The sequence below is a fragment of the Methylobacterium nigriterrae genome, assembly GCF_037106235.1.
Lineage (GTDB): Bacteria > Pseudomonadota > Alphaproteobacteria > Rhizobiales > Beijerinckiaceae > Methylobacterium > Methylobacterium nigriterrae.
Genome location: NZ_JBAWTG010000034.1, coordinates 1 through 53303, shown reverse-complemented (window position 1 = coordinate 53303; position 53303 = coordinate 1). Strand labels below are relative to the sequence as shown.

Genomic DNA, 53303 nt, shown 5'->3' with positions numbered 1-53303 from the left:
CTGGTCCGTGATCGGCTTGATGCGCGCGTTCACCCGGCGGTTGACGCTCGACAGCGTCCGCCACAGGGCGGCGTTCAGCGGGATGAAGGCGGGCTCGCTCGTGTCGACCGTGCACTCGGCCGGCATCCGGGCGCAGAAGGCGGTCCAGGCGGCGACGGGACGGGCGGCCGGGCCGGTCTCGACGGGCGCGCCGTCCTCCGGCAGGGCCGGGCCGGTGCGCGCCTGTGTGGCCGCGCCCCCGAGCATCAGGATCGTGCCGACGAGGCCAAAGGCCGCCGCGCGGCCCATCCGCCCGAGCACGATGCGGGCGATCGCGGCGGCATCGGCGCCGCCGCTCGACCCGAAAACCGCCTGCCGCATGCCCGACGCTCCGCCGACCAGAAAGCTCAGGCGGCAAAGCTGACACGGCCCGGTCCGGGGCTCAATGGAAAGTTAAACCTAAATTAACGCGCTCGCGCAGGTTTGGTTCCAATCCGGGACGGTGATGCATGGTTGCAACCGTACCGGCCAGACGCGCGGCCCGACCCGCCGCCGCGCCGGCGGCTTCACGATTTCGCCCGCTTTCGCCCGTCGTCTGAGCGCGACGGTACCGGACCATACAGGATCGGTGCCGGGACCGGGAGCGGAGGGAAACCGTGACGCAGCCGAGCCTACTCCGCCTGATTCGCGCGCTCGCCGAGGATGACCGGGTGGGCGCGATGGGGCTGGCCGAGCACGCGGTCGAGCGGCACGTGGCGGCCTTCCCCGTCGCCGCGGATCGCGTGGTCGCCCTCGACATCCTGCTGCGCGACCTCGCCTGCCTGCAGGGATTCGCGCCGCACCTGTCCGGCTTCATCACCCGGCTCGAGGCTCATATCGACCGGCTGCACCGGCGCCTAGCCCGGCGGGCGGCGTGAGACGTCAGCGGTTGGCGGTGGTGGCGGGCGAGGTGATGCCGCCGAGCGAGACCCAGGCGAGCGCCTCGCCGCTCTCGCGCTTGATGAAGGTGTAGCCGGTCTGGTGCCAGGGCAGCACCGCGCTCGTCTTGTTGTCGAGCACGAAGTCGCCGCGGTCGGTGAGGACGCTCAGCACCGCGTGGCCCTCGCCCTTCTCGTCGATGACGACGGTCATCCGCATGGCCCGGCGCGGCAGGCCCGCCGCGGCGAGGCGGTGGCGCTTGAGGAGCTGGAAATCCTCGCAATCGCCGATGCCGTCCTCCGCCAGGTCCCAGCGGTCGGCCGTGCCCCAATGCTCGAGGTCGGTCATGGCGCGGACCGCCCGGTTCACCTGCCGGTTGACCGTCACGATGGTGCTCCAGAGCGCGGGCGTCAGGGTGATCCGGGCGGGCTCGTTACGGTCGAGCGCGCATTCGGAGGCGTAGGCCTGGCAGAACGCCACCCAGGCGAGGATCGGCCGGGCCTCGCCCGTCGCGGGGGCGCCGGCGGTGGGGGCGGGGAGAGCCGCCTGCGTCTGCGCCCGGGCGGCCCCGGCCAGGGCCGCCAGCACCAGCGCCGCGAGAGCGAGTGTGTTCCGGTAACGCATCGAGACCATCCCCATCCGTGAGGGTCACGATGCGGGCCGCCGCCCTGTGCCGCGCTGAAGCGGATGCGCGCAATTTTATCGAATCCCGCCCGCCCCGCCCGCGCCTCGCAACAGCCCGAACCGCCCGCTGCCGCGATGGTCACGATTTGCGGGGCGGCCTTCAGGCGGCGGAAACCATGGACGTGCGGGGTCTGTCCTGTTCGCAGAGGCCGTCGGTGCCGGGCTCCGCCGCTTCCCGCTCGCACGCGGGCCCCCTCTCCCGTGCGGGAGAGGGACAGGGTGAGGGGTCAGGTCTTTCCGGAGAAGTCGCACCCCTCACCCGGTCCGCGTTCCGCGGACTCGACCTCTCCCGAACGGGAGAGGTGAGGCGGCGCGCCAACTCCGCTGGCATTCACGAGGACGTCGGTGCCGGGCTCCGCCGCTTCCCGCTCGCGCGCGGGTCCCCTCTCCCGTGCGGGAGAGGGACAGGGTGAGGGGTACGACCTCTCCGGATAGGGCAGACCCCTCACCCGGTCGGCTTTCGCCGACTCGACCTCTCCCGCACGGGAGAGGTGGGCGCGGACCGCGATGCGTGACCCTGCGGACTTGTTCGGGAGAGGCGGGCCGCGGCGCGCCCGTCAGAGCGTCATGCCGTCGTGGAACTTGTCCGGCGAGATCGGCAGCAGGAATTGGACGCCGAAGCCGCCCTCGAAGTAGCGCACGATGCGGCCCGGCGTGCGGCCGACCGAGACGATCGCGCCGATCGCCGGCATCGTGGCGGAGGCGATGGCCGCGCCCGACATCGAGACGTCGATGATGCGGACCGCGATCTCCCGGCCGCTGTCGAGGCGCAGCGTCACCCCCGGATGGGTCGGGACGAGGCGCTCGTGCGAGCGGCCCTCGGGCAGGCCGAGGGTCTCGCGGTTGGCGAGCCAGGTGAGCTGCGAGGCGATCTTGTCGCGCTTGCGCGGGGTCGCGTTGAGGTGGACGGCGAAGCCCCCGGCCGTGTGCCGCGAGATGATGCCCTCGATCCGGCCGATATGCTCCAGGTAGAGCACCACGCGCTCGCCGATCTGGCCCACCACCGAGCAGGTCAGGCGCACCCCGCCGGGCGACATGTCGATGGTCTGGCAGGGAAACTCCCGCCGGTCGGCCAGCATGTAGCGTCCCAGGATCGCGACGGGCACGCGCTGGTGGCGCCGCTGGTCGGCGCTGCGCGCCGGGCGGGGCGGGCTCGGTGCGGTGCGGGCGGCCTCGATCATGCCTGACCAGGGTTTCGGGTTGGCGTTCGGTCCCCTCTTGTAGGGGTGGTGGGGTTACGAAAGCCTTTGCCCCGGCGCAGGTCCGAACCGAGCGGCCCGCTCAGACGCGCCCGCCCCTGTGGACGAGCAGGTGCCCGCGCCGCAGCGGCAGGCTGTCGTTGGCGGGTGCCGGCAGGTCCTGCGGGAGCGTCCCGTCCGCGGCGCGCCCGAAGGCGGGCCCGGCCGGCAGCGCCCCGCCCGCCAGGACCCGCAGGGAGGTGGTGGCGAGGCTCTCGACCGGCCGCAGGCCGAGCCAGGCGGGCACGTGAGGAGGGCTGAGCGCCCCGAGCATGCGCGACTGCGTCCGGCCGCGATGGCGCAGGGGCAGCAGGAGGAGTTCGAGGTCGACGGTCTCGCCGCGTCCCGTCCGGCCCTGGAGGCCCGCCACCACCCCGACCGTGTCGCTCGCCACGATCTCGATCAGGCGCCAGGGATCGGCCGGGGCTTCCCCCCAGAGCCGGGCGAGGGACTCGCCCTTGAGCTCGCGCCCGAACAGGGCGCAGACCCGCGTGCCCGCGAGCCGCAGATGCGCCGCGCGCGCGGGCATGTCGAGTTCGAGGATCAGGCTGTCGGCGAGCAGGTTGCGGATCTCGCCGGGCTCGATCTCGGCCCGCTCGGGCGCGGCCCGCTCGCCCCGGATCCGGTTCCAGTAGCTGTGCAGCATGCGGCTCGTCGGATGCTTCATGGTGCCCCGGGTCGGTGATGGGAGGTCCGGTGAAGGGGAGGGGCCGGGACCCTCCGCCGGGCCCTGCGGGCCGGCGGACGATTCACGCCCTGGTAACGCTGCGCGACACTAGAACGCCGGACGCGCGGGCGCTCGCGCAAGCTTTCGTTAGGGTTAAGAGCGCCGCGCGGGGCTTCCGACCGCCGGGGGCCCCGCCGCTGCGCGCGGCGCCGTTCCCCCTCCCGCGCCGCCGCGCGGACATCGATCACGTCTGCGCGAGCGTCCCGGGACGGGCAGTCGGCCGCACTCGCGGCAGGCCGCACCGCGCTGCACCGGAACCGGGGCGGGGCTGCGCGCTTTTGCCCGGCCGGGGGGCTTGCCGCCCCGCGCGGCGCCCCGACATGGTGGCGCGATGGATGCCTCGCCCGACTTCCCCCGCCAGAGCCGCGTGCCCGTCTTCAACATGCCGGGCGTGGTCACGGCCTCGATCGGTTTGCTGATGGCGGTCCACGCCCTGCGCGAGTTCCTGCTGCCGGACCTCTGGGACACCCGCCTCGTGCTCCACCTCGCCCTGCTGCCGGCGCGCTGGACGGTCGCGATCGACCCGTCGCAGGCCGACGCGCTGCTCCAGGCGGCGGCCGCCGGCGATCCCGACACCGCGACCGCCCGCGAGATCTTCGCCCGCTACGTCCTCTCGCAGCCCGGCGCGATGCCCTGGACCTTCGCCACCTACGCGCTCCTGCACGGCTCGTGGCTGCACGTGATCTTCAACAGCGTCTGGCTCGCCGCCTTCGGCTCGCCGGTGGCGCGCCGCTGCGGCGCCTGGCGCTACGGGGTCCTGGCGCTCGCCGGGACGGTCGCGGGCGGGGCGCTGCATGTCCTGATCGACCCGCTCAGCCTCGCGCCGCTGGTGGGCGCCTCGGCGGGGGTCTCGGCCCTGATGGCGGCGGCCGCCCGCTTCGTGTTCCAGCCCCCGCCGCCGGGCTACCCGGCGCAGCCCTGGCAATTGCCGCCGCGCCAGCCCCTCGAGACGATCCCCGAATTGCTGCGCAACCGCACGGCCGTGATGTTCCTCGGCATCTGGCTCGCGACGAACCTCCTGTTCGGAGTCGTCACTCTGCCGCTCGGGGCGGAGAACGCGGCGGTCGCCTGGGACGCGCATCTCGGCGGCTTCGTGGCGGGCTTCCTGCTGTTCCCCTTCGTGGACCGGCGCGGCCGCGTCCCGCCGGGACCCTGAGGCGCCCCGGGGATTTCCGTCCCGGCCGCGAAAAATTTCGGCGCCCGGCCCAGCCCGCTCCCGCGCCGGTGCTTGCCATATGGTCGCAGGCGCCACACACTCGTGCCGATGGAGAAGAGCCGGACACAACCGGTCGTTTGTCATTCGGCGCGTCCCGGGGGCTGAGGCGCGCCCGCTCGTCCAGGGAGGGACATTCATGACCGTCGCACGCATCCTCGCCGAGAAGGGCCGTTCCGTCGTCACGGTGCAGCCGGAACGTACCCTCGACGATGCGGTCCACCTTCTCGCCGACAAGGGCATCGGCGCCCTCGTGGTGACGGACGAGGCGGGATCCGTCGTCGGCATGCTCTCGGAGCGCGACATCATGCGCGCGCTGGCACGCCAAGCCGCCGCCGCCTTCGACGCCCCGATCGCGAGCCACATGACCGCGAACGTCACGACCTGCAAGCGCACCACCACGATCGAGGAGGTGATGCACCTGATGACCGAGGGGCGCTTCCGCCACGTGCCGGTCTGCGAGGAGGGCAAGCTGATCGGGCTCGTCTCGATCGGCGACGTGGTCAAGCGCCGCATCGCCGCCGTCGAGGCCGAGCACCAGGCCATGCGCGACTACATCACGATGGCCTGAGGGCTCTCCCTTTCGCGCACGGGCGGGGGCGGCCCGTGCCGTCAGGCGCGGGCCGCCGCCCCCTCGATCGCCGCCCGGATCCGCGGCAGCGCGGCGCGGGCGGCCTGGCGCCCGAGCGCGATCGCTTCCGCCGCGCGGTGGAACTCGAACAGGCCCATCTCGGCAAGCTGCGGGCTCACCGTGGCGTCGGGCGGGTCGCGCTCCAGGCGCGCCCGCGAGATCCGGTCCTGCGTGATGTTGAAGGCGTCGAACATCACCCGGGCGATGCCGGGGGCGTTGGGCTCCGGGGCGACGGGCTCCGGGACATCGGGCTCCGGAGCCTCGGGTTCCGGCGCGCCGGGCCCGCGCCCGGCCGGCCGGCGGCGGCCCGCGAGGCGGCTCCCCGCGCCGCGCCAGGCCCGCAGCAGGCCGAAGCGGCGGCGCACCTCGGCGGCCCCCGCCACGGCCCGCTCGACCGCATCGGCCGGCGCGATCACGGTGCCGCCGCGCACGCGCGGGTCGCAGTTGAGGTTCACGCAGATGACGAGATCGGCCCCGAGCGAGCGCGCGAGGCTCACGGGCACCGGGTTCACGAGGGTGCCGTCCATCAGCAGCCGCCCGTCGAGGGCGAGCGGCGGGAAGATGCCGGGCAGCGCGTAGGAGGCGCGCACGGCCTCGACGAGGCCGCCCCGGGTCAGCCAGACCTCGTGGCCGGTGCCGAGCTCGGTCGCCACGCTCGCGAAGCGCACCGGCAGGCCCTCGATGCGCCGGCCCTGCAGGTCGGTCTCCAGCCGCCGCCGCAGCCGGTCGCCGCCGATCAGGCCGGAGCCGGAGAGCCGCAGGTCGAGCAGGCCCATCACCCGGCGCTTGGTCAGCGAGAGGGCGAACTCGGTCAGCACGTCGAGCTTGCCGGCCGCGTAGCAGCCGCCCACCACCGCGCCGATCGAGCAGCCCGCCACCACCTCCGGGTGGATGCCGGCCTCCTCCAGCGCCTGGATCACCCCGATATGGGACCAGCCCCGGGCCGAGCCGCCGCCGAGCGCGAGCCCGATCCGGGGTCCCGGCGGGCGGGGCTCGCGCAGGGGCTCGACGGCGCCGGGGACGAGCCCGTCGCGGTAGGCGGGGCGCGCCCGGAAGGGCAGGGCCGCCCCGGCGAGCGGGGCGTCCCTGCTCATGCGCCGGCGGCCCGCAGGACGGCCTGACCGGTCGCGGGATCGAGGGCGACGCTGCGGTAGAAGCAGGCGCGGCGCCCCGTGTGGCAGCAGCCGCCGTCGCCCCCGACCGCGACGCGGATCAAGACCGCGTCCTGGTCGCAATCGACCTGCATCTCGACGACGCGCTGGATCTGGCCCGAGGTCGCGCCCTTGTGCCAGAGCTCGCCCCGCGAGCGCGACCAGTACCAGGCCTCGCCCGACTCGAGCGTGCGCCGGAGCGCTTCGGCGTTCATGTGGGCGAGCATCAGCACGCGCCCGTCCGCCGCGTCGACCGCGATGCAGGAGACGAGGCCGTTCGCGTCGAAGCGGGGCGTGAAGGCCCGGCCTTCCTCGACCTCGGCGCGGGAGCCCGGATCCGCGAAGGGCGGGGTGTCCATGACCGGGATGCCCGTCCCCTCAGCCCTTGTTGCGCACGAGGGTGAGGAAGCGCACCTGCTCGTTCGGGTCGGCCTTGAAGACGCCCTTGAACTGGGTGGTGATCGTCGAGACGCCGGCCTTCTGGACGCCGCGCATGGCCATGCAGAGGTGCTCGGCCTCGACCATCACGGCGACGCCGCGCGGCTTGAGGATGCTCTCGATCACGTCGGCGATCTGGGCCGTCATGGTCTCCTGCGTCTGCAGGCGGCGCGCGAAGGTGTCGACCACGCGGGCGAGCTTGGAGAGCCCCACCACGCCCCGGGTCGGGTAATAGGCGATGTGCGCGAGCCCCATGAACGGCACCATGTGGTGCTCGCAATGAGAGTAGAAGGGGATGTCGCGCACCAGCACGACGTCGGAATAGCCCTCGACCTCCTCGAAGACCCGCTCGAGCAGCGCGTCGGCATCCTGCCGGTAGCCGCCGAAGAGCTGGTCGTAGGCCTTCACGACGCGGGCCGGCGTGTCGATCAGCCCCTCGCGGGTCGGGTCGTCGCCGGCCCAGCGCAGCAGGGTGCGCACGGCGGCCTCGGCCTCCTCGCGGCTCGGGCGGGCGAGCGCGATCCCGTCGGGCACGCGCTTGGCGGAGGGCGGCTGCGGCGCCACCTCGACGGGGCGCACCGGCACGGGCGCGGCCGCCACCGGCGCGTTGTCGTTGCGCATGCCGTTCAGCCCCTTCGGATCGTCGGCCGTCGGGTAGGACAGGGATTTGAGAGCGGCATCCATGGCATCTCCCGCCCGTGCCACACGGGCCGTCATCGTGGTGCTGTCGGGCTTTGCGTACATCGCGTCGAACCGTCTCGGGCCTGGGACATCTCGCCCAGACCAGCGCCCGGAAGGAGAACAGGTTCCGTGGCCGTGGGCGCGACCCTGGTCGACGGGCCGCCTCCTCGCGAAACGGCACGATCCCGCCTATATCGTCGTTCTCGCCCGATCGCGCAATGCACGGGCTGCGCATCAGACCACCGAGGCGGCCGGGCCGGGCCGGCGCCGCGGCAGGACCGGACCCATGCTCGACGACATCTACAACCGCCGCATCCTCGAACTCGCCGCCGACATTCCGCGCCTCGGCCGGCTCGCGGCGCCGGATGCGAGCGCCACCGCCCACTCGAAGCTCTGCGGCTCGACCGTGACGGTCGACCTCGTGCTCGCCCCCGACGCCACGGTCGCCGACTTCGCCCACGAGGTGCGGGCCTGCGCGCTCGGCCAGGCCTCGTCCTCGCTGATGGCCCGGCACGTGGTCGGGTCGGGTGCCGAGGAGCTGCGCGAGGTCCGCCGCGCCGTGCGGGCCATGCTCAAGGAGAACGGCCCGGCGCCGGCGGGGCGGTGGGCGGAGCTCGCGGTGCTCGAGCCCGTGCGCGACTTCCGGGCGCGCCACGCCTCGACGCTCCTCACCTTCGACGCGGTGGTCGACGCCCTCGACCAGATCGCGGCCAGGCGCCAGGCCGCCGAGTAGGGGCCGAGGAGCGACGATGGTCCGGGCCGCCGCGCACGGGTTGATCCGAGCCTACCAGCTGACCCTCTCGGGCCTCGCCGGGCGCCAGTGCCGCCACTGGCCCTCCTGCTCGGCCTATACGGACGAGGCGATCCAGCGACACGGGCTCTGGGCCGGGAGCTGGATGGGGCTCGCCCGGATCTGCCGCTGCGGCCCCTTCGGCACCCACGGCATCGACCTCGTGCCCGAGACGCTGCCCGGGCGCGCCGCCTGGCACCGCCCCTGGGCCTATGCCCGCTGGCGCGGCGTCAACGCCCCGCCCTCGCCCTTCGCCTGCGAGGCCGTGGAGGAGTGAGACGCGTTCCGGCTGATCGAGGCGGTCAGCGCCGCTCTCCTCCTCCGCCGGCTGCGGCCTGCCGGGATCCGGGTCGTGGCCCCGCTCTCGCCCTCATCCTGAGGTGCCGCATCAGGATGAGGGCGAGGGTGGGATGAGATCGAGGGTTGAGAGCTGTCACCCACACCGAAGGGATCACGCGGATTCGGTATCAGGGTTCGCGCGAGCGATCTCGAGCAGGATTGATCAAGACCCCTCCGGCGCGCAGCCCGGCCGCCTGCGAGGCCGTGGAGAAGGGAAGTACGCTCCCTCCCGGCCCGTTCGAACTTTGTTCTTGACAAAATTCCTATCATATGCTCTGAATGCCCCGCTCGCCTCCCGGTGGTGAGGCGCCCCGACGGACCGGGCGGGGCGCTGCGGGGGGAGGAGACGGTGCCCGCGTCGATGGCCCGGTCTCGCCATCGCCCCGGGCGGCGCGTCGGACACAGGGTGTCCCGGGCGGGTATGCGCGCAGGCGCCGGACCCGGGACCTGGGGCACCCGCAGACCATCGGCCCGTTCGCCCACTACGAGGCGTTCGGGGGCCGTACGAGCCCGGATAAGTCGGCCGCTCGCGCCTCGCGCGGGAGGAGGGCTGCCACGAGCCGAAGTCCGCGACGCCGAGAAGACACCGTGACGCGATACGTGGGCCGGGCCCGAGAGGGCCGGTCCGCGGGACGCCGGGGAACCGGCACAGACAACACAAGTGAGTGGTTCCGCGGCGTCCCGCGTCCACCCCTTCGAGAAGTCCCGCCCCGCGCCGATCCGGCGGCGGGCCGCCTCGTCGCGCCCCTCGTCGCGCTGCCTCGGCCTCAGCGCCGCAAGCCCCCGGCCTCCTCTGTTCCTTCCCGAACGGAATCGGTCTAAACGGCGCGGCTCGCGCGGGGTCCGCCCGCGGCCCGGCCCCATCCCCGCTTACCTGCCGCGTTCGCAGGAGTGAGCTGACAGGAGACGACACGATGCCCGTCCTGACCTTCCCCGACGGCAACACCCGCGCCTACGAGGGCGCGGTCACCGGACGCGACGTCGTCGAGGGCATCGCCAAGTCGCTCGCCAAGCGCACCGTCGCGATGGCGCTCGACGGGAGCGTGCGCGACCTCGACGACCCGATCGCGGCGGATGCCCGCATCGAGTTCCTCGACCGCACCGACCCGCGCGCCCTGGAGCTGATCCGCCACGATTGCGCGCACGTGCTCGCCGAGGCGGTGCAGTCGCTCTGGCCGGAGACGCAGGTCACGATCGGCCCGGTCATCGAGAACGGCTTCTACTACGATTTCGCGCGCTCCGAGCCCTTCACGCCGGACGACTTCCCGAGGATCGAGGCCCGGATGCGCGAGATCATCTCGCGCGATGCCCCCTTCACCAAGGAGATCTGGAGGCGCGAGGACGTGCGCGCGCTGTTCGCCGACAAGGGCGAGGCCTTCAAGGTCGAGCTCGTCGACGCGATCCCCCCGGGCGAGGACCTGAGGATCTACCGGCAGGGCGAGTGGTTCGACCTCTGCCGGGGCCCCCACATGACCTCGACGGGCAAGGTCGGCACCGCCTTCAAGCTCATGAAGGTGGCGGGCGCCTACTGGCGGGGGGACGCCGCGAACCCGATGCTGACGCGCATCTACGGCACCGCCTGGGCCACGAAGGAGGACCTCGACGCCTACCTGCACCGGCTGGAGGAGGCCGAGCGGCGCGACCACCGGCGCCTCGGGCGCGAGATGGACCTGTTCCACTTCCAGGAGGAGGGGCCGGGCGTCGTCTTCTGGCACGCCAAGGGCTGGACCGTGTTCCAGGAGCTGATCGCCTACATGCGCCGCCGCCTCAAGGGCGACTACGCCGAGGTGAACGCGCCCCAGATCCTCGACAAGGGGCTTTGGGAGACCTCCGGCCACTGGGGCTGGTACCGCGAGAACATGTTCGCGGCCCAGAGCGCCGGCGAGGAGGCCGAGGACAAGCGCATCTTCGCCCTCAAGCCCATGAATTGCCCGGGCCACGTGCAGATCTTCAAGCACGGGCTGAAATCCTACCGCGATCTCCCCTTGCGCATGGCGGAGTTCGGCGTCGTGCACCGCTACGAGCCCTCGGGGGCCATGCACGGGCTGATGCGCGTGCGCGGCTTCACGCAGGACGACGCCCACATCTTCTGCACCGAGGACCAGCTCGCCGCCGAGTGCCTGAAGATCAACGACCTGATCCTCTCGACCTATGCCGATTTCGGCTTCGACGAGATCGTCGTGAAGCTCTCGACGCGCCCCGACAAGCGCGTCGGCTCGGACGCGCTCTGGGACCATGCCGAGGCCGTGATGACGCGGGTGCTCGCCGAGATCGAGGAGAAATCGGGCGGGCGCATCAGGACCGCGATCAACCCGGGCGAGGGCGCCTTCTACGGGCCGAAATTCGAGTACGTGCTGCGCGACGCGATCGGGCGCGACTGGCAATGCGGCACCACGCAGGTGGACTTCAATCTGCCCGAGCGGTTCGGCGCCTTCTACGTCGACGCCGAGAGCCAGAAGGTGCCCCCGGTGATGATCCACCGCGCCATCTGCGGCTCGATGGAGCGCTTCACCGGCATCCTGATCGAGCATTTCGCGGGCCATTTCCCGCTCTGGCTCGCCCCCGTGCAGGTGGTGGTCGCCACCATCACCGGCGAGGCGGATCCTTACGCGGCCGAGGTCGTGCGCGCGCTCGCGCGGGCAGGGCTGCGCGTCGAGGCGGACCTGCGCAACGAGAAGATCAACTACAAGGTCCGCGAGCACTCGCTCGCCAAGGTGCCGGTGCTGCTCGCGCTCGGGCGGCGCGAGGCCGAGGAGCGCACGGTCTCGATCCGGCGGCTCGGCAGCCAGCAGACCCGCACGCTCCCCCTCGGAGAGGCGCTCGCCGAACTCGCCCGCGAGGCGACCTCGCCGGACGTCGCCCGGGCCGAGAGCGTCGCCGAGACGCACCCAACGGAGGATGCGGTCCTCGATTCGCACCACGGGGTGCGGGCGGCGCCGTAGCGGAGCGCAGTCGCCTCTCCCGTTCGGGAGAGGTCGAGTGCGCGTCAGCGCACCGGGTGAGGGGTGCGGCCTCTCCGGATAGGTCGAACCCCTCACCCCACCCCTCTGCCGAACGGGAGAGGGAGCCTGCCTCAGCCCATCGCCCGGGCCAGCACCTCGAACACGCGCCGGTCGCCGCACTGGGCCACGTTGAAGCGCAGGCGGTCGGCGGCGTCGCCCGAGGCGCTGAAGACGGGGCCGGGCGCCAGCACCACGCCCGCCTTGAGCGCGCGCCGGGCCACCTCCGCCGCGTCGAGGCCGCCGGGCAGCCGCGCCCACAGGAACATGCCGGCGGACGGCACGTGCGGCACCGCGAGCCCGATCCCGGCAAGGCGCTTCAGCGCCGTCCCGCGCGCCTCGGCGAGGCGGGCGCGCATCCCGTCGAGGTAGCGCCGGTAGGAGCCGTCGCTGAGGGTGCGGTGGACGAGCCCGGCCGCGAGGTTGCCGTTGCCGAGGCTCACGGCGAGCTTCAGGTCGACGAGGCGCTCGACCCAGTCCGGCCGGATCGCGATCACGCCGGTGCGGGCCGCCGCCGACAGGGTCTTCGAGAAGCCGCTGATATGGATCACCCGCTCCAGCCCGTCGAAGCCGGCGAGCCGGGGTCCCGGCTCCGACTCGAAATCGGCGTAGATGTCGTCCTCGACGATCAGGGTGTCGTGCGCCTCGGCGAGCTTGAGCACCCGGTGCACGGTCGCCGGGCTCACCGTGGCGCCGGTCGGATTGTGGAGCCCGGAATTCGTCAGGTAGAAGCGCGGCCGGTGCTCACCGAGCGCCGAGGCGAGGGCCGCGAGGTCCGGCCCGCCTGCCCCGAACGGGACCCCGACGACCCGGACGCGGTGGGCCCTGAGCAGGGCGTGGAAGTTGAAGTAGCAGGGATCGTCGACGAGCACCGCATCGCCCGGCTCGACGAGGAAGCGGCAGAGCAGGTCGAGGGCCTGCGTCGCCGAATCGGTCAGCACGATCGCGTCCGGATGGGCCGGGATGCCGCGGTCGACGAGGCGCCGGGCGACGAGCTGGCGCAGACCCGCATGCCCGAGCGGCGTGTCGTAGCAGGCGAGGCGCTCCGTCTCGTCGCGGGCAAGCTGCCGCAGAGCCCGGCGCAGGCTCCCGTCCGGCATCCAGTCCGGCGGCAGCCAGCCGCAGCCGGGCTTCAGGAGGGCGGGGCCCGCCTCCAGGGATTGCCGCGCGATCCAGAGCGGGTCGACCGCCCGGTCGAGGCGCGGCCCGATCGCGGCGAGGCTCAGGGGCTCGGGCCGCCCCGCCACGTAGAAGCCGGAGCCCGGCCGCGACACGATGGCGCCCTCCGCCCCCAGCCGCTCGTAGGCCTCCACCACGGTCGATTTCGAGACGCCCATCGTCTCCGCGAAGGCGCGGATCGAGGGCAGGCGCGCGCCCGGCCCCAGCACCCGGCCGGCGATGCGCCCCTCGATCGCCGCCATCACGGCGCCGATCCGGCTTCCGTCCGTGTTCGGGCTTCCGTCCGCCATCCGTACTGCTCGCCATCCGGGACAGTTCGGACGGATCGTACCGGTTCCGTCCCTGTCGCGGAAGTCCCGGCAGGGGCATCCTCGGCCTCGGATGGAAGGAGGCCGCGATGGCGGACGGATGTTGCGACGGGCTGCGGCGCGAGACCCTGGCCCAGGAGGGAAAGGGCCTTCCGGCCCGGCTGAACGACCTCGCGGTCGTGGCGGGGGCGCTGGGGCTCGCGCTGATCCTGATCCTCGTCGGGGCCTGAGGCCGATGCGCGCCGCGCCCCCGATCACCGGGAGCCCGAGAGGAGGATCGTCATGCCCCGGACCCGCCGGTCCGCGCGCACCGTCGAGCAGGAATGCGCCGCCGACGCATCCGCGACGCGCTCCTCGTCGCCGCCGGGCTCCTGCCGGCTCTTCCGCCTGATCCTGCCGCTCGCCTGAAGCCTCTTGAAACCCCTTGAAATCCCATGCCCCCCTCAGCGTCATGACGAACGCCCTGTCCGCGAAGGCCGGCGCCCTGCCGGCCGGCTCCCGCAGCCTGGTCGACGGCTTCCTCGGCGTCCTGATCTTCAGCGCCTCGCTGCCCGCGACGCGCCTCGCGCTCGTTGGCTTCGACCCGCTGTTCCTGACCGCGGCGCGGGCCGCCGTCGCGGGCTGCGTCGCGGGCGCGGCCCTGCTCCTGCTGAACCAGCGACTGCCGGGCCGCGCGGATCTCGTCCCGCTCGCCGTCGTCGCGGCGGGCGTCGTGGTCGGGTTCCCGCTCCTCACCGCGCTCGCCCTGCGCGAGGTCAGCGCGGCCCACGCCGTCGTGTTCGTCGGCGCCCTGCCGCTGGCGACAGCCCTGTTCGGGGCGCTGCGCAGCGGCGAGCGGCCGCCGCGCGCCTTCTGGGCGCCGTCGGCGCTGGGCGGCGCGGTGATCGCCGCGTTCGCCGCGCCCGGGCTCGGGAGCCTGTCGGGATCCGGCGACGGCCTGATGCTCGCGGCGATCCTCGCCTGCGGCCTCGGCTACGCGGAGGGCGGCCTCCTCGCGCGCCGCCTCGGCGGCTGGCAGGTGATCGCCTGGGCGAACGTACTGGCGCTGCCGCTGAGCCTGCCCCTGGCGCTCGCCTGGATGCCGGAGGCGCCGCTCGCGCGCCCCGCATCCGCGCTCGCCGGGCTCGCCTACGTGTCCCTGTTCAGCATGCTGATCGGCTTCGTGTTCTGGTACCGGGCCCTCGCCCGCGGCGGCATCGCGGCGGTCAGCCAGCTGCAATTGCTGCAGCCCTTCCTCGGGCTCGGGCTCGCGGCCCTCGTGCTCGGCGAGGCGATCGAGGGGCGGATGCTGGTCGCGGCGGCTGCGGTCGTCGCCTGCGTGGCGGCCGCCCGGCGCTTCGCGGCGCCCGGCGGATCGGCGCGCTCCCGGCTCAGGAGGCCCTGGCCAGAACCTCGACGTCCCGGTCCATCCCGCTCTCGACCTTGAACTCTCGGGTGTAGACCTGCCCGTCGTGGCGGGCGATCAGCACGTAGTCGCCCTCGGCCAGCGTCACCTGCGGGAAGGCGCCGATCGCCTCCCGGATAATGTCGCCGCCCGGCGTCAGCACGCTGAAGGCAGTGCCCGCGAAGGCCTCGGCCCCGGGCGCGGCCACGAGCTTGAGGGTGACGGTCGCGGCCCGGTGGTTCATGGTCGCGTCCGTGACCTTGCCGTTCTCGACCCTGAGGTCGGCGCGCTGGATCGCGTTCGATTCCCCGTAGGTCGAGACCACGTGATAGGTTCCCTCCGGCAGGCGCAGCAGCTCGCCGGCCTTGACGCCGCTGCGCACGAGCCGGCCCTCGGAATTGGTCCCGATCGGCACGAAGACCGAGAAGGAGAGCTGGGCCGGCGGGATCCGGGCATCGCCGATCGCGCCCGAGAGCTTGAGGGCGCCGGCGCTGACCTTGAGCTGGTCGCTCACGGGCCGGCCGGCCATGATCAGCTTCTTCGAAGCGCTGGCGTACCCGTACGTGACGGTGGCGACGTACGGGCCCGGCGCCAGATTGAAGGTCGGCTCCGCGTCGGTCGAGCGTGCGACGATCGCCGGGCGCACGCCGTCGCTGCGATCCTCGTAGATGCGCCAGGCGAGGCCCGAGCGCAGCGCCCGGTCGCTGCCCGGCAGCACCGCCTTGAGGGAGAGCTGCACCTCGCTCTCGTCCGGGCTCGACATCGACGGGGAGGGCAGGCTGTTGGCGAAGGGATTCTGCGCCTGCGCGCCGGCCGGGGCCGGCAGCAGAAGCAGAGCCAGCATCGCCGCGCCTCCCCGACCGATCGATCCGCGCCTCATTCCGCCCCTCCGAAACCAAGTCGGCCGCGATTGCCAAACGGCGGCACAGGCGCCACGTACAGGCGCCAAGCGTCGGCCGGCAAGCGCTGGCCTGCCCGAACCCTCCTCTGGACCCGGACCATGGCGGCCGCGTGGCCGCCTTCCATCGTCCACCCCGCCTCGCCTGCAACCGGAACGCAGCGACGCCTCGGAACCGGATCCCATGAACCCGACCCTCGAACTCCTTCGCAGCCGCCGCTCCGTCGCCCCGCCGCTCCTGACGGGGCCGGGTCCGGGTCCGGACGAGCTCGACACGATCCTGCGCATCGCCTCCCGCGTGCCCGATCACGGCAAGCTCGTCCCCTGGCGCTTCATCGTCATCGGCGCGGAGGCGGGCGCGCGCCTCGGCGCGGCGATCGCGCAGGCCTACGCGGCCGATCACCCCGAAGCCGACGCCGCCCGGCTCGACATCGAGCGCCGGCGCCTCGTGCAGGCACCCCTCGTCGTCGCGGTGGTGTCGCGGGCCGGCCCCCACGTCAAGATCCCCGAATGGGAGCAGGTGCTCTCGGCGGGTGCCGCCGCCATGAGCCTCGTTCTCGCGGCGAACGCGTCGGGCTTCTCCACCGCCTGGCTCACCGAATGGTTCGCCTACGACCGCCGCATCCTAGACGCGCTGGGCCTCGACCCGCGCGAGAAGCTCGCGGGCTTCATTCACATCGGCCGCGCCGCCGAGGCGCCGAGCGAGCGCCCGCGCCCCGACCTCGCCGAGATCGTGACCCGGCTCTGACCCCTTGTGCACGCGCTCCTTCGCGCCGAACCGGTATCCACTTCGGCGGGAAGCGCTCTAGGATTCCGGCCATGCACTACGATTCCGAGAACCGGACCCTGCCGCACAATCCCCTGAAGGCGCTCGTGGCGCCGCGGCCGATCGGCTGGATCAGCGCCATGAACCGGGCCGGGCAGCTCAATCTCGCGCCCTACTCGTTCTTCAACGCGGTGGCGGACAACATGGTGGCCTTCTCCTCCTCGGGCCGGAAGGACGCCATGACCTTCGCGGAGGAGGGGGGCGAGTTCGTCTGCAACCTCGCGACCTTCGCGCTGCGCGAGGCCGTGAACGCGACCTCGGCGCCCCTCGCGCGCGGCGAGAGCGAGTTCGACTTCGCCGGACTGACGACCGCGCCCTCGCGCCGGGTCAGGCCGCCCCGCGTCGCCGAGGCGCCCGCCGCCATCGAGTGCCGCTGGCTGCAGACCTTGCCGCTCGTGCCGCACGAGGGCGGGGAGCCCGCGAACTTCCTGGTGATCGGGCAGGTGGTCTCGATCTACGTCGACGACCGCTTCGTCCGGGACGGGCTCGTCGATACGGGCGCGCTGCGCCCGATCATGCGCGGCGGCTACTTCGACTACTTCACGGCCACGCCCGAGACCCGCTTCGAGATGCGCCGGCCGAAGGGCGGCAGCTGAGCGCGGGCCCCGATCTGGACTGTCCGCGCGTACACGTTCAATCTTCCTTTACCATAACGGCAACAGGATCAGGCTCCTAGGGGAGCGTGTTCAGGCTCCTTCGCGCCGGATCCCGAAGGGGCGGGCGCGCTGCGCGTCGGACCCGGCATGTTCCTGTTCACCACCCCTCCCGCCAGCCCCCGCGAGACCGGCGCGAACGCCGCCGCGGGCGCGCGGAGCACGGGCTCGGCGGAGGTGGTGGAGGCGATCCGCGACGGGGCGCAGAGCACGGGCGTCGGCTTCGACTACCTGCTCTCTACGGCGCAGCGCGAATCCGCCCTCGATCCCTCGGCCAAGGCCGGCACCTCCTCGGCCACCGGACTGTTCCAGTTCATCGACCAGACCTGGCTCGGCGTGATGAAGACCGCCGGGCCGAAGCTCGGCCTCCAGGACTACGCGGACGCCATCACGGCCCGCCCGGACGGCACCTACGCGGTCGCCGACGGGGCGACCCGGCAGGCGATCCTCGACCTGCGCCGCGACCCGAAGATCGCCGCGACGCTCGCGGGCGCGCTCACCCAGAAGAACCGCGAGGCGCTGAGCACGGCGCTCGGCCGCGAGCCGACGAGCGGCGACCTCTACGCCGCCCACGTCCTCGGAGCGAAGGGGGCCGCCACCCTGATCGGCTCCGCGCAGGCAACGCCGGCCCGGGCCGCCGCCCTCGACCTGCCCGAGGCGGCCGCTGCCAACAGGGGCCTGTTCTACGACAGGAGCGGGCGTCCCCGCACGGCGTCCGAGCTCTACGCGAGCCTCTCCACCGTCGCCTCCGGCGCCCGCAGCATGGCCGCCACCGACGTGACGACCTTGCCGCAGGACACGAGCGCCTATGCCGCCATCGACGGCGGCGGCCTGCGCTCCCTGTTCCAGACCGACCGGCGCCAGGGCGCGATCTCGGAGGGCGTGGCCCGCCTCTGGCAGGGCCGGTCGGGAAGCGACGCGGCCCGCAGCGCGCCCTCCTACTTCCCGCGCTCCGACGGCAATCCGGATTCGATAGCAGAGGCGGCGCCCGAGGCGGCGACGCCCCCCGCGGCCGTGCCCCTCGTCGGCGCGCCGCTGCCGCCGCGGCGGCCGGCCGAGTTCGCCACGTCGCGCGCCGCGAGTGCCGCCCGGGTGGGCCATCCCCTCGATCTCTCCCTCTTCACCATCCGGAGCGGACCATGATCATCCGCCAGTTCCTGGCCTGGACGCAGCACAGCTCGGCCGGTCGCCGTGCCGAGGCGGCCTCGGCCCTCGCGCGGGCCTACCTCTACGGCAATCTCGGGCCCGAGGCGGCCTGGGAGGCGAAGACCGCGATCCTCGCGCTCCTCGACGACCCCGCCCCGCTCGTGCGCCGGGCACTGGCGGAAGCCTGCGCGGCCTCGGGCCGCGCGCCCCGGCCTCTCATCGTCACGCTGGCCGCCGACCAGCCGGAGATCGCCGGCCTCGTCCTCGCCCGCTCGCCGATCCTCACCGACGCCGATCTCGTGGACGCCGCCGCGATGGGGGCCGAGCCGATCCGCGCCGTCATCGCGGGGCGCCACCACCTTGCCCACGCGGTCGCGGGCGCACTGGCCGAGATCGGCGGCCCTGGGACCCTGGCGCGCCTCGCCCGCAACCCGACCGCGCAGATCACTACGGGCCGCCTGCTGCGCATGGTCGAGCGCCACGGGGACGACGCCGCGTTGCGCGAGGCGTTGCTCACCCGCGCCGACCTGCCGCTGGAGGTGCGCCACGCCGTGGCGGACCGCCTCGCCCGGGCGCTCTCGGGCTTCGCCACCGCCTGCGGCTGGCTCTCGCCGGAGCGCGGCGAGCGTGTCAGCCGGGAGGCGAGCGAGCGCAGCGTCCTCGACCTCTGCGCGGATGCGGGCGCCGCCGCGCTCGTCCGCGTCGTCCAGCACCTGCGGAGCACGGGCCAGCTCAACGCCGGCCTGATCCTGCGGGCGGTCCTGTCGGGCCAGATGCCGTTCGCGGAGGCCGCCTACGCGGACCTCACGGGCTTCGACCGCGCCCGCGTCGCCGGCCTGATCCGGGACACGCGCGGCTTCGCCGGCCTGTACCGGCGCGCCGGCCTGCCGGAGTCGCTGCTGCCGGCCTTCGCGGCGGCGCTGACCGCTTGGCGAGAGGCGGAGCAGGGTCGAACGACGCTGAGCGGCGCCGGCCTGTCCCGCTGCATGATTGAGCGGGCACTCGCGGCCTGCGAGGACATGCCGTTCTCCGAGATGCAGGCCGTCACCGCGCTGCTCGCCCGCTACGAGGCCGAGGCCGCCCGCGACGAGGCCCGCGCGGTGGCGCGCGCGATCGCCGAGCAGGCCCAGGCCCGCGAGCGCGCCCGCGTCGAGGCCGAGCGGCTCGACGCGGAGTGGCAGGCGGCGCAGGACCGGGAGGCGGAGCGCCTCGCGGCCGTGCGCGCGGCGGCGCCTGCCGCCCTGCCGGCTCCGGCGCGGACGGCCGACGCCGCGCCGAGCGACATCGACGCCGTGCTCGAGGCCCTGCCGGACGCGCTGCTGGCGAGCTTCCGCGAGGAGCAGGAGCGGCTGCATCGGGAGGCCGAGGCGGCCCGTGCCCGCGAGGCGGCCGAGGCGGTGCTGGAAACGATCCCGGAGGCGCTCATCGCGAGCTACCGCGAGGACCGGGAGCGGATGCGGCTCGCCGCCTGAGGCCCGGCCCTCGCCGCGCGCCCTCACACCGAGCCGGGGCGTACCCCGGCGGGGAACAGCCTATCCGAACTGCTCGCGCAGGATGCGCTCATCGAGGCTGTGGCCGGGATCGTGCAGCAGCACGAGGTCGGTGCCCTGGTCGAGCCAGGCCTCGACGATGCAGACGCGGCGGAACTCCGTGTGGTCGGCCACCGCCGCGACGGGCCGGTGCTCGGCGTCGAGCACCTCGATCCGGATGCGCGCGTAGTTCGGCAGGAGCGCCCCGCTCCAGCGCCGGGGCCGGAAGGCCGAGATCGGGGTCAGGGCGAGGAGCTGCGCGTGCAGCGGCAGGATCGGGCCGCCGACCGAGAGATTGTAGGCGGTGGAGCCCGCGGGCGTCGCGAACAGCACCCCGTCGGCGATGAGCTCCGGCAGCCGCACATGCCCGTCGACCGCGATCTTCAGCTTCGCGGTCTGGTGCGTCTGGCGCAGCATGTAGACCTCGTTGATCGCGCGCGCCTCGTGGCGGCGCCCCTCCGTGTCGCGCGCCTCCATCAGGAGCGGGTGAATCACGCTGCGCTCGGCCCGCTCCAGCCGGTCGAGCAGCCCGTCCTCCCGGAACTCGTTCATCAGGAAGCCGACCGTGCCCCGGTTCATGCCGTAGATCGGCTTCACGCCGCCCATGAAGCGGTGGAGCACCTGCAGGATCAGGCCGTCGCCGCCGAGCGCCACCACGACGTCGGCATCTTCCGGCGCGACGTGGTCGTAGCGCCGCATCAGGGCGGCGGCCGCCGCCCGCGCGTCCGGCGTCGGGCTCGCGACGAAGGCGATTCTCTGGAAGCGCCGCGACATGCTGATCAAGATCCGCCCTGTTGACGCGGCGCCGTCGCGTGCGCCTCACTGAAGGCGACACCGGCAACGTCTTCGCGCGAGAGGCATAGCATGGAGCGTCCGCTCCTCGTCTACACCACATTCCCGGATGCCGAGACCGCTCTGGCGATCGGCGAGGCGTTGGTGCGGGCGCGGCTCGCCGCCTGCGTCAACGTGATTCCCGGCATGCGATCGGTCTATGCCTGGAAGGGCGCGGTGGAGCGCGGCGAGGAGGTCGTCGCCATCGTGAAGAGCCGGGCGGCCCTCGGGGCGGCGCTCGCGGCCGAGCTGAAGGCGCGGCACCCCTACGAGACGCCGATCATCCTGCACCTCGACGTGGCTGAGGCCGACCCCGACACGGCGGCCTGGATCCTGGCGGAGACGGGCGCGCAGGCCTGAGCCCCGCAGATCAGGCGCCGCCGACGGGATAGCTGCGTCCCTTCCAGGTCGCCGCGCCGGCCCGCTCGCGCCGCAGCAGCACGTTCCACTGGATCGCGAGCGCGACCAGCACCGTGACCGGATGGAGCGGGATCGTCGCGGCGGGCTCGTGCACCGCGAGCGTGATCGCGGCGCGCGTCGAGAGAGAGACGACCAGCGCCGCGAGCGCGGCGGCAAGGGCAGGCGCCGGCAAGGCGCCGAGGAGGCCCGCGAGGACCAGGAGGGCTGGCAGCGCCTGCCCCCCCAGCAGCAGCAGGGTCCAGACCGGCAGGGCCCGGCGCGTCGCCATGCCCTCGTGGGCGTTCTTGGAGAAGCCGGCCCAGGCCTCCTGCAGGGTGCGATACATCCGGCAGGTCGCGAGCCGGTGCCCGGCGACGAGGTCCGTGCGGTAGCCGGCCGCGCGCAGCACGCGCGGCAGGAAGACGCCGTCATGGAGGCGCGCCCGGATGGCGGCGTGGCCTCCGGTCTGCGCATAGGCCGCGCGCGCCACCAGCACGAGTTGGCCGCAGGCGGCCCCGAGCGAGGGGCGGAGCGAGGCGCGCATCATGGCCACCGGCAGGTAGCCGACGAGCAGGAAGTTGATCATCGGCACGGTCAGCCGCTCGCCGAGGCTGCCCATGCGCTGGCGCGGCACGCCGCTCACGAGTGCCGCGCCGGTCCGGCGCGCCTGCGCGACGAGCCCCGCGGCGGCGTCCGGCTCGAGCCGCACGTCGGCGTCGATGAAGAGCAGGAACGCGCCCCGCGCCTCGTTCGCGAGATGCGCGCAGGCGTGGTTCTTGCCGGTCCAGCCCTCGGGCAGGCTCGGCACGGGGACGAGGCGCAGGCGCGGATCTTCGGCGGCGATGGCGTGGACGATCGCCGCGGTGGCGTCCGTCGAGTGATCGTCGCCGACGAGCACCTCGACCGCGATGCCGGCGCCGGCGAGCGCCGCCCGCACGGTGGCCTCGATATGGACCGCCTCGTTGCGGGCCGGGATCAGGATCGAGACGAGGCCGGGCGAGGCGGGGGCGGGCTCGGGCGTGCGCAGCAGCGCGAGGTTCAGGGCCGCGAGCACCGCCGGCAGGAGCGCGAGGACAAGCGACAGGAGGGCGAGCGACAGGAGGGCGAGGGCGAGCATCACGGGACCTTGCCGCCGGCTTCCCGGCCGGCCCGGTGGGCGGGGTCGAAGCGGCGGCCGGCGAGCCACGCCCGCGACCAGCGCCAGAGATCGTAGACGCCGCCGATTCCCTTCCGGCCCGAGAGGAGGGGCTCGAACCGCCCGGGCTCGCGCGCGATCACATCCGCGCCGAGGCGGTCGAGGGTGCCGGTGAGCTCGGATTCCAGGCGCGCGAGCCGCTCGGACCGCGACAGGGCGAGGAGGTCGCGGCCCGGAATCGGCGCCCCGAAGGCCGCGAAGGCCTCGGCCCCGCGCTCGTCCCAGAAGGCGTATTCGAGCGCGAGCGGCAGGAACAGCGCGTCGGGTGCGATCTCGGGCAGCCGCGCGACGCCGGGGCGCAGGCCGAGCGGCCGGGCGCGTACGTCGGCGAAGCGCCCCTGTGCGGTGATCCAGATCATGCGATCCGGCCGCGCCAGGATTTTTCGCGATGCGGCGAGGAACTGGGCGGCCCCGCGTGCCGTGTCGAGATCGACCCCGAAGGCGCCGATGCGGCGGAAGATGCGGTAGCGCTCGAGCATCGCCGCGTCGAAGGGGGCGTGGCTCTCGCGGCCCGGGAAGAGGCGGCCGGCGAGCAGGATGATCGTGGCGGCGTCCCACCAGGCCGGATGGTTGCAGTAGACGACGATCGCGCCGGGATGCTCCTGAACCCGGGGCAGGCCCCAGCGCGCGAGGCGGAGCGCGTTCAGGTGGCGGCGCAGGAAGCGGTCGAAATACGCGACCATGAAGCGCCAGAGGAGGGGAGAGACCGCTTCCGGCCCCGTTCCCGTCCGGGTTGCGGCGCGCCGTGCGGCGGCCGCGGGGTGGTTCGACGCGTCTGGCACGCTCTCGCCTTCGGAAATGCCCCGGATGCCGCCCGGTCAACCGGCCGGAGGGCGCGCGGGTTCAGGGACGTCTCAGGCGGATCTCCGCACCTCGCCGCGCGCATCCGCGTCGAGCGCGTCGGCGGCGATCCAGCCCGACATCATCACCATCGGCATGCCGGGGCCCGGATGGGCGGCGCCGCCTGCGAGATAGAGGCCGCGCACCTGCCGCGAGCGGTTGCCCGGCTTGAACGCCCCCATCACGCGCCCGTGGCTCGCGAGCCCGTAGATCGCGCCATTGAGCACCCGGTAGCGCTCGTGGATGTCCTGCGGCGTCAGGTGGCGCTCCACCACGATGCGCTCCTCGAGGTCCGGCATGTGCGCGGTGCGCTTCAGCTTGTCGAGGATGGTGCGGCGGTAGGCCGGGAACATCGTCGACCAGTCGTGATGCGGCCGGAGATAGGGGGTGTGGACGAGGACGTAGAGCGCCTCGCCGCCCTCGGGCGCCACCGACGGATCGGTGGAGGAGGGTGCCGCGAGATAGGCCGTCGGGTCGGGGGCGGGCTCGCCCTTGTTGTAGATGAAGTCGAACTCCTCTTCCGGATCGCGCGAGAAGACGAAGTCGTGGTGGTTCAGGTGCTCGTAGCGCCGGTTCAGACCGAGATACAGCACCACGCCCGAGCAGGCTGGCTCGAAGCTCTTCCGCTCGTAGGCGCGCCCGATCTCGCCGCCGACGAGCTCGCGGTAGGTGCGCACCGAATCCATGTTGGAGATCACGGCGTCGTAGGGCGCCGTGCCGTCCCGCGTGCGCAGCCCCGTCACGGCCCCGTTCTCGATCGCGAGGCCCGTCACCTCGCAGGCCGGCCTGAGCGTCGCGCCGAGTTCGCGCGCGAGCCTCGTCAGCGCCTCAGCCACCGCGCGGGTTCCGCCCATCGGGTACCAGACGCCCTCGGCCGTCTGCATGTGGGCGATCGCGCAGAGCACGGCCGGCGCGCCGTAGGGGGAGGAGCCCACATACTGCACGAAGTGGTCGAGCATCTGGGCGAGCCGCGCATCCTTCACCTTGCCCCGGATCGTGCTCGCCACGGAGGCGTGCATGCGCAGGGAGAGCACGTCGCGCAGCGTGCCGGGATTCATGTTGGCCCGGAGGTTGATCGTGTCGAACAGGTCCTCGACGGGCTTCCAGAAGAAGAACCGGTTCGAGACGTCGTGCAGGTGCTCCGAGATGCCGATGAAGCGCCGGTAGCCCTCGCCGGCCCCGGCCCCGGGCACGAAGCGGTCCATGTCCGCGGCCATGCGCTCGACATCCTGCATCAGGTCGATCCGCGTGCCGTCGTCGAAGAAGCAGCGCCATTGCGGGTCGAGGCGGCGCAGGTCGAGGTAGTCGTGAAGGTTCCGGCCCGCTTCCGCGAAGATGCGTTCGAGGACGCGCGGCACCGTCAGGATGGTCGGCCCCATGTCGAAGCGGAAGCCGCCCTCGTGCAGCACGGCGGCCTTGCCGCCGAGCCAGTCGTTCTTGTCGTAGAGGGTGACGCTGTGGCCGCGGGCGGCGCTCACGCAGGCGGCGGCGAGCCCGCCCAGACCCGACCCCACCACGGCGACCGAGGAATGAGACCGCATGTTCTTCAACGCTCCGAGGGGGACAGCGAGCGCCGTCCGCCCAGACTGCGAAGCTAGAAGCTCGATCCGCGCGGTCAACGCGCTAACGGGTCGCGCCGGCCCGTGCTCAGCAGACGTTCGATCCGCTCGACTGGACCGCCGTCGTCCAGCCGCGCAGGGACGAGACCGCCGAGCCGGTGAAGGCGCGGGTGATTGACTGAAACAGGGCCGTGTAGTCGATCTGGATCAGCACCACGATGGCGTTGTCCTTGTCGCCGAGCAGGTTGAGGGCGCTCGCCGAGACATCGGAATCGAGGTAGGTCATGTTTCCGGCACAGATCCGAAGGGCGCCGCTCGCTTCGCTGATCTGCGCGATGCTGACTCGTACCTTGTTCGGATCGTAGCGAACCAGCACGTTCGCCTCGCGGTTCAAGTACAGGTTGATGGTGTTGGTCAGGCAGCTCTGGTCGGAGGAGCGCGTGCAGCTCGTCAGCAGGGCGGCGATCTGGGTCGAGGACCGCTCGATGTCGCGGTTGATCGACGAGATCGTGACGAGGTCGACGAGGCCGGCCAGGATCGCGATCAGGATCGTGGCGACGATCGCGAACTCGACGGCGACGCCGCCGCGGCGGTCGGCCGCCAAGCCGCGACGCGCGGACGGGAGTGCGGGGAGATCGGGTTGCACGGGCCGCCTCACCGCCTGAAGACCACCGAGGCCCTGGCCGTGATGCTCGGGAGCAGGGGCAGGAATTGCAGGGTCGGGACCGAGGCCCGCAGCAGCAGCGCGTCGTTGGCGGAGCCGGGATCGAAGGTGGTGCCGGCGACCGCCGTCGCCGCGGTCGGCGCGTCCGACAGCTTCATCAGCTCCACGAGGAGCCGGGCATTGCAGGTCGCGGAGGGCATGATGATGATCTTGCCGCAGACCTTCGCCTTGTAGGCCGTGGCGCTGCCGAGGATGAGTTCGGCCTCGGGGCTCGAGGCCGAATCGTACAGGGCATTCGACAGCTGGACCTGCGTGTACTGGACGATGACGAGCTGCAGGATTCCGACGACGAGCCCGATCATCGGCCAGGCGAGCAGCGCCATCTCCACGGCCACGGCGCCGCGCTCGCAGGCCAGGATCCTCGGCGGGCGGAGGCGGCGCATCGGATCCGGGCCTCAGTTCGGACAGGAATTGCGGCAGATGCGCAGGTAGTCGATCAGGCCGCCATAGGTGTCCTCCCGGCCCGCCGCGCGCCACGTGATCCGGTATTCCGAGCTGTTCTTGACCGTGAAGTTGATCACCCGCTCGGTCCAGGCATCGGCCTGGACGCAGACGTCGACCATGTTCGCGTAGTCGAAGGTGTAGCTGCCCTTCTTCTCGACGAAGAGCTCGATGCGGTTCGTCTGGCCGTCCTTGGTGTACCAGGACACGTCGCTGTCCTTCGAGCCGCAGATCACCTGCCCGGGCCGGGCGGTATCGCGCTGGCGGGCGATGTACCAGTAGCGGATCTGATAGGTGCCGGGCGTCAGGTCGAGATAGCGGGACATCGCCGAGTTCGAGTGGCAGCCCGTGACGCCGCGGTTCGCGGCCGTGTTGCAGTCGCTGTCGAGCTCGGCGAAGAAGTCGCCGAAGCGGATCGAGTTGCTGGCGAGCTCGCGCAGGCCGTTGATCTCGATGCCGGCGTTCTGCGTCGTCCAGCCGTTCCAGCTGTTGCCGTTCTTCGGTCCGCCGAGCACGTCCCAGCTGTTGTAGTTCACGCTGTGGCTCGGCCGCTCGAAGGATTCCGAGATGAGCAGTTGCGGCGCGCTGGTGCTCTCGGTGAGCGCCACCACGGTCGACTTGACCGCGCAGTCCCGGCTGTCGGTAAAGGCCATGTCCGACTTGTTCAGGATGCGGCCGAAGGCGAGGGTCAGGCGCCCGGTCCCATCCACGTGAACGTTGATGTCGTTGGGATTCGTCGCCGTGATGGTCGCGGATGCGCTGAGGTCCTTGGCAGCGAGGTTGCGGTTTCCGATGTCGCGGACCTCGGTCGGATAGGTCTTCAGGAGGTCGCCGGCCTTCACGTCCTGGGGCTTGTGCGCGTTCACGTAGGCCTGGGCCTGCGTGCAGGCGAGCTCTACCGCGCTGGAGAGGCGCTGGCGATAGGCGATGGCGCGCGAGGTCTCGATCGATCCGCCGATCCCCACCAGGATGACGGGCAGGGCGATGGCGAGGATCACCGCGATGCCGCCGCGCTCGTCGCGAGAGAAGGTCATGGTTCGCTGCCTGATCGGCACGTTCGGCCGTGACGCCAGGACAGGACAAAAATGTTTCAGACAGCTTATTTCATTGCGTGACAATGCGGGCAGAGCGCGCCCAACGCACCGCATCGTTAACGAGATTCCACGAACCACTGCTCATTGCGAAGTTTCCGGGAGCCGGAACAACTCAGCAATGCGGCGCGCTCACGCGTGGCCGGGGCCCGGTCGCGCCACGAGCGCGAGCGCGAGCGCGAGCCCGGCGACGGCCGCGCCAGCCAGCACGCCCCAGGGGACGAGCGCGGCGCGCCAGCCCTCGCCGAGCGCTTCCTGGTAGGCCTCGATCGCCCAGGCATTCGGTGTGAGCCAGCCCGCCTCCTGCAGCCAGGGCGGCATCAGGAAGCGCGGCACCATGCTGCCGCCGACGGCCGAGAGCAGGAGCACGCCGAAGGTCGAGGCGAGATGGGCCTGCTGTCGCGTCGCGGCGGCGGCGCAGGCCGCGAGCGCCACGCCCGCCGCCATGGCGGAGACGAGGAGCGAGGTGGCGAGCCAGGCCGGCCAGTGCGCCCTGATCTCGACGCCGTACAGGAGGGCGGCCGCCGCGAAGATGAGGCCGGCCTGGAGGAGGCCCTGAAGCGTCAGGAAGAGGAACTTGCCGAGCACGATCACGGCAAGCCCCCCGGGCCCCGCCATCAGGCGGTCGGCGAGGCCCGATTGCCGCTCCTCGACAAGGGACATCGCTCCCTGCATGGCGGCGAACAGCAGGAACACCGCCGTGATGGCACCGGCGTAATAGGCGATCCGCTCGTTGGCCTGCCCCGAGGCGGTGCTCACCCGCTCCACCAGGCTGGCGAAGGAGAACGGCTCCTTCCGGGCCCGCTGCTCGGCGAAGGCCTCGTCGAGGAACCGGCGCTCGTCCGGTCCGATCTTGCCGGTGCGCTCGACATCCGCGACCACCCGCGACAGCACCACGTCGGGCAGGGCCTCGTTGAGCACGCGCTGGAGCTGGCCGAGGGCGATCGGCGTGGCGAGCGCCTTCGACGGGCTCTCGACGAGCACCACGGGCTGCTCGGCGGGGGCGGGCCGGTCGCCGGCCGGCGCCGCCGCGAGGTCGCCGCGCAGGACGAGGGCCACGTCGACATCGCCGCGGCGCACGGAGGAGACCGCGTCCGGCAGGCGCGCCGCGCGGAGGCGCGAGACGCGCAGGGACGGGTCGGCCTCGAGCGCGGCGGCGAGCCGTTCCGTCGTCGCGGTCCGGGCGAGGTCGGCGAGCCCGAGATGGATGCGGACGCGGTCGCCGATGGCGCCCGAGAAGATGGCGGCGAAGATCGCGAAGATCACGGTCGGAAGCACGAACGCCATGACGAGGGCCGCGCGGTCGCGCAGCAGGCTCAGCAGCATCACCCGGAAGGCGGCGCCGATCATCGGGCGGCTCTTAGGGCCGGGGGCGGCCCGCTCTCGGGAGCCGGATCCCGGACCTCGAGGGCATCGCGGTAGAGCGCCTCCAGCCCCGGCGCCCGCACCCGCACCTCGCTCACCGGCACCCCCTGCTGCCGGAGGGCTGCGAGGAGCGCGGCCCCGTCGAGGTCGAGGCCGCCGTGCCCCGTCACGCGCCAGGTCAGGCCGGCGCCGACCGGGTCGAAGCCGGCCCGGCGCAGCGCGCCCTCGGCGGCGCGGTTCGGCGGAACGGCGAGGGCGATCTCGTGCTCGGGCACGCCGGCCCGGATCCGGGCCAGGAGATCCGCGAGGTCGCCCTCGCGCACGATCCGTCCCGCGCCCATGAAGGCGACGCGGTCGGCGAGGTGCTCGGCCTCGGCGAAATCGTGTGTCGCGATCAGGATGGCGGCGCCCTCCGCCCGGAGCCGCCCGAGCACCGCGTGGATCGCCGCGCGCGCGGCGAGGTCGACGCCCTGCGTCGGCTCGTCGAGGAGCACGAGGCGCGGGCGCCCCATCAGGCTCGCGGCGATGTTGACGCGGCGCTGGTAGCCGCCGGAGAGCAGGCCGACGGGCCGGTTCGCCACCGCGGCGAGGTCGGTCAGCGTCAGCGCGCTCGCGACGGCGGCCGGACGCGCGCGGCGCCCGATCCCCGCGAGCGCGGCGAAGACGCCGAGATTCTCCGCCACGGTGAGGCGGGGATAGAGGGCGATCTCCTGGGGCACCCAGCCGATGGCGCGGCGGGCGGCAGGCGTGCGGGACGGGTCGGCCCCGGCCACGCGAACCCGGCCGGCATCGGGTGGCAGGCGCCCCGCCACGAGGCGCATCAGCGAGGTCTTGCCCGCGCCGTTCGGGCCGAGCAGAGCCAGAATCCGGCCGGCCCGGAGGCTCAGGTCGATCCCGTTGAGAACGGGCCGACCGCGATAGGCGAGGGCGGCCCCCGCCACCTCCACCAGCGGCGCCTCGACGAGCGGCACCTGCCGGGCGGGATCCGTCACGGGCCCGGCCCTCAGCGCTGGCCCAGGGCGCGGGCGAGGCGCACCCGGACCGCGATCCCGGGCTCGCGCAGGGCGAAGGCGGCGCGGGCGAAGTCCGGTCGCCCCGTGCGCCCGGCCTCGCCCGAGAAGCCGTAGGGCTCGAGCGGCAGGCCGAGTCCGGTCCGGTCGAGGCGGCGGTTGCCGTTGACGTCCTGGAAGGCCGCCACCGCGTAGGGCCCCGGCGCGACGCCCTCGAAGACGAAGCGGCGGCGGGGCCCGCTCGCCGGCTGGTCCTGCCCATCCCTGCAATTCGCCTCCGAGAGGCCGCCCTGGCAGAGCGCCACGTAGACGGAGCCGGACGCCGGCTCGATGCCCTCCACCTCGACCTCCACGGTCGCGGCGGAGGCCGCCCCGGCGCCGTGCAGGAGCGCGGCGAGGCAGAGGGCGCGGCGCCTCACGAGGCCTCGCCGCCAGCTGTCAGAGGGGCGGTCTCCGGCAGGCCGACCGCCGCGGCCGGCACCCGCGCGCCGGCGAGTTCCTCCAGCAGGAGCCGGGCCGAGATGCGCGCGCCCTCGTAGATCACCGGCAGCCCCGAGCCCGGATGCGTGCCGCCGCCCACGAGGTAGAGCCCCGGCCCGAACCGGTTGTGGGGCCGGAAATACAGCATCTGCATCAGGTCGTGGGCGAGGTTGAAGGTGGCACCCTCGTGCACCGAGAACGCGTCCCGCCACTCGGTCGGATCGACGATGCGCTCGTAGCGGATGCGGTCCTCCAACCCGTCGAGGCCCAGAAGCCTCAGGCGCTCCAGCACGAGGGCGCGGTAGCGGGGCCGGATCTCCGACCAGTCGATCCCGGCCTTCAGGTTCGGCACCGGCACCAGCACGTAGAGGGCGGTGTGGCCGGGCGGCGCCATGCCGCCGTCGGTGTAGCCGGCATGCTGCACGTAGAGGGAGGGCTCCATCGGCAGGGTGCCGTCGGTGATCTCGCGGATGTTGCGCGCGTAGTCCCTCGACAGGAGAATCGTGTGGTGCCCGAGGCGATCGGGCATTCTCCCCTCCAGGCCGAGATACATCATGAAGGTCGAGCAGGAGAGGCGCGCCTTGCCGATCTTGGCGTCGCGCCAGCGCGGCCGGCGGGCCTGCGGCACGAGGTCCTGGATGACCTTCGCGAAGTCACCGTTGATCACCACGGCGTCGGCGTGGAGATGCTCCGAGCCGGCGACGACGCCGCTCGCCCGCCTGCCCGCGAAGGTGACCAGGTCGACGCCCTGGCCGAGACGGATGTCGACGCCCATGCGCCGGGCGAGCGCCGCCATCGCCTCCGAGACCGCGCCGCAGCCCCCGACCGGGTGGTAGACCCCGTGCTCGTATTCGAGGAACGACAGGATCGTGAACAGGCTCGGGCAGCGGAAGGGCGACATCCCGAGATACTTGGTCTGGAATGCGAAGGCGAGGCGCACGCGCGGATCGGCGAAGTAGCGCCGGAGATCGCGGTCGACGCTGCGGCCGGGATGCAGGTAGGGCAGCGCGGTCAGCATGGCGGGCGAGGCCATGCTGCGGACGCGATGGAAGGCCTGCTCCAGCACCGGCTTGAAGAACTTCAGCTTCACCCGGTTGTCGGCGAAGAAGCGCCGCACGTGGCGTGCGTCCTCCGGCGCGATGCTGGCGATCTCGGCCTCGAGCCGATCCATGTCGGCGGTGGCGCGGATCTCGCCGGAGATCCCGTCCTCGCCCTCGAAGACGAGGTGGTATTGCGGGTCGAGGCGCTCCAGGTGGACATGGTCCTCCAGGCGCTCGCCGCAGGCGGCGAAGATGTCGGCGAGGATCTGCGGATAGAGGAAGAAGGTCGGGCCGATATCGAAGCGGTAGCCGCCCGGAGCCTCGACGGTCTTGGTGCGGCCGCCGACCGCCTCGTCCTTCTCGAAGATCGTGACGTGGAGGCCGGCCCGGGCGAGAAGCAGCGCCATCGCCAGGCCGCCGGGACCGGCACCGACGATGATGACCCGGCGTCCGGACAGGATGCGCAGGCCGTCCCGTGACTGAAGCAACGCCGATGACTCCCGTTGCGAGCGCTCCTCGGCCCGCGGTGTGCGAACGGCCGTGACCTGCCGGACACCGCGCGGACCCGTCTACGGTCAAGCTAGTTCGGCGGCTCGCGTCGGCAATTGCCACTCATTGTCGCGCGTACGTGTCGCGTTGCCTGGACAAGGTGATGCAGCGCGATCGCGCCGGCCGTGGCGACGTTGAGGGAATCGAAGCCCGGCGCCATCGCGATGCGCAGCGTCCGCGCCCGCGCCATCAGGGGGGCCGGCAGGCCAGGCCCCTCGCTGCCGAGGAGGAGCAGCGCGCGGGGCAGGGCGGGCAGGTCCGTCAGCTCCTCGGCACCGCCGGGCGAGAGCGCCAGCGGCACGAGGCCGAGCCGCCCGGCCAGAGCGAGCCAGTCCGCGCCAGGCGCGAGGCGCGCGAAGGGCGTGATCAGCGCGGCGCCCGCCGAGACGCGGATCGCCTTGCGGTAGAGCGGATCGCAGGTCGCCGCGTCGAGGAGCACCGCATCGGCCCCGAAGGCGGCGGCGTTGCGGAACAGGCCGCCGACATTGTCGTGGTTCGTGAGCCCCGCGAGCCCCAGCACGAGCGCGGGGGCTGGGGAGCGCGGCACCAGGGATCCGGCGGCAGGCTCCGGCCCGCGCAGACCGATCGCGAGCACGCCGCGGTGGATCGGGAAGCCCGCCACCGCGCTCATCACGCGCTTGCCGGCCAGGTAGACCGGCGGCGGCTCGGCGAGCCGCGCGGCCTGGGCCGCGAGGGCGTCGGCAAGCCCGGGCAGGCGCTCGGGCGCGATGAGGATCGATTCGGCCGAGAACCGCGCCCGCCCCGAGAGCAGCAGCCGCAGCGTCACCTCGCCCTCGACGATGAAGCGGCCCGCGCGCCCGACGAGATCCCGCTCCCGCATCGCCGCGTAGGGGGCGAGGCGCGGATCCTCGGGATCGTCGAGGGGGATGGCCTCAACCACGGCGCCGGCTCACGCGCCGGTCGACCTCGGGCGAGACGCGGGGCGGGTCGCCGGTGTCACGGGCCCGGCGATGCCGCCCGGGTGACAACCGCGTCACGCCGTGGGGCGGCCGCCCATGCGTATGGCGAGAGGATCGGCCTCCTCCTTCTTCGGCACCTTCACGAGGGCCTCGCCGTCGAGCACCACCTCGCCGGCCACCGAGCAGGTGCAGGTGAGCCGCGCCCGGCGACGCTCCGGCACGAGCTCGGCCACCGTCACGGTGACCTCGACGGTGTCGCCGATGCGCACCGGCGCGCGGAAGTTCAGGGTCTGGCTGATGTAGACGGCGCCCGGCCCCGGCAGGCGCGTGCCGAGCACCGCCGAGATCAGGCCCGCCGTGTACAGGCCGTGGGCGATGCGGGTGCCGAAGGGCGTGCGCGCCGCGAAGTGCTCGGAGAGGTGGATCGGGTTGCGGTCGCCCGTGATCTCGGCGAAGCCCACCACGTCCGAGGAGGCGATGACCTTGGTCAGCGTCTCCGAAAGCCCGACCTCCAAGTCCTCGAAATACAGAACGCGCAGCTCAGGCAACATCGACGGCCTCCCCGTTTCTTCGCGGCTCTCGGCGACTCTTACCGACTCTCGGCGACATCGCGCCGTGACAGCGCAGGTCGCGCCCCGCCTCGCACAGGCGCGGCCCCGAATCCAGCCTGGGGCTCGGGGAAATTTCACCCCGCCCATTTCCGGCTCGACAGGCGGGGCGTCCATGCGCGATGAGGCGCAGCCCCGTCGTGCTCCCGAGATCTGCCCGCTCGTGCCGCATCCCGCCCCGTCCCCCGGCCTCCGCCCCGTCGTCGCCCGCGTGGCGGGGCTCAACCTGGCCTATTTCGGGATCGAGATCGCGGTCGCGCTCGGGATCGGCTCGGTGGCGCTCATCGCCGACAGCCTCGACTTCCTGGAGGACGCGGCGATCAATCTGCTGATCTTCGCGGGTCTCGGCTGGAGCCTGCGCAACCGGGCCCGCCTCGGCACCGCGATGGCCGGGATCCTGCTCGTGCCGGCCATCGCCACCGCCTACGCGGCCTACGAGAAGGTCTCGGACCTCGTCCCGCCGGCGCCGGTGCCGCTCGCGCTCACGGGCCTCGGGGCGCTCGCGGTCAACCTCGCCTGCGCGCTCATGCTCGCCCGCCACCGCCACGGAGCGGGCAGCCTGACCCGGGCCGCCTACCTCTCGGCGCGCAACGACGCCTTCGCCAACCTCGCGGTCATCGCGGCGGGCCTCGTCACCGCCCTTTATCCCTCCGCCTGGCCGGACCTCGTGGCGGCGGCCGGCATCGCGCTCCTGAACGCGGATTCCGCCCACGACATCCTCAAGGCCGCCCGCGCCGAGCGGCGCGCCGCGAGCGCCGGCGCCGAGACGGCGGGGGCCTGAACCCAGCGGATGACCGACACGATGCGCCTCTTCCCGATCTCGGACCTCCACCTGGAGCGCCGCCGGGCCGACCTGATCCCGCGCCCGAGCGAGCCCTTCGACGTGCTGGTCTGCGCGGGCGACCTGCACGAGGGGCGGCCGGAGAGCGGGCTCGCGGCGCTGCGCGACATCGCGGGCGGCAGGCCGATCGTGCTCGTGCCGGGCAACCACGAGCACTACGCGCCGACCGGGGATCCCCGCACCGCGCCGGAGCTGGTCGCGGCGCTGGAGCGCGAGGTCGCCCGCCTCAACGAGGCCGGGGCGGGAGCGCCCATCCACCTGCTGCAGCGCGGGGCCTCGACCGTGATCGGGGGCGTGCGCTTCGTCGGCACGACGCTGTGGAGCGACTGGTCGCTCGCCGGCCGCTGGCTCGCGCCCGAGACGCCGGACCGGCCCGCCGATCCGGTCGCCTACGCGGCCGCCCGCATGACCGACCCCGTCACGGGCTCGCGCGAGTACCGCGGCTCGATCCGCAAGGCGGACGGGACGCCCTGGCAACCCGCCGACGCCATGGCGGCGCACGCGGCCGAGCGGGCGGGGCTGATCGCGGCGCTCGCCGAGCCCCATGACGGTCCGACGGTCGCGGTGACGCATCATCCGGCAAGCCCGCGCGCGGCGGACGCCTACCGGGACGCTCCCGGCGTGCCCTGGTGGGTGCCGGCCTTCTACGCCACGACGCTGCTCGAGGATCTGCCCGACGCCGAGCGACCCGCGCTCTGGGTCTCGGGCCACTTCCATGCCGGGCACGATCTCCGGGTCGGCCGCTGCCGCTGGGTGGCGAACCCGGTCGAGGACCGAAACTACGCCCCCGACCGCGTCGTAACGGTGGCGTGAGGGCGCGCCCCGGATCCGGCTGCCGGCTTGGCGGCAGGGCTGCCGGCTTGGCTGCCGGCTTGGCGGCGGGCGCGCCCGCCCCATCATGATCGCGACGCCCCGGGAGAGACGCCCCTCATGAACAGCTTCATCGCCGTCGTGCTGGTCTGCGCCAGCGCGATCCCGACCGAATCCTGCACCGACGACAAGGCCATTGAGGTGCGGAAGGTCCGGGTCGACAACGAGCTCGGCTGCTCCAGCGGCTGGCAGGAGATCATCGCCCGCACCGACTTGCGCGAGGATGTCGGCAGGACGACCTACCTCAAGACCGAGTGCCGCCGCGTGAAGCGGCCGGGCTGAGCCCTCAGCGGTCGTGCTTGATGTAGGCGAAGCGCGGGTCCGTGGGCGTGCCCTCCAGGGCTCCGCCCTCCGTGCCGGGCTGCCAGTCGACCACCTCCTCGATCTTCCGGGCCAGCGCGAAGTCCTTCTCGGTCACGCCCTTGGCGGCGTGGTTCATCAGCCGCACCTCGACCCAGGCGTAGGAGGCGGTGATATCCGGGTGGTGCCAGGCCGCCTCGGCGAGATGGCCGACGGTGTTGATCACCATGAGCGTGCCCTTCCAGCTCGCGGTCTTGTAGGTCCGGCGGATCCAGCCGTCCTCGTAGCGCCAGCGGGGCAGCTCCGCCTTCAACCGCTCGACGATCACGTCCTCGTCAAGGACACCCTCGCGCCGCTCGCTCATCGCACCCTCCACCCTGATCGGGACTGCGCGAGCCTGCGCCTCCCGCCCTGCGGGCGCAAGGGTTTGGCGCCAAGGGTTTGGCGCCAAGGGTCTGGTGCCTCAGGGCTTCCCGCGCCGGCACTCGGCCAAAAGCACATGGCCCGGCCTGTGGACGGCCGGGGCGCGACACCGTAAGGACTTTCGCAATCGGGATCGCCGTGGTCTCACGGGTCCTCCCGTCGGGAACCCTCGGACGGTCGCAGAAAGCTCGGGGAGGAGGCGCCATGCTGTCACGGCGCGCATTGCTCGCGACGGCGGCGCTCTGGCCCCTGCCGGCGATCCGCGGCGGGCCGGCCCGCGCGGCGGGGGAGACCATCCGGATCGGCGTCCTTCCCTTCGGCACGGCCTCCTGGGAGGCGGCCGTGATCAAGGCGCGCGGACTCGACGCAGCGAACGGCTTCACACTCGAGACCGTCAAGCTCGCCGGCAACGACGCCGCCCGCATCGCCTTCCAGGGCCAGCAGCTCGACACGATCGTGGGTGACCTGATCTGGGCGGCGCGCCTGCGCAACGAGGGCCGTGCAGTCAAGTTCGTGCCCTACTCGACCACCGAGGGCGCCCTGATGGTGCCCCCCGACAGTCCGATCAGGAGCCTCGGCGACCTCGCCGGCAGGCGCCTCGGCGTCGCGGGCGGCGCCCTCGACAAGAACTGGATCCTGCTGCGCGCCCAGGCGCGGGAGACGGACAACCTCGACCTCGAGGCGGCCGCCCGGCTCGCGTTCGGGGCGCCGCCGCTCCTGATGCAGAAGCTCGAATCCCGCGAGCTCGATGCGGCGCTTCTCTACTGGACCTACTGCGCCCGCCTCGAGGCCAAGGGCTATCGCCGCCTGATCAGCGCGGACGACATCATGCGGGCCTTCGGCGCCAAGGGGCCGATCGCGCTGATCGGCTACCTGTTCGAGGCCGGGGCGGTCCGGGGCAAGGCCGCGGCCGTGGAGGGCTTCGCCCGCGCCTCGGCCGCCGCGAAGGAGATCCTGGCCACCGATGCCGAGGCCTGGGCCGTGGTGCGTCCCCTGATGGCGGCGGAGGACGACGCGACCTTCGAGGCGCTCAAGCGCAACTTCCTGGCGGGCATCCCGCGCCGGTCCATCGCGGTCGAGCGGGGCGACGCCGAGACCATCTACGCGACGCTCGCCAGGCTCGGCGGCGAGCGCCTCGTCGGCGACGGCAAGGTCCTGCCGGCGGACCTCTACCTCGACGATCCCCGCAATGGGTGACGAGAGGACGGTCGCCTGGCAACGGGAAGGCACATGCGCGCCCGGCCCGCATCCGGGGCCCGTCCGCTAGCATGGCCGTCGCCGCGCGCCTCGCCTCCCTGCTCGTCCTGCTCGTGCTCTGGCAGCTCGCGGCCACGCTCGCCGACACCCGGACGCTGCCGGCGCCGAGCGCGGTCGCGGCCTTCGTGCTGCGGGAAGTCGAGACCGGCGGCATGCTGTTCAACGTCGGCGTGACGCTCGCCCGCGTGGCCGTCTCCTTCGTGATCGCCATGAGCCTCGGCATGCTGCTCGGCGTGCTGCTCGGGCGCTCCCGGCTCGCCGACCGCACCCTAGACACGCCGCTCCTCGTGGTCCTGAACACCCCCGCCCTCGTCATCACGGTGCTGGCCTATGTCTGGCTCGGCCTCACCGAGACCGCGGCGATCGTCGCGGTGGCGCTCAACAAGCTGCCGAACGTCGCGGTGATCATGCGGGAGGGCGCGCGCGGCCTCGATCCGGGGCTCGAAGAGATGTCCCGCACCTACCGGTTCGACCGGCGCACCTGGATCGCCCACGTACTCGTGCCCCAGCTCCAGCCCTTCGCGGTGGCGGCGGCGCGCTCAGGCATCTCGCTCGCCTGGAAGATCGTGCTGGTGGTCGAGCTGATCGGCCGGCCGAACGGTGTGGGCTTCGCGATCAACTACTATTTCCAGCTCTTCGACGTCACGGCGGTCATCGGCTACAGCCTCGTCTTCATGACGGTGATGCTCGCCATCGACACCCTGGTCCTGCAGCCCATCGATGCGCATGTCCGACGCTGGCGCTGACGGAATCGCCGCGACGGGGGCGGTGCTGCGCGTTCGCGTGGCGCGCAAGGTCTATCGCTCGGCGCGCAGCGAGCCCGTGGAGGCGGTGCGCGGCCTCGACTTCGCCGTCGCGCCGGGCGAGGTCGTCTGCCTGATCGGCCCCTCCGGCGCCGGCAAGACCACGACCCTGCGCATCCTGCTCGGCCTCGACCGCGACTACGAGGGCGCCGTCGAGCCGGACCCGCGCGAGGCCGGCTCCGGCATCGGCATGGTCTTCCAGGATCCGCGGCTGCTGCCCTGGCGGACGGTGGAGCAGAACGTCCGCCTCGCGCTGCCCCGCGAGCGGCGCGGGCGCGACCTCGACGCTCTGTTCGAGCCCCTCGGGCTGACGCCCTGGCGCGGGCGCTACCCGGGCGCCCTGTCGCTCGGCATGCAGCGCCGGGTGGCGCTCGCCCGCGCGCTCGCGGACGATCCGCGCCTCCTCGTCCTCGACGAGCCCTTCGTCTCCCTCGACGACGCCGCCGCGGCCTCCCTGCGCGGCCTCGTGGTCGAGACCGTGGACCGGCTCGGCATGAGCGTCCTGATGGTGACCCACAACGTCGCCGAGGCGATCGAGATCGCCGACCGGCTGCTCCTGCTCTCGCCCCGCCCGGCGAGCCTCGTCGGCGCGGTGCCGCTGAGCCTGCCCCGCGGCCAGCGAAACCGAAGCTGGGCCGAGGCGACGCGGCGCGACCTCGCGGGCCGCTTCCCCGGCGTGATCGCGGATTAGAGCCGGTTGAGGGCATCGTCCGCCGGAGCGGCACGAGGCCATGCGGCCAAAGGCTCGACGCGCGATCGGAGCCGCGCTTCGCGCCCGAAGCCCGTCCCGGACGGGGCCGCGGAGACGCCTCAATTCGCCCTGGCGTCGACCTCGAGCTTGTCGAGAACGGCGCCGGGAGAGGCGGCGGTGCTGAGATCGGCCACGCCGAGCCCCGCGGCATCCTTCGCCCGGGCACTCACCGAGAGGCGGCCCGGCTTCGCCACGAACTGGCCCATCGCGGCGCCGATCGCCCTGGCGGCCGGCGAGTTGCCGAGGATCACCGGCACGCCGAGCACGCTCGCCGTGACGTATTCCTGGCGCAGCTCGTCCGGCTTGAGGCTCAGCACCTTCGACTGGGCCGCGATGAAGCGCTCGAACAGGCCGGTATTCTCGATGGTGAGGTCGACGGCCTTGGCGGTCGCCGACAGCATCGCCAGGCCCGAGACCGCGGCGTCGGGATCGAACATCTCGGGGCTGATGCCGCCGAGCGTCCCGGCGAGCCGAAGGGTGCCCATGTCCTTGCCTGAGACCGAGACCTCCTTCAGGGCGAGCTCGCGCTTGGCCTCGTCCCAGGCCGTGTCGGCGACGACGTTCAGGTCGAGATCCTGGTAACCGTAGGCCGCGAGCGAGCCGAGGCCCGGCACGCCCGCGACCGTCGAGGCCGGCAGCGTCAGGCCCGTGAGGCTGATGCGGCTCGCGGTCGGCACGCCGTCGCGCGGCGGACCGAAGGTGACCGCCGCGTTGCGCAGGGCCACGCGGACGGAGGCCGGTGCGGCGGCCATCGGCTTCGGGCCATTCGGCCCGGCCTTCGGGGCGCCCGCCGCGCCGCGCCGCGCGGAGGGGCCGAGCGGATCGGCCGCCGAGTCCGGCCCCGCCTCCTTGGCCGCACCCTTCGCGGCGGCGATGTCGGCGGGCGGCAATTCGAGGCTGATATCCTGCAGGGCGAGCGTGCCGATGACCGGCGTCAGCCGGCGCAGCGCGTCGTCGGTGGGCCGGGAGTCACCCGGCTTGCCCTCAACCGACTTGCCATCAACCGACTTGCCCTCAACCGACTTGCCATCAGCCGACTTGCCCTCGGCCGCCGAGAGCCGGCGCAGGGTCGCGACCGTGGGGGCGAGCGAGAAGCCCGTGAGCGAGACCCTCCCGACCCGCGAGCGCACGCCTCCTTGCGCGAAGGCGATGTCCTCGAGGCTCAGCCCGGCCTCCGCGGCTCCGCCGGCGGGATTGGCGAAGGCCATCCGGCCGACCTCGATCAGCAGGGGTTCCTTCGCCCGGGTCTCGCTCAGGCTGAGACCCCGCGCCTCGAGCCCGCCCACCGAGACCGCCTCGACGAGATCGGCGGCCGCGCCCGTGATCCGGGCGCGCTCGGCCGGGCTCGCCCCGTCGGGATCGACGCCCGAGAAGGCCTCGAGGGCGCCGTTCCAGCCGCCCGGGATCTGCCGGCCGCCGAGGTCGCGGCCCTCGATGCGGGCAAGCTTCACCGTGGTGCCGCGGTCGTCGGTATAGACCACGTCCGCGATCGAGACCGTCGCGTAGACCTTCTGCACCGGCCCCTTGCCGTCGCCCGGCACCGCGTAGAGGCGGGCGAGCGCGGCGAGATCGAGATCGGTCGCGGCGATCGGGCCGTAGGTGCCCGAGCCCGTCTCGGAACCGCCCGCGACCGTGACGGCGGCGCCCGTCGCGGTGAGTTCGGCGGCGCGGCCCGCCCGCACGTCGCGGGCGGTGACGTCGCGGTAGACGACGGACTGGCGCGAGGGCCCTGGCCCGGCATGCTCCGAGCGCAGCTCCGGGATGGTGAGGCTCGCGGCGTCGAGCCGGGCGAGGCGCTGCGCCCAGGGCTCGGCCGAATCCGGCCTCAGAATCGCCAGGAGATCGTCCTTCGAGAGGCGGGTGCCGCTCACAGTGATCCGGGGTGCCCGCAGCACCGTCGCGCCGAAGGGCAGGGCGAGATCCTGCAGCGTCACGTCCTGGACGGCGGAGGCGGCCTCCTGCGCGAGCCCCGCGCGGGGCGAGGCCACGAGCCCGGCGCCGGACAGGAGGGCGAGCGCACAGACGGAGGCCAGTGCCGCCCGCGCGAATCGGGCGCGGCGCTTCGGATGGGTCATGAGCTTGTCCGGATCGCTGACGGGGGCGCTGGTCTCAAATCGGAACGCACGGCCCGCATCCGTGCCGCAGTTTCCGCGGCGAGGCAATCGGGCCCCGGCGCCGCGCGTCGGCACGGGCAGGTGTCTGTCATCCGGGAGCAACGGTCCGCGCGGCGAGCCCGGAGCCGGGCCTCGTCAGAGCGAGAACGAGGTGCCGCAGCCGCAGGAGGCGGTGGCCTGCGGATTCTCGATCTTGAAGGATTGGCCGATCAGGTCGTTGACGAAATCGATCGTCGAGCCGGCCATGTATTCGAGCGAGACCGCGTCGACCAGGACGGTGGCGCCGTCGCGCTCGACGGCGACGTCGTCGGGCTCGCGGCCCTGCGCCACGTCGAAGGCGTAGGAGAAGCCCGAGCAGCCGCCGCCGTTCACGCTGATGCGGAGCGAGGAGCCGGGCGGCTCGGCGCCCATGATCTCGTTGATGCGCTTGGCGGCGCGGGGCGTCAGGGTGATCTCGGCCATCTCTCGCAACGATCCCGTCTCTCGGACCCGTCTCACAAGGGGCGCCCGCCCGCGACAAGCCTGGGGCCAAACCAACCCCGCGGCGTTTTCGCGATTGCCAGACGCGCTCCCGGTCACAAGATATGGACAAGGCCCCGCCGCCGCAACGCGGCCCGGATGCGGGGCGCCCGGTACGGAGAGGAGCGGCCTTGCGGCAGAACGGTGAGCGCTGGCGCGCGCCCTACGCCACGGACCCGGCCGCGACCCGCGGGCGCCTGATCCCGGAGCCCGGCTCGCCGACCCGCAGCGACTTCCAGCGCGACCGCGACCGCATCATCCACTCCACCGCCTTCCGGCGCCTCAAGCACAAGACCCAGGTCTTCGTGCACCACGAGGGCGACCATTACCGCACCCGCCTCACCCACACGCTGGAGGTCAGCCAGATCGCGCGCGCCCTGGCCCGGGCGCTCGGCCTCGACGAGGATCTGGCGGAAGCGCTCGCCCTCTCGCACGACCTCGGCCACACCTGCTTCGGGCATACGGGCGAGGACGCCCTCGATTCCTGCATGGCCGAGCACGGCGGCTTCGATCACAACGCCCAGGCGCTGCGCATCGTGACCCGGCTGGAGCGGCGCTACGCGGCCTTCGACGGGCTCAACCTCGCCTGGGAGACGCTGGAGGGCCTCGTCAAGCACAACGGCCCCCTGCTCGGGCCCGACGGCCGCCCGGCCCCGCGCTACGCGGCCGGCGGCATCCCGGCCGCGATCCTCGAATACGACGCGGCGAACGGCCTCGACCTCGCGCGCTTCGCCGGGCCGGAGGCGCAGGCCGCCGCGCTCGCCGACGACATCGCCTACGATTCCCACGACCTCGACGACGGGCTGCGCGCCGGCCTGTTCGACCTCGCCGACCTCGCGGAGGTGCCGTTCCTGCGCGGGCTGCTCGAGGAGATCGAGGACCTCTACCCGGGGCTCGAGAGCGCGCGGCGCGTGCACGAGCTCGCGCGCCGCGTCATCACGCGCTTCGTCGAGGACGTGATCGCCGAGAGCGGACGGCGGATCGCAGCGCTGGCGCCGGGCAGCGTCGAGGCGATCCGGGATGCCGGCGCGCCCGTCATCGCCTTCTCGGCGGCGATCGCCGAGGCGGACGCGCAGATCAAGACCTTCCTGTACGCCCGCATGTACCGGCACCCGGGCGTGATGGCGGTGCGGGCGCACGCGGCCGAGATCGTCGTCGACCTGTTCTCGGCCTTCGCGGAGGATCCCGCGCGCATGCCCGAGGAGTGGAGCGCGGACCTCGCCGGGGCCGGGGAGGGGCGGACCCGCCGCCGCATCGCCGACTACATCGCGGGCATGACCGATACCTACGCGGTGCTGGCCCACCGGCGGCTGTTCCCGACGACCCCCGACCTGCACTGGAACCCGGAGAGCCGCGGCCTGCCGCTGGCGGAGCCGTGACGGTGACCGGCCGGACCGCAGCCTCCGCCGCGCAGGAGCGCCGCGCTGCTGACGACAGCCGCGCCGCACCCGACACCCGCGCCGCCTACCCGCGCCATGTCGGCCTCGGCACCCGCTGGGGCGACAACGACGTCTACGGCCATGTCAACAAGGTTGGGTTGTTCGGCTAAACCCTTGATTTTGTTGCCTTGAAATTCGTCAAACTCGGTCCAATCGCTTCGAAATTCGATGCCATTCGGTCCACGACGGTCCACGGTGGCGCCGGCGGAGCGCATGTGCGGCAGCCGTTCAGAAGGATGCAGCCTACCGCTGGCCACGCGCCGAAAGGAGTATATGCTGGCTTGGAAGACGTATTTTTCCTATTTTTGAATATAAGTCGAAGTATAGTGACGTACCAATAACTCCGTGTGGCTGCGAAGGCACGGATATTACCGTAACCGTTTTGTATTCTCCCCGCTGATCGCTTTAGTACGTGTCGGGACTTTCGTTCCCGCGCTGCGCCTCCGTCAGGGCAGGCTACGCGATGTCGAAGAGTGCGGACGAACTGGTTCTGGAGCTGCGAGAGCAGATTAGCCAGCTTCAAAAGCGCCTCGCGGTCGCGCAGGATGATCTGGTTGCAGCGGCCCATGAGGCCGGTGCGGCTTATGGCCAAATCGAGCGCCTGAAGGCGAAACTGATCGCGCTCACAGCGGACCGCGATGCATGGCGAGAGCAAGCCGAGCGTTCATGGTGGCGACGGCTGACGGGCTAGGCGACCACACGGCTACAGCAGTGCTGAAAAGCGCGCATGGGTCACCGACCACACGCCGCGTCGAGGGGGCATTGAGACGGGTGTAGCCGGTGCCTGCCACCCTGATCGCTCGGCAGGGCGCAAGCTGAAGCCTGCTCCGCGAAGTGTGCTGGATTGTTTCTGGCAGGTGTCACCGGCCGCACATCGGAGGGGGGGTTAACCGAGCACGGCCGGCGACTGCCACCCCACTCGCGACAGGGCGCTCATCTGCATCTGCCGTAGGATCATGCGGCGACAAGCGCGGCAAAACGGCAGGAAGTTCTAAGTGCCGCCGGCCGGCGCTTCCCGGGGGCGAGGTTGCGCGCCAGCCGGCGGCGTGGGCGGCAACCGATCAGGAAAAATCCGCCCGCCGCTCTCTTAGCGCCGAACCTTGGCCATAGAACCCCTGGTGTACCAAGTAGCTTGAGTATCCGGCGGGAATGAAACGGAGGCTCAGCGATCAAGCGCCACTGAGAGCGGAACCGGCCGGCGTTCCGCATGGGAACGCCGAGGTGGCCGTCACGAACCTCGACCTCTGGCCCCACCATGTGCCTCCAGACCAAGCGCCATCAGCCGCCGCACCGCCTCAGGCCGGGTGGGCCGCGGCTCCGGCTGCGCGGCGATCCACGCATCAAGCAGTGCCAGCAGAGGCGGGTGAACGCGGACGAGCACCGGCTCACCCTGGCCGGTAGCTGGTCTGCCGCCGCGTGGTCTTTCGTTGCCGTGATTCATAGTTTTTGATATCATAAACTGGGTGGGCCGAGTAGGTCACTGCATTGCCTTGCGGCCCTATTTCCAAGGAGATTCCAATGCGTGAACGTGATCTGGCATCGGCCTGCGGCTGGGCGGTTGAACAGCTCGGCCTGATGGACAGCGAAGCCTCGCACTGTTGGAACAACGACCGCCTCGACGCTGAGGTCGGCCGGTACAATGCCGTCGTCGAGCGTGCCACGATCGAGCCCGCGGCCTCGCCGGAGGAGCTACGGGCTAAGGCAGCACTCGCCTTCGCGGCTCTCGACGCCGCCGGCACGCTCAACGAAGCCAACCCCGACGTCATGCTGGCCGCCGCTGTGCTCCAGGAAGTTGCTGGCCGCACCTGACGCCAACGCAGGGCAGCAGAACCTCCAATTTAATTGAAAAAACTGGGCTCTGAGACCGCATCGGCGCCCAGCGAAGCGCCGGCAATATATGGCCTGAGCGCCGTGACGACATCATCCGAAGTGTTTGCGCGTGCAAACACCGAGCGGTCGCAGAGGATGTGACTTAGCCCGAGAGGCTGTACCCGACGTCGAGTACGCGGTTCGGCGCGGGCGCGCGGACGTAATTACTCATATGTAGTAACTTCCGGTCTGATCCCGAGGGGCCGGCGGGGGCGCGCCGCACCAAAGGGCCCAATCCGCAAGATGCGCTCGCAGGTAGTCACGGCCGCGCGGGGGCATCTCCCGCCGCCTCGTTGCGCGTTCGACGATAGATCTCGAGCGGCGAAACACCCTCGGCGCGCGCCTGTTCGACATACGGCAGAAGTTCATCGGCTATTTTCGCGACCGTCTTGCCGGGGAGGCGGGCTTCCGTAGCAAGCTTCCCAAGATCCGTGGCCAGAGTCGCGGCTCGCAGCTTGTGCTCTTTTTCATCAAAAGCAGCACCGGGATTTGCGCGCATCACTTCATCAAGAGCCATAAACGCCGCCCCAAGACCGCGCTTCTGCCCGCCGCGATCATGGGCTTCGGCGCCTTCGGGCACGGCGCCAGGGGGACGGATAGACTCAAAGATGGCCGTCACCGCTTTGAAAGCCTGATCAAACCGATAGGGATCTTCGAGCCAGTCGGCGTCGGGCTTATTCAGGTTACTTATTGTCTCGATCGTCGAATAGATAAGCTTCATCAGCGCGAAATCGCGCCGGTTCCCGAAAATATCGGACACCGAGCGGTCATCATCAAATGAGCGCCGAAGCCTGTCGACGATCTCTGTGTTCATTGAGACGCCGCGCCCTTGAGCGGCTCGCTCCAGCGCCGCCCGGTCGGGCTCTTTCAGGCGCAGCTTAAGCTGAACCGTATCCGATTGCTCTCTGTCGGTCATTGCACTGTTCCCCTGCGCTGCTGGCCCGCAATCGTATCAAGCCGTTGCAGCACCGCAAGCGGTCCCTTGACACCAAATGTGGTTCTACCAGAATGACACCACATTCGGTCCCACACAGGAGCACGCGATGGCAGACATTCGCTTGAGTCACACAGAGCGCAGGACGATCACCGTCGAGGAAGCTGGCCGGCGTCTCGGGGTCAGCCGGGGCTCGGCCTATGAAGCCGTCCGGCGGGGTGAGATCCCGACGATTCGGATCGGGCGGCTCTTGCTCGTCCCGCTCCCCGCCTTCGAGCGCCTGCTGGACCAGCCCGATCGCACGCAGCGGGGGGCGGCCTGAGCCATGGAAAAACCCGCGCATCGCGGGGCGACGGCGGGTTCCTCGATTGCTTCCAGGCAAGTCAGCGATCGGGAATATGCCACCGACCGGCCCGCAGATCAAGCAAATCATCGGATTGCGCCCGAAGATTTGAGCCACGGAAGCACCGACATGATTCGCCACGAGATGCAGGGGCGGATCTACATTCTGTCTCACCAGATCACCGCGGCTTACGACCACTTGGAAATACTTGATTATTACGGCGCTAAACGCATTCTGATCTTAGGCGCCAAAGTATTCAACGACCTGTTGGAGCTGCTTGACCTTCTGGAGGACGCGAAGACGCGCGAGCGCCAGCGCCGCCAGAGCCACCGCGACGGAGGCCGCGCGTGAGGGCCCCGCGCATCAATCTGGACGCCTTCGCCCGCCACCTGCTGCCCGACAAGCCGGATCGCGCGGACGATGGGCGGCCTCTGAACGGGGCGCGCGGGCCCGGCCTTCACACCGTCGAGCCGGGGCAGTTCCCGGAGCGGCGGCGCGACGCGGAACGAGCCGCGAATGAGGCGTCCGCCCCCGGCTTGGGGCAGATGTCTGCTGCCGACCTGATGCGGAAGGAGTTGCCTCCGGTTCGCACCATCGTTCCCGGCTTTATCCCCGAGGGCCTGACCTTGCTGGCCGGGAAGGGCAAGATCGGGAAGTCCTGGCTTCTGATGACGACAGCCATTGCGGTCGCCACCGGAGGCGTCGCACTGAACCACATCCTCGTGGACCAGGGCGATGTGCTCTGCCTCTGCTTGGAAGACAACGAACGGCGGCTCCAAAAGCGCTTGGCGCAGTTGCTCCCGGGCGGGAAGGTCCCGGACCGTCTCTTTATCGACACCAAGGCTCCCGGCCTGGATGCCGGGCTGATCGAGGCCCTGCGGCAGTGGATCGATCGTGTCCCCAATCCGCGCCTGATCGTCGTGGACGTTTTGAACCGTGTCCGCCCCGCTCAAGGGCGGAATGAGAGCGTGTATGACTATGACGTGCGGTCCCTCAAGGGGCTCCACTCCCTCGCGGCTGAGCACCGGATCGGCATCCTCGTTTGTCATCACAGCCGGAAAGCTGAGGCCGAGGACCCGTTCGACTGCCTGTCCGGCTCAACGGGTCTGACTGGCACGGCCGACACGACGCTGGTGCTGGCTCGCACCAGCCAAGGTACAACCTTGTACGGAAGGGGCCGCGATATCGAGGAAGTCGAGAGCGCCGTTTCGTTCGATCCGGCAACGGGCACCTGGACCCTGCTTGGCGATGCGACCGAAGTTCGCCGTTCCGATGAGCGCAGTAAGATCATCCAGACCCTCCACGGCAGCGAGCGCCCGCTGAGTCCGCAGGAAATCGCCGACCTGACCGGCGCCGATTACGCCGCCACCCGCAAGACCCTGACGCGGATGGTCCAGGCCGGCGAGATCCACAAGATCGGCCGGGGCCAGTACGTCGCGACGCCGCGAACCCCGCGCCTCTAGCACCCCTGTCACAACGGTCACAAAGTCACAAACCTCAATCCAGCCATGACACCCGAACCATACCGATACCCTCAAAGTGACTTTGTGACCGTTGTGACAGAGAGTGGGCACTTCTCACCCTTTCCTGTCCTCTTCGAGAGTCCTTCCCTAGGGAGGACGATCCTTGAAGGCTCTGGAAGGGCCGAAAACAGGGAAGTTTGTGACAATTGTGACAGGCGGGGTTTTCCAAGATGTCACATTCCGCTGGTTCGAAAACGCTGTTCGGCCACCTCTCGCAGCTTTGCCGACTTTGTGACTTTTGAGCCCTCACAGTCTGCCACATCAGTCACAAACTCCTTTCGCGGTCGACCAGCCCGGCACCGCTGGGGGAGCGCGCGATGATCGCCGCCTCTGACGGCTGGGGGCCGTTCCGCCCGGACATCGACTCGGCCGAGCGCCTCGCCCGGTTGCGGAGCTTGCGGGCCCTGGTTCGCGCCTACTGCGGCGCCCGCGGACAGACCCTGTGCGCTGCCCTCGCGGAGGCTGAGACCGACCCGGACGCGCTGACGCTGGCCCTGGCCGCCCTCAACCGCCTCACCCCGCACGACCGCCGGCACGTCCTCGCCGCCTTCGCCGCCCTGTCCCGCCTGACCCGACTGACCTGCCCCTCGAACCGCGACTGACGCCATGACGAACGACACGCCCGCCAGCGACTCGGCCGAGGATCCCTACAGCGTCCACGACCCGGCCCGTGCACGCCGTATCAATGCCGTCGTCTACCACGTCGTCTTCGAGTTTCTTCGGACCCGCGATGACGTGCGTGCGTGGGCGGAGGACCTCGCCCGGCAGGCCGGGCCGCGTGCCGAGCCCCCGGTGGGCGAGGGCGAAGGCGAGGCCGGGTGGACGCCGCCACGCTTGACGAGCGCCGAAGCCGATGCCGCGCTGACCCTGGCTGCGAATGTGCTCGCGGCTGAGGGCCTGCCCGATGCCGCGCTCGTCGCCCGCCAGCTCGTTGGGGGCGGGCATGCCTGACTTGGCCCTAGCCCTGACGCCGATCGACCGCCAGCGCCTGACCGCGGCCCGGGATAGCCTGCAGGAATCGTTGGCGATCATCGACCGCGCGCTCGACTTCGAAGGCACGGCGTCGCCTGACCGGCCCGCGGTCGGTCAGCCCATCGCGCCGGGGGATGAGATCCGGCTCAGCACGGCGGCGCAGCTTCTCAGGTGCTCAACCCGCCACGCCACCCGCATCGTCGCGGCTCATGGCCTAGGATGGCGGCTGCCGAACGGTCGATGGTGCGTATCGCGCGGCCGTCTGCTCAAATTCATCGGTATTCCCGATAGGCAAACTGGTTGCTAAGCTTGCAGCCGGCTCTGGTCACCTGTGGATCATGGCGCAAATGTCCGGATTTCTGCTGTGCGCGCTCTCCGCAGCCTGACTCGCCGCCGTAGAATCGGCCCCATCACTATGAGGCTGATGCCGTGGCCAAGCGCAAAAACCACGACCGTGAACCCGTCGCGCCCGAGGCTCCGGCCCGCACGGTGGGCGACGTCGAGGCCGATCTCACCGCCGTCGATCGCGAGCACCGCGCGCTGACCGAGCGTCGGGGGCAGTTGGTCGAGCAGTCGGGGTTGCTCTTGTGTGAGCGGCCCGAGGCCGAGGCTGCCGGGCGCCTCGCGGCCCACGAGGATCGCGTCGCCGCCCTGCAGATCGCAATCCAAACGACCGATGCCGCCCTGCGCCGCTTGGAAGACCGCGAGGACGAGCTGCAGGCCGAACTGGAAGCCGTTGAGGCAGCAGCCGAACAGGCCTCCCGCTGGGAGCAATATCGCCGCGCCAGCGACGCTATCGACGCTGCCCGCAAGACAATAGGTGCCTACGAGAAGGCTGCGGTCCGCCTCGCCGAGATCGCCACGGGCATCCTGCAGGCGAATGCGCAGGGCAGCCTCGCCAATGACCGCCTGCCCGAAGGCGCCGATCTGCTCGGAACGGTTGAGCCGGATAACAGCCGTCCAGCCACCTATCCGCGGGAAGTACCCGTCGTCGACTTGATCCCCTACTGCCGGCGGACAGGCCGGCGGATGTCCGTTCCGTTCGTGCGCGAGAACGTCGAACTCCGACGCGAGCCGACCGGCCGCACGACCCTGAGTGGCACGTTCTCCCCCGCCCGCCCCCACCGAAGCCCGCTCTGCGACTTACGCATCCCCAGCTTCGACCCGAAGAGCGAATTCTATTTCTAAGTACAGGAGCAGTTTATGGGTGCACCCACCACGCAGATGAGAGCCTGGAGCGAGATCATGCGCCGTGTTGGCGAGCAAGAAGCCGCCAAGGTGAAAGAACAGATCGGAGAAGATCTGGACCGTCGCCTCGCGGATACCCAATGCCAGGAGGAGATTGCGCGCGGAGCCCGGGTCGCGCGCCGCGCCCTCGGCAAGCCGGGAGCGCCCAAGCCGACCACGACCGTCACCGTGACTCGGGACGCGCAGGTGCGGCGGGACAGGCGGGCGTACGACCAGAGCCTGCCGGGGGAGGCCTTCGCGCTCGGTGAGGAGCGCTTCGCCCACGACGGGACGCGGTGGCGCCGCACCGGCTAAGCTTCACGAGATCGCCCGGCGGGTTATCTCCGCCTGCTGAGCGGTGGGGGTGCGACGGCCTCAACGAGCCGGCGCGCGGGCTGTGGAACTCTTTCGGCACGGCCTCTGCGCTCCCGGCCCGTTCTGTCGCCCGCGGGCCCTGCGCGGAGCGGCCGGCGCTTTGCCATGGCGCCGGCCGTGGCAGGGGTGGATCATGCAGAATGCCCGTACACACCCACCACACCGCCCCGGCACCGGGGGACATACTGCAGCGGATTGGCGGCCGTCCTGCGCCACCCTCGCCCGTGGCGGGCAGGCAGAGCGAGGGTGGCGCACCGAGCGGGAGGATTGCTCGGGTCCTTCCGAAGGGGGGAGACCCGGGGGTCCGCGCGAGTCCGACACTTTCCTAGTCAGTGGCCCAGCAAACGCATTTCGCTTCGCAGAGATAGAGCGATTTTCCCATCAGGAAAACGAAACGGATGTCTGAAACGCGGGTGACCATCCTGGCCAACATCGAGGCCGCCATCGCGGTCAACCGGACCCAGATCGCGGAGCTGGACCGCCTCCAGGCGCATCTGGCGCGGGATGCCCGGAGCCTCGCCCTCGCCCGCCGCCTGGGCCTGTCCCTGGGCCCGCGCCCCTCACGCGTGAAAGGTTGATGCCATGGCCGACCCCCGGCTGATCTGCGAGGTCCGCGTCCAGGGTGGTGACACCCAGAACTCGACCGGCGGTCACGGACAGGCCACCGGGCCGACCGCCGGATACCGCGACTGGCTCACCGTCAGCATCTCGCAGGACTACGAGGAATTTTGGCCGATCCGCTTCCGGCTGGTCTGCGCCGAGCCGGATCCCAAGGTGTTCCGGCTCAAGCCCGGGGACCGGGTGGACATCACGCTCGCGGGCGAGGAAGCCCTGATCGGCGGCTACATCATCGCTCGCCAGACGGCCTACGACGGCTCCCGCCACGCGGTCGAGGTGTCCGGCTACGGCAAGGCCGAGCTGATCACCCGGGCCTCGATCGACACCAAGACGCAGAACGGCCAGCCCGGAGGCCAATACCGGGGGTACACGCTCAGCGCCATCGCCAACGCGGTGCTGAAGCCGTACTCCATGAAATTCCAGTTGCAGGACCCGCCCGAGGGCGCGGACGAGCCGTTCCCCAACGTGGTCGTGCGAACCGGTGAGAGCCCGTTCGAACTCATCGCCCGGCTCGCCAACCAGCGCGCGGTGCGCCTGTCCGCGGGCAAGGATGGCACCATCATCGGCACGGGCGCCAGCAAGAGCGGCAGCCTGATCCGGTTCGTGGAGGGACAGAACATTCTGGCGGCCCGCTGCTCGATGAGTGACCCGGGCGTGTCCGAGGTCATCGCCAACGCACAGCGGCCGGGCTCGGATCAAGAGTTTGGCCGGAAGGCCGCTGAGGTGAAGGCCAAGGGCAGCGCGGACGGCGGCCCCAGCACGTCCACCCGCATCATCATGGCCGAGATGCCGCTGTCCCCGAAGGAAGCGGCGCTCCGGGCGGACATGGAGGTTCAACAGATCGCCGCGACCCAATTGCGCGTGAGCGTCACCTACGCCGGCTGGCTGCGCCCCGGCATTGGCGGCCTGTGGGACTTGCAGAAGGATTGGGTGATCGTGCGCTCGCCCATGCTGTTCCCCAACAAGGGCGGCGAACTCGAACTCAAGCTGTGGGGCTACAGCTACCAGCAGGACGCCCAGGGCGGCTCGCAGACCACCGTTGATCTCGTGAACGAGATGGCGTTCTCGGCCCGCTACCGCAGCGCCAACGACACGAGCCAGTTGCCCAACATGGGCATCACCCCGGCGCAGCCCGAGAATGCAAGCTAGGCCAGGGCCGCGGCCTACCTGCTTGAGAAGGCCCTCTCTGAGGACAGGGCGGCGTGGCGATCGTAGGCGGCGAGATCGGGGATATGGGCGAGGAAAGGGTCAGGGCCGGGCTCGACTCCTGCGGCGCGCACGTCAAAAGGTTGGCTAGCCATCTGGGCTTTTTCCCGTGGTTCAGGTGGTTAGGGGCGGAACCGGGGTGGCAGCCCCAGTCCGCTCCGCCCTCTTCCGCCAGACTGCGAATGTACGCAATAGTACGCCTAACGGCGGTGCGCGCAGAATTTCCGGCAAATATCCGGCAGATAGCTCAGTAGGTTTCCGGGAGATCGCCAGCTGTTGGAACAGCTTTAGAGGGCGATCGTTGAGAGCGTGACAGGCTGTTATCGGGGGCCGCCATGGCGATGACTGGTCGGTTCTGGTTTTGCAAGCCATGGTGCGGAAGGCTCATCCTCCTCGTTGAGGGCCAGCGTCCGAAAAGCACGCTAAAAATTATAATTCTGAATCTCTCTGTAATGCTACTCACTAGCTCAGCTGGAAATTTGCGTGCAGCCGAATTTCTCCTAGGGTCTGGTGGGCAGGGCATAGATCTGACTGTAATAAAATTTTCTGACGAATGGAAAGTTTATCAAACAAATGATAAATTGTATTTACGATATACTTTTTACAAAAGCATAGCTGGAGTTTCAGACAATAAAACAACGAATTGGAATGTCTCATCAGGTGGATGTGCTCAGCTTGTTCCTGACTTTGTTCCTTATCGTGATCCTGTCAATGCGCTTCACGTGCGCGTAGATGCATGTGCAGGCGCGATCCAGTGCGTCGGGGGGCAACAAAGACTCAAAATCGAAGCATACTATCGCTGGAGCTATCGGGCGGAGGCGCACATTGTTGGTGATGTGAATATCGGTGGCGGAATCGGCTTGATTGATGAGAAGCGTGCTGCCGCGATTGATCAAGAATTCGTTCCAGAACTTTCGAAGCCTAAATGCTCCTCTGGTTCTTTTCGTGATCATATCCGCGAAGAGATACTGCGGTATAGGTAAGTCTTCGTTAACTCTCTGCCTCCAACACTCCGACATCCGGTTGAACGCTCGTTCGGACGCATGTCGGGGGCAGGGTGTGGGCGGCAGCTTCGTTTCATATCTGCGGGTCTCCACGGACCGGCAGGGTCGCTCCGGGCTCGGCCTGGAGGGGCAGCGCAAGGCGGTCGCGGACTACCTCGCGGCCGGCGGGAGCCTTGTGGCCGAACTGGTCGAGGTTGAGAGCGGGGCGCGGGACGCGCGCCCCCGCCTCGAGGAAGCCCTGGCGCTCTGCCGGCTGCACAATGCTACCCTGGTGATCGCGAAGCTCGATCGGTTGTCGCGCGATGCGCACTTCCTGCTTGGGCTTCAGAAGGCCGGGGTTCGGTTCGTCGCTGCCGATATGCCCGAGGCGAATGAGCTCGTGGTTGGTATCATGGCCGTGGTCGCCCAGGCCGAGCGGAAGATGATCTCGGCCCGGACCAAGGCAGCGCTGGCGGCGGCGAAGGCGCGGGGCGTGCGGCTTGGGAAGCCCGAGAACCTACGGAACCAGGACGCCGGGCAAGATCGCGGTCGAGCTCAGCAGGCTGACAGGGCAGCGAAGCGTGCGCAGGACCTCGCCCCCGTCATCACGGCTATCCGGGCGGCCGGCACGACCTCTCACGGTGGGATCGCCGCGGCGCTCAACGCCCGCGGCATCCCGGCACCACGGGGCGGGGCGTGGTCGGACGTGCAGGTGCGGCGGGTGCAGGTGCAGATACCTTAACCGCCATGACCCGGGTATCTACGGCCTGTTCGGCCTTGAACGTGTTCCGTGTGCGGGCGTTTTGCTCCTCCTGACTGGGAGGAGTGATGCTGGACGACGCAGAATGGAGAAAGCTGGAGCCGCTTATCGAGGCGTGCCGGCCGAGGGGCAAGACGCCGCCGCAGGATCTGCGTCGCACGATCTCGGCCATCCTCTGGCGGCATCAGAACGGGGCCAAGTGGCGAGCCATCCCGGCTGAGCTTGGTCCCTGGGCTCGCGCGGCTCAGACCTTCATCCGTTGGGCCCGCCTCGGTGTCTGGGAGCGCCTGCTCCGCCTCGCTCAGCATGCCGGGGTGCAGCTCGGGATGACGTTCCTCGACGGCACCAGCATCCGTGCGCATCAGAAGGCTGCAGGAGCCCATCGAAAAGGGGCTCACAAGCTGAGCGGGACA

The 53303-nt window shown here is 71.3% G+C and carries 63 protein-coding genes (1 of these 63 running past the window's edge); 37 read left to right on the top strand and 26 right to left on the bottom strand.

Going from position 1 to position 53303, the window contains the following annotated elements:
• A protein-coding gene (locus WDW90_RS18415) for a transglutaminase-like cysteine peptidase (RefSeq protein ID WP_336488882.1) crosses the window boundary here: on the bottom strand, positions 1-360 show its 5' portion. Its footprint begins 333 nt before the window's first position; 360 of the gene's 693 nt are visible here — the first part of the coding sequence; it begins with the start codon at positions 358-360; the stop codon falls past the left edge of the window.
• 275 nt (positions 361-635) lie between these two features.
• On the opposite strand from WDW90_RS18415, the gene WDW90_RS18410 reads away from it, so the two are divergent.
• Positions 636-896 (top strand): hypothetical protein, encoded by a 261-nt coding sequence (locus WDW90_RS18410; protein ID WP_336488881.1) that lies wholly within the window; start codon positions 636-638, stop codon positions 894-896.
• Between the two features lie 4 nt (positions 897-900).
• Here the strand turns inward: WDW90_RS18410 and WDW90_RS18405 are convergent, their stop codons facing one another.
• The 3 genes from WDW90_RS18405 to WDW90_RS18395 form a co-directional block, all read right to left on the bottom strand.
• A complete protein-coding gene (locus WDW90_RS18405) occupies positions 901-1521 on the bottom strand; it encodes a transglutaminase-like cysteine peptidase (RefSeq protein ID WP_336488880.1) in 621 nt (206 codons plus the stop codon).
• 617 nt (positions 1522-2138) lie between these two features.
• Positions 2139-2762 (bottom strand): PilZ domain-containing protein, encoded by a 624-nt coding sequence (locus WDW90_RS18400; RefSeq protein ID WP_336488879.1) that lies wholly within the window; start codon positions 2760-2762, stop codon positions 2139-2141.
• Between the two features lie 100 nt (positions 2763-2862).
• Positions 2863-3486, bottom strand: coding sequence for a PAS domain-containing protein (locus WDW90_RS18395; protein ID WP_336488878.1), 624 nt, complete (start codon positions 3484-3486; stop codon positions 2863-2865).
• Between the two features lie 391 nt (positions 3487-3877).
• Between WDW90_RS18395 and WDW90_RS18390 the strand changes: the two genes are divergently transcribed.
• Entirely contained in the window at positions 3878-4702 is an 825-nt protein-coding gene (locus WDW90_RS18390; protein WP_336488877.1) for a rhomboid family intramembrane serine protease, read from the top strand.
• A gap of 196 nt (positions 4703-4898) precedes the next feature.
• Positions 4899-5330: a CBS domain-containing protein gene (locus WDW90_RS18385; RefSeq protein WP_336488876.1), complete on the top strand. Its 432-nt coding sequence runs from the start codon at positions 4899-4901 to the stop codon at positions 5328-5330.
• Between the two features lie 41 nt (positions 5331-5371).
• Here the strand turns inward: WDW90_RS18385 and WDW90_RS18380 are convergent, their stop codons facing one another.
• The 3 genes from WDW90_RS18380 to folE are packed head-to-tail and all read right to left on the bottom strand — an operon-like array spanning position 5372 to position 7663.
• Positions 5372-6484, bottom strand: a complete 1113-nt coding sequence (locus WDW90_RS18380) for a patatin-like phospholipase family protein (protein ID WP_336488875.1) — start codon at positions 6482-6484, stop codon at positions 5372-5374.
• Positions 6481-6900 carry a phosphoribosyl-AMP cyclohydrolase gene (hisI, locus tag WDW90_RS18375; protein WP_336488874.1) on the bottom strand — a complete coding sequence of 140 codons (420 nt, stop codon included), beginning with the start codon at positions 6898-6900 and terminating at the stop codon, positions 6481-6483. The genes WDW90_RS18380 and hisI overlap by 4 nt, the downstream gene beginning before the upstream one ends.
• Positions 6901-6919: 19 nt before the next feature.
• On the bottom strand, positions 6920-7663 hold the full coding sequence (gene folE, locus WDW90_RS18370) for a GTP cyclohydrolase I FolE (RefSeq protein WP_488803310.1): 744 nt from the start codon (positions 7661-7663) through the stop codon (positions 6920-6922).
• A gap of 283 nt (positions 7664-7946) precedes the next feature.
• Here folE and WDW90_RS18365 point away from each other — a divergent pair, with 283 nt between their 5' ends.
• The 3 genes from WDW90_RS18365 to thrS all read left to right on the top strand — a co-directional run bounded on the left by WDW90_RS18365 (position 7947) and on the right by thrS (position 11731).
• Complete coding sequence (locus tag WDW90_RS18365; protein WP_336488872.1) at positions 7947-8393, top strand: iron-sulfur cluster assembly scaffold protein; 447 nt, start codon at positions 7947-7949, stop codon at positions 8391-8393.
• 16 nt (positions 8394-8409) lie between these two features.
• The gene (gene yidD / locus WDW90_RS18360) at positions 8410-8727 is read left to right on the top strand and encodes a membrane protein insertion efficiency factor YidD (protein WP_336488871.1); all 318 of its coding nucleotides are present in this window, start codon (positions 8410-8412) and stop codon (positions 8725-8727) included.
• Between the two features lie 976 nt (positions 8728-9703).
• Complete coding sequence (gene thrS / locus WDW90_RS18355; RefSeq protein ID WP_336488870.1) at positions 9704-11731, top strand: threonine--tRNA ligase; 2028 nt, start codon at positions 9704-9706, stop codon at positions 11729-11731.
• A gap of 131 nt (positions 11732-11862) precedes the next feature.
• Here the strand turns inward: thrS and WDW90_RS18350 are convergent, their stop codons facing one another.
• A complete protein-coding gene (locus tag WDW90_RS18350) occupies positions 11863-13257 on the bottom strand; it encodes an aminotransferase-like domain-containing protein (RefSeq protein WP_336488869.1) in 1395 nt (464 codons plus the stop codon).
• A 107-nt stretch (positions 13258-13364) separates the two neighbouring features.
• Here WDW90_RS18350 and WDW90_RS18345 point away from each other — a divergent pair, with 107 nt between their 5' ends.
• Genes WDW90_RS18345 through WDW90_RS18335 form a run of 3 tightly spaced genes read left to right on the top strand, consistent with a single transcriptional unit; the run spans position 13365 to position 14701 of the window.
• Complete coding sequence (locus tag WDW90_RS18345) at positions 13365-13505, top strand: hypothetical protein (RefSeq protein WP_336488868.1); 141 nt, start codon at positions 13365-13367, stop codon at positions 13503-13505.
• 52 nt (positions 13506-13557) lie between these two features.
• A complete protein-coding gene (locus tag WDW90_RS18340; protein ID WP_336488867.1) occupies positions 13558-13683 on the top strand; it encodes a hypothetical protein in 126 nt (41 codons plus the stop codon).
• A 43-nt stretch (positions 13684-13726) separates the two neighbouring features.
• The gene (locus WDW90_RS18335; protein ID WP_336488891.1) at positions 13727-14701 is read left to right on the top strand and encodes a DMT family transporter; all 975 of its coding nucleotides are present in this window, start codon (positions 13727-13729) and stop codon (positions 14699-14701) included.
• Here WDW90_RS18335 and WDW90_RS18330 read toward each other — a convergent pair.
• Positions 14646-15539, bottom strand: a complete 894-nt coding sequence (locus WDW90_RS18330; RefSeq protein WP_431311065.1) for a hypothetical protein — start codon at positions 15537-15539, stop codon at positions 14646-14648. The genes WDW90_RS18335 and WDW90_RS18330 overlap by 56 nt on opposite strands.
• A gap of 202 nt (positions 15540-15741) precedes the next feature.
• Between WDW90_RS18330 and WDW90_RS18325 the strand changes: the two genes are divergently transcribed.
• The 4 genes from WDW90_RS18325 to WDW90_RS18310 all read left to right on the top strand — a co-directional run bounded on the left by WDW90_RS18325 (position 15742) and on the right by WDW90_RS18310 (position 19654).
• Positions 15742-16305 carry a nitroreductase family protein gene (locus WDW90_RS18325; protein ID WP_336488864.1) on the top strand — a complete coding sequence of 188 codons (564 nt, stop codon included), beginning with the start codon at positions 15742-15744 and terminating at the stop codon, positions 16303-16305.
• A 71-nt stretch (positions 16306-16376) separates the two neighbouring features.
• The gene (locus tag WDW90_RS18320) at positions 16377-16979 is read left to right on the top strand and encodes a flavin reductase family protein (RefSeq protein ID WP_336488863.1); all 603 of its coding nucleotides are present in this window, start codon (positions 16377-16379) and stop codon (positions 16977-16979) included.
• A 147-nt stretch (positions 16980-17126) separates the two neighbouring features.
• Positions 17127-18179 (top strand): lytic transglycosylase domain-containing protein, encoded by a 1053-nt coding sequence (locus tag WDW90_RS18315; protein WP_336488862.1) that lies wholly within the window; start codon positions 17127-17129, stop codon positions 18177-18179.
• The gene (locus WDW90_RS18310; protein ID WP_336488861.1) at positions 18176-19654 is read left to right on the top strand and encodes a DUF2336 domain-containing protein; all 1479 of its coding nucleotides are present in this window, start codon (positions 18176-18178) and stop codon (positions 19652-19654) included. The genes WDW90_RS18315 and WDW90_RS18310 overlap by 4 nt, the downstream gene beginning before the upstream one ends.
• A gap of 60 nt (positions 19655-19714) precedes the next feature.
• Here WDW90_RS18310 and WDW90_RS18305 read toward each other — a convergent pair whose 3' ends face one another.
• The gene (locus WDW90_RS18305) at positions 19715-20485 is read right to left on the bottom strand and encodes an NAD kinase (RefSeq protein WP_336488860.1); all 771 of its coding nucleotides are present in this window, start codon (positions 20483-20485) and stop codon (positions 19715-19717) included.
• Positions 20486-20575: 90 nt separating this feature from the next.
• Between WDW90_RS18305 and cutA the strand changes: the two genes are divergently transcribed.
• Positions 20576-20902 carry a divalent-cation tolerance protein CutA gene (cutA, locus tag WDW90_RS18300; RefSeq protein WP_336488858.1) on the top strand — a complete coding sequence of 109 codons (327 nt, stop codon included), beginning with the start codon at positions 20576-20578 and terminating at the stop codon, positions 20900-20902.
• 10 nt (positions 20903-20912) lie between these two features.
• On the opposite strand, the gene WDW90_RS18295 is transcribed toward cutA, so the two are convergent.
• From WDW90_RS18295 to croR, 12 genes are all read right to left on the bottom strand, one after another.
• Positions 20913-22058, bottom strand: coding sequence for a glycosyltransferase (locus tag WDW90_RS18295; RefSeq protein ID WP_336488857.1), 1146 nt, complete (start codon positions 22056-22058; stop codon positions 20913-20915).
• Positions 22058-22819 carry a lysophospholipid acyltransferase family protein gene (locus tag WDW90_RS18290; protein WP_336488890.1) on the bottom strand — a complete coding sequence of 254 codons (762 nt, stop codon included), beginning with the start codon at positions 22817-22819 and terminating at the stop codon, positions 22058-22060. The genes WDW90_RS18295 and WDW90_RS18290 overlap by 1 nt, the downstream gene beginning before the upstream one ends.
• A 171-nt stretch (positions 22820-22990) precedes the next feature.
• Complete coding sequence (locus WDW90_RS18285; RefSeq protein ID WP_336488856.1) at positions 22991-24517, bottom strand: phytoene desaturase family protein; 1527 nt, start codon at positions 24515-24517, stop codon at positions 22991-22993.
• Positions 24518-24623: 106 nt separating this feature from the next.
• Positions 24624-25181 (bottom strand): TadE/TadG family type IV pilus assembly protein, encoded by a 558-nt coding sequence (locus WDW90_RS18280; protein WP_336488855.1) that lies wholly within the window; start codon positions 25179-25181, stop codon positions 24624-24626.
• An 8-nt stretch (positions 25182-25189) separates the two neighbouring features.
• Entirely contained in the window at positions 25190-25642 is a 453-nt protein-coding gene (locus WDW90_RS18275) for a TadE/TadG family type IV pilus assembly protein (protein WP_336488854.1), read from the bottom strand.
• Between the two features lie 12 nt (positions 25643-25654).
• Positions 25655-26734 (bottom strand): TadE/TadG family type IV pilus assembly protein, encoded by a 1080-nt coding sequence (locus tag WDW90_RS18270; protein ID WP_336488853.1) that lies wholly within the window; start codon positions 26732-26734, stop codon positions 25655-25657.
• 189 nt (positions 26735-26923) lie between these two features.
• The gene (locus tag WDW90_RS18265; protein WP_336488852.1) at positions 26924-28141 is read right to left on the bottom strand and encodes an ABC transporter permease; all 1218 of its coding nucleotides are present in this window, start codon (positions 28139-28141) and stop codon (positions 26924-26926) included.
• Positions 28138-29148 carry an ABC transporter ATP-binding protein gene (locus tag WDW90_RS18260; protein ID WP_336488851.1) on the bottom strand — a complete coding sequence of 337 codons (1011 nt, stop codon included), beginning with the start codon at positions 29146-29148 and terminating at the stop codon, positions 28138-28140. Before WDW90_RS18260 ends, WDW90_RS18265 begins: the two co-directional genes overlap by 4 nt.
• Before the next feature lie 11 nt (positions 29149-29159).
• Positions 29160-29585: a DUF2141 domain-containing protein gene (locus WDW90_RS18255; RefSeq protein ID WP_336488850.1), complete on the bottom strand. Its 426-nt coding sequence runs from the start codon at positions 29583-29585 to the stop codon at positions 29160-29162.
• Positions 29582-31174 (bottom strand): phytoene desaturase family protein, encoded by a 1593-nt coding sequence (gene crtI / locus WDW90_RS18250; protein ID WP_336488849.1) that lies wholly within the window; start codon positions 31172-31174, stop codon positions 29582-29584. The genes WDW90_RS18255 and crtI overlap by 4 nt, the downstream gene beginning before the upstream one ends.
• 92 nt (positions 31175-31266) lie before the next feature.
• A complete protein-coding gene (locus WDW90_RS18245; protein ID WP_431311067.1) occupies positions 31267-32076 on the bottom strand; it encodes a TrmH family RNA methyltransferase in 810 nt (269 codons plus the stop codon).
• 153 nt (positions 32077-32229) lie between these two features.
• Entirely contained in the window at positions 32230-32706 is a 477-nt protein-coding gene (croR, locus tag WDW90_RS18240; RefSeq protein ID WP_336488847.1) for a 3-hydroxybutyryl-CoA dehydratase, read from the bottom strand.
• A 220-nt stretch (positions 32707-32926) separates the two neighbouring features.
• Between croR and WDW90_RS18235 the strand changes: the two genes are divergently transcribed.
• The 3 genes from WDW90_RS18235 to WDW90_RS18225 all read left to right on the top strand — a co-directional run bounded on the left by WDW90_RS18235 (position 32927) and on the right by WDW90_RS18225 (position 34756).
• Positions 32927-33544 carry a cation efflux transmembrane domain-containing protein gene (locus WDW90_RS18235; RefSeq protein ID WP_336488889.1) on the top strand — a complete coding sequence of 206 codons (618 nt, stop codon included), beginning with the start codon at positions 32927-32929 and terminating at the stop codon, positions 33542-33544.
• Between the two features lie 21 nt (positions 33545-33565).
• Positions 33566-34417, top strand: coding sequence for a metallophosphoesterase (locus tag WDW90_RS18230; RefSeq protein ID WP_336488888.1), 852 nt, complete (start codon positions 33566-33568; stop codon positions 34415-34417).
• A gap of 117 nt (positions 34418-34534) precedes the next feature.
• On the top strand, positions 34535-34756 hold the full coding sequence (locus tag WDW90_RS18225) for a hypothetical protein (protein WP_336488845.1): 222 nt from the start codon (positions 34535-34537) through the stop codon (positions 34754-34756).
• A 4-nt stretch (positions 34757-34760) separates the two neighbouring features.
• Here the strand turns inward: WDW90_RS18225 and WDW90_RS18220 are convergent, their stop codons facing one another.
• Positions 34761-35138, bottom strand: coding sequence for a 4a-hydroxytetrahydrobiopterin dehydratase (locus WDW90_RS18220; RefSeq protein WP_336488844.1), 378 nt, complete (start codon positions 35136-35138; stop codon positions 34761-34763).
• Between the two features lie 263 nt (positions 35139-35401).
• On the opposite strand from WDW90_RS18220, the gene WDW90_RS18215 reads away from it, so the two are divergent.
• The 3 genes from WDW90_RS18215 to WDW90_RS18205 all read left to right on the top strand — a co-directional run bounded on the left by WDW90_RS18215 (position 35402) and on the right by WDW90_RS18205 (position 37948).
• On the top strand, positions 35402-36394 hold the full coding sequence (locus WDW90_RS18215; protein ID WP_336488843.1) for an ABC transporter substrate-binding protein: 993 nt from the start codon (positions 35402-35404) through the stop codon (positions 36392-36394).
• Positions 36395-36465: 71 nt separating this feature from the next.
• Positions 36466-37200, top strand: coding sequence for an ABC transporter permease (locus WDW90_RS18210; protein WP_336488842.1), 735 nt, complete (start codon positions 36466-36468; stop codon positions 37198-37200).
• Complete coding sequence (locus WDW90_RS18205; RefSeq protein WP_336488841.1) at positions 37181-37948, top strand: ABC transporter ATP-binding protein; 768 nt, start codon at positions 37181-37183, stop codon at positions 37946-37948. The genes WDW90_RS18210 and WDW90_RS18205 overlap by 20 nt, the downstream gene beginning before the upstream one ends.
• Before the next feature lie 119 nt (positions 37949-38067).
• Here the strand turns inward: WDW90_RS18205 and WDW90_RS18200 are convergent, their stop codons facing one another.
• Together WDW90_RS18200 and WDW90_RS18195 are read right to left on the bottom strand one after the other, a co-directional pair.
• Positions 38068-40083 (bottom strand): hypothetical protein, encoded by a 2016-nt coding sequence (locus WDW90_RS18200; protein WP_336488840.1) that lies wholly within the window; start codon positions 40081-40083, stop codon positions 38068-38070.
• Between the two features lie 174 nt (positions 40084-40257).
• A complete protein-coding gene (locus tag WDW90_RS18195) occupies positions 40258-40584 on the bottom strand; it encodes a HesB/IscA family protein (RefSeq protein WP_336488839.1) in 327 nt (108 codons plus the stop codon).
• A 188-nt stretch (positions 40585-40772) separates the two neighbouring features.
• Here WDW90_RS18195 and WDW90_RS18190 point away from each other — a divergent pair, with 188 nt between their 5' ends.
• The 4 genes from WDW90_RS18190 to WDW90_RS18175 all read left to right on the top strand — a co-directional run bounded on the left by WDW90_RS18190 (position 40773) and on the right by WDW90_RS18175 (position 43889).
• A complete protein-coding gene (locus WDW90_RS18190) occupies positions 40773-42020 on the top strand; it encodes a deoxyguanosinetriphosphate triphosphohydrolase (RefSeq protein ID WP_336488837.1) in 1248 nt (415 codons plus the stop codon).
• Positions 42021-42022: 2 nt separating this feature from the next.
• Positions 42023-42190 carry a hypothetical protein gene (locus WDW90_RS18185; RefSeq protein ID WP_336488836.1) on the top strand — a complete coding sequence of 56 codons (168 nt, stop codon included), beginning with the start codon at positions 42023-42025 and terminating at the stop codon, positions 42188-42190.
• Positions 42191-42543: 353 nt separating this feature from the next.
• The gene (locus tag WDW90_RS18180; RefSeq protein ID WP_336488835.1) at positions 42544-42771 is read left to right on the top strand and encodes a hypothetical protein; all 228 of its coding nucleotides are present in this window, start codon (positions 42544-42546) and stop codon (positions 42769-42771) included.
• 827 nt (positions 42772-43598) lie between these two features.
• Positions 43599-43889, top strand: a complete 291-nt coding sequence (locus WDW90_RS18175) for a hypothetical protein (protein ID WP_336488833.1) — start codon at positions 43599-43601, stop codon at positions 43887-43889.
• Positions 43890-44208: 319 nt separating this feature from the next.
• Here the strand turns inward: WDW90_RS18175 and WDW90_RS18170 are convergent, their stop codons facing one another.
• Positions 44209-44865, bottom strand: coding sequence for a hypothetical protein (locus WDW90_RS18170; RefSeq protein ID WP_336488832.1), 657 nt, complete (start codon positions 44863-44865; stop codon positions 44209-44211).
• A 127-nt stretch (positions 44866-44992) separates the two neighbouring features.
• Here WDW90_RS18170 and WDW90_RS18165 point away from each other — a divergent pair, with 127 nt between their 5' ends.
• From WDW90_RS18165 to WDW90_RS18105, 13 genes are all read left to right on the top strand, one after another.
• Entirely contained in the window at positions 44993-45205 is a 213-nt protein-coding gene (locus WDW90_RS18165; RefSeq protein WP_336488831.1) for an excisionase family DNA-binding protein, read from the top strand.
• Positions 45206-45208: 3 nt separating this feature from the next.
• Complete coding sequence (locus WDW90_RS18160; protein ID WP_336488830.1) at positions 45209-45577, top strand: hypothetical protein; 369 nt, start codon at positions 45209-45211, stop codon at positions 45575-45577.
• Positions 45574-46689, top strand: coding sequence for an AAA family ATPase (locus WDW90_RS18155; RefSeq protein WP_336488828.1), 1116 nt, complete (start codon positions 45574-45576; stop codon positions 46687-46689). The genes WDW90_RS18160 and WDW90_RS18155 overlap by 4 nt, the downstream gene beginning before the upstream one ends.
• A gap of 377 nt (positions 46690-47066) precedes the next feature.
• Positions 47067-47351 (top strand): hypothetical protein, encoded by a 285-nt coding sequence (locus WDW90_RS18150; protein ID WP_336488827.1) that lies wholly within the window; start codon positions 47067-47069, stop codon positions 47349-47351.
• Positions 47352-47355: 4 nt separating this feature from the next.
• Entirely contained in the window at positions 47356-47700 is a 345-nt protein-coding gene (locus WDW90_RS18145; protein ID WP_336488826.1) for a hypothetical protein, read from the top strand.
• On the top strand, positions 47693-48028 hold the full coding sequence (locus tag WDW90_RS18140) for a hypothetical protein (protein ID WP_336488825.1): 336 nt from the start codon (positions 47693-47695) through the stop codon (positions 48026-48028). Before WDW90_RS18145 ends, WDW90_RS18140 begins: the two co-directional genes overlap by 8 nt.
• Positions 48029-48150: 122 nt before the next feature.
• Positions 48151-48909, top strand: a complete 759-nt coding sequence (locus tag WDW90_RS18135; RefSeq protein WP_336488824.1) for a hypothetical protein — start codon at positions 48151-48153, stop codon at positions 48907-48909.
• A 15-nt stretch (positions 48910-48924) separates the two neighbouring features.
• The gene (locus tag WDW90_RS18130) at positions 48925-49263 is read left to right on the top strand and encodes a hypothetical protein (protein WP_336488823.1); all 339 of its coding nucleotides are present in this window, start codon (positions 48925-48927) and stop codon (positions 49261-49263) included.
• 458 nt (positions 49264-49721) lie between these two features.
• Positions 49722-49901 (top strand): hypothetical protein, encoded by a 180-nt coding sequence (locus WDW90_RS18125; RefSeq protein WP_336488822.1) that lies wholly within the window; start codon positions 49722-49724, stop codon positions 49899-49901.
• 4 nt (positions 49902-49905) lie between these two features.
• Positions 49906-51090 (top strand): hypothetical protein, encoded by a 1185-nt coding sequence (locus WDW90_RS18120; RefSeq protein WP_336488820.1) that lies wholly within the window; start codon positions 49906-49908, stop codon positions 51088-51090.
• Between the two features lie 392 nt (positions 51091-51482).
• Positions 51483-52130, top strand: coding sequence for a hypothetical protein (locus WDW90_RS18115; protein WP_336488819.1), 648 nt, complete (start codon positions 51483-51485; stop codon positions 52128-52130).
• 76 nt (positions 52131-52206) lie between these two features.
• On the top strand, positions 52207-52872 hold the full coding sequence (locus WDW90_RS18110; RefSeq protein WP_336488818.1) for a recombinase family protein: 666 nt from the start codon (positions 52207-52209) through the stop codon (positions 52870-52872).
• Between the two features lie 86 nt (positions 52873-52958).
• The coding region (locus tag WDW90_RS18105) for a transposase (RefSeq protein ID WP_336488817.1) at positions 52959-53303 on the top strand (345 nt) is incomplete at its 3' end.

Bases quoted from the DNA above. Each gene is read 5' to 3' on its own strand.
- WDW90_RS18330 (WP_431311065.1), bottom strand. From the start codon at position 15,539: ATGAGGCGCGGATCGATCGGTCGGGGAGGCGCGGCGATGCTGGCTCTG.
- yidD (WP_336488871.1), top strand. From the start codon at position 8,410: ATGGTCCGGGCCGCCGCGCACGGGTTGATCCGAGCCTACCAGCTGACC.
- folE (WP_488803310.1), bottom strand. From the start codon at position 7,663: ATGGATGCCGCTCTCAAATCCCTGTCCTACCCGACGGCCGACGATCCG.
- WDW90_RS18160 (WP_336488830.1), top strand. From the start codon at position 45,209: ATGGAAAAACCCGCGCATCGCGGGGCGACGGCGGGTTCCTCGATTGCT.
- WDW90_RS18395 (WP_336488878.1), bottom strand. From the start codon at position 3,486: ATGAAGCATCCGACGAGCCGCATGCTGCACAGCTACTGGAACCGGATC.
- WDW90_RS18405 (WP_336488880.1), bottom strand. From the start codon at position 1,521: ATGCGTTACCGGAACACACTCGCTCTCGCGGCGCTGGTGCTGGCGGCC.
- WDW90_RS18220 (WP_336488844.1), bottom strand. From the start codon at position 35,138: ATGAGCGAGCGGCGCGAGGGTGTCCTTGACGAGGACGTGATCGTCGAG.
- WDW90_RS18335 (WP_336488891.1), top strand. From the start codon at position 13,727: ATGACGAACGCCCTGTCCGCGAAGGCCGGCGCCCTGCCGGCCGGCTCC.
- thrS (WP_336488870.1), top strand. From the start codon at position 9,704: ATGCCCGTCCTGACCTTCCCCGACGGCAACACCCGCGCCTACGAGGGC.
- WDW90_RS18325 (WP_336488864.1), top strand. From the start codon at position 15,742: ATGAACCCGACCCTCGAACTCCTTCGCAGCCGCCGCTCCGTCGCCCCG.
- WDW90_RS18380 (WP_336488875.1), bottom strand. From the start codon at position 6,484: ATGAGCAGGGACGCCCCGCTCGCCGGGGCGGCCCTGCCCTTCCGGGCG.
- WDW90_RS18195 (WP_336488839.1), bottom strand. From the start codon at position 40,584: ATGGCCGAGATCACCCTGACGCCCCGCGCCGCCAAGCGCATCAACGAG.
- croR (WP_336488847.1), bottom strand. From the start codon at position 32,706: ATGTTGCCTGAGCTGCGCGTTCTGTATTTCGAGGACTTGGAGGTCGGG.
- WDW90_RS18140 (WP_336488825.1), top strand. From the start codon at position 47,693: ATGCCTGACTTGGCCCTAGCCCTGACGCCGATCGACCGCCAGCGCCTG.
- WDW90_RS18145 (WP_336488826.1), top strand. From the start codon at position 47,356: ATGACGAACGACACGCCCGCCAGCGACTCGGCCGAGGATCCCTACAGC.
- WDW90_RS18165 (WP_336488831.1), top strand. From the start codon at position 44,993: ATGGCAGACATTCGCTTGAGTCACACAGAGCGCAGGACGATCACCGTC.
- cutA (WP_336488858.1), top strand. From the start codon at position 20,576: ATGGAGCGTCCGCTCCTCGTCTACACCACATTCCCGGATGCCGAGACC.
- WDW90_RS18125 (WP_336488822.1), top strand. From the start codon at position 49,722: ATGTCTGAAACGCGGGTGACCATCCTGGCCAACATCGAGGCCGCCATC.
- WDW90_RS18305 (WP_336488860.1), bottom strand. From the start codon at position 20,485: ATGTCGCGGCGCTTCCAGAGAATCGCCTTCGTCGCGAGCCCGACGCCG.
- WDW90_RS18175 (WP_336488833.1), top strand. From the start codon at position 43,599: ATGCGTGAACGTGATCTGGCATCGGCCTGCGGCTGGGCGGTTGAACAG.
- hisI (WP_336488874.1), bottom strand. From the start codon at position 6,900: ATGGACACCCCGCCCTTCGCGGATCCGGGCTCCCGCGCCGAGGTCGAG.
- WDW90_RS18310 (WP_336488861.1), top strand. From the start codon at position 18,176: ATGATCATCCGCCAGTTCCTGGCCTGGACGCAGCACAGCTCGGCCGGT.
- WDW90_RS18215 (WP_336488843.1), top strand. From the start codon at position 35,402: ATGCTGTCACGGCGCGCATTGCTCGCGACGGCGGCGCTCTGGCCCCTG.
- WDW90_RS18230 (WP_336488888.1), top strand. From the start codon at position 33,566: ATGCGCCTCTTCCCGATCTCGGACCTCCACCTGGAGCGCCGCCGGGCC.
- WDW90_RS18245 (WP_431311067.1), bottom strand. From the start codon at position 32,076: ATGCGGGAGCGGGATCTCGTCGGGCGCGCGGGCCGCTTCATCGTCGAG.
- WDW90_RS18120 (WP_336488820.1), top strand. From the start codon at position 49,906: ATGGCCGACCCCCGGCTGATCTGCGAGGTCCGCGTCCAGGGTGGTGAC.
- WDW90_RS18170 (WP_336488832.1), bottom strand. From the start codon at position 44,865: ATGACCGACAGAGAGCAATCGGATACGGTTCAGCTTAAGCTGCGCCTG.
- WDW90_RS18295 (WP_336488857.1), bottom strand. From the start codon at position 22,058: ATGCTCGCCCTCGCCCTCCTGTCGCTCGCCCTCCTGTCGCTTGTCCTC.
- WDW90_RS18275 (WP_336488854.1), bottom strand. From the start codon at position 25,642: ATGCGCCGCCTCCGCCCGCCGAGGATCCTGGCCTGCGAGCGCGGCGCC.
- WDW90_RS18315 (WP_336488862.1), top strand. From the start codon at position 17,127: ATGTTCCTGTTCACCACCCCTCCCGCCAGCCCCCGCGAGACCGGCGCG.
- WDW90_RS18150 (WP_336488827.1), top strand. From the start codon at position 47,067: ATGATCGCCGCCTCTGACGGCTGGGGGCCGTTCCGCCCGGACATCGAC.
- WDW90_RS18205 (WP_336488841.1), top strand. From the start codon at position 37,181: ATGTCCGACGCTGGCGCTGACGGAATCGCCGCGACGGGGGCGGTGCTG.
- WDW90_RS18320 (WP_336488863.1), top strand. From the start codon at position 16,377: ATGCACTACGATTCCGAGAACCGGACCCTGCCGCACAATCCCCTGAAG.
- WDW90_RS18365 (WP_336488872.1), top strand. From the start codon at position 7,947: ATGCTCGACGACATCTACAACCGCCGCATCCTCGAACTCGCCGCCGAC.
- WDW90_RS18115 (WP_336488819.1), top strand. From the start codon at position 51,483: ATGGCGATGACTGGTCGGTTCTGGTTTTGCAAGCCATGGTGCGGAAGG.
- WDW90_RS18285 (WP_336488856.1), bottom strand. From the start codon at position 24,517: ATGCGGTCTCATTCCTCGGTCGCCGTGGTGGGGTCGGGTCTGGGCGGG.
- WDW90_RS18350 (WP_336488869.1), bottom strand. From the start codon at position 13,257: ATGGCGGACGGAAGCCCGAACACGGACGGAAGCCGGATCGGCGCCGTG.
- WDW90_RS18130 (WP_336488823.1), top strand. From the start codon at position 48,925: ATGGGTGCACCCACCACGCAGATGAGAGCCTGGAGCGAGATCATGCGC.
- WDW90_RS18340 (WP_336488867.1), top strand. From the start codon at position 13,558: ATGCCCCGGACCCGCCGGTCCGCGCGCACCGTCGAGCAGGAATGCGCC.
- WDW90_RS18385 (WP_336488876.1), top strand. From the start codon at position 4,899: ATGACCGTCGCACGCATCCTCGCCGAGAAGGGCCGTTCCGTCGTCACG.
- WDW90_RS18400 (WP_336488879.1), bottom strand. From the start codon at position 2,762: ATGATCGAGGCCGCCCGCACCGCACCGAGCCCGCCCCGCCCGGCGCGC.
- WDW90_RS18290 (WP_336488890.1), bottom strand. From the start codon at position 22,819: ATGGTCGCGTATTTCGACCGCTTCCTGCGCCGCCACCTGAACGCGCTC.
- WDW90_RS18200 (WP_336488840.1), bottom strand. From the start codon at position 40,083: ATGACCCATCCGAAGCGCCGCGCCCGATTCGCGCGGGCGGCACTGGCC.
- WDW90_RS18390 (WP_336488877.1), top strand. From the start codon at position 3,878: ATGGATGCCTCGCCCGACTTCCCCCGCCAGAGCCGCGTGCCCGTCTTC.
- WDW90_RS18180 (WP_336488835.1), top strand. From the start codon at position 42,544: ATGTCGAAGAGTGCGGACGAACTGGTTCTGGAGCTGCGAGAGCAGATT.
- WDW90_RS18345 (WP_336488868.1), top strand. From the start codon at position 13,365: ATGGCGGACGGATGTTGCGACGGGCTGCGGCGCGAGACCCTGGCCCAG.
- WDW90_RS18210 (WP_336488842.1), top strand. From the start codon at position 36,466: ATGGCCGTCGCCGCGCGCCTCGCCTCCCTGCTCGTCCTGCTCGTGCTC.
- WDW90_RS18265 (WP_336488852.1), bottom strand. From the start codon at position 28,141: ATGATCGGCGCCGCCTTCCGGGTGATGCTGCTGAGCCTGCTGCGCGAC.
- WDW90_RS18270 (WP_336488853.1), bottom strand. From the start codon at position 26,734: ATGACCTTCTCTCGCGACGAGCGCGGCGGCATCGCGGTGATCCTCGCC.
- WDW90_RS18225 (WP_336488845.1), top strand. From the start codon at position 34,535: ATGAACAGCTTCATCGCCGTCGTGCTGGTCTGCGCCAGCGCGATCCCG.